This window comes from Paenibacillus sp. FSL H8-0457, from assembly GCF_038051935.1.
GTDB lineage: Bacteria > Bacillota > Bacilli > Paenibacillales > Paenibacillaceae > Paenibacillus_AQ > Paenibacillus_AQ lautus_A.
Genome location: NZ_CP150293.1, coordinates 447,902 through 505,572 on the forward strand (window position 1 = coordinate 447,902; position 57,671 = coordinate 505,572).

At 52.9% G+C, this 57,671-nt stretch carries 48 protein-coding genes and 4 pseudogenes (2 of these 52 running past the window's edge); 27 read left to right on the forward strand and 25 right to left on the reverse strand.

Going from position 1 to position 57,671, the window contains the following annotated elements:
- The 11 genes and pseudogenes from MHI43_RS01945 to MHI43_RS01995 form a co-directional block, all read left to right on the forward strand.
- Nucleotides 1-248, forward strand: partial view of a glycoside hydrolase family 125 protein gene (locus MHI43_RS01945; RefSeq protein ID WP_051425402.1) — the end only. The gene continues 988 nt to the left of window position 1, outside the view; the window shows 248 of its 1,236 coding nt (coding positions 989-1,236); its start codon lies off the left edge, out of view; it ends in the stop codon at nt 246-248.
- 59 nt (nt 249-307) lie between these two features.
- Nucleotides 308-1,588: an ABC transporter substrate-binding protein gene (locus MHI43_RS01950; RefSeq protein ID WP_012818597.1), complete on the forward strand. Its 1,281-nt coding sequence runs from the start codon at nt 308-310 to the stop codon at nt 1,586-1,588.
- A 41-nt stretch (nt 1,589-1,629) separates the two neighbouring features.
- Nucleotides 1,630-2,550: a sugar ABC transporter permease gene (locus tag MHI43_RS01955; RefSeq protein WP_009593927.1), complete on the forward strand. Its 921-nt coding sequence runs from the start codon at nt 1,630-1,632 to the stop codon at nt 2,548-2,550.
- Nucleotides 2,551-2,577: 27 nt separating this feature from the next.
- Entirely contained in the window at nt 2,578-3,468 is an 891-nt protein-coding gene (locus tag MHI43_RS01960; RefSeq protein WP_009593907.1) for a carbohydrate ABC transporter permease, read from the forward strand.
- 76 nt (nt 3,469-3,544) lie between these two features.
- The gene (locus MHI43_RS01965) at nt 3,545-5,659 is read left to right on the forward strand and encodes a glycoside hydrolase family 76 protein (RefSeq protein ID WP_036664792.1); all 2,115 of its coding nucleotides are present in this window, start codon (nt 3,545-3,547) and stop codon (nt 5,657-5,659) included.
- Nucleotides 5,660-6,448: 789 nt separating this feature from the next.
- Entirely contained in the window at nt 6,449-11,551 is a 5,103-nt protein-coding gene (locus MHI43_RS01970; RefSeq protein WP_036664791.1) for an AAA family ATPase, read from the forward strand.
- Nucleotides 11,530-12,183, forward strand: coding sequence for a response regulator transcription factor (locus MHI43_RS01975; RefSeq protein ID WP_036664790.1), 654 nt, complete (start codon nt 11,530-11,532; stop codon nt 12,181-12,183). The genes MHI43_RS01970 and MHI43_RS01975 overlap by 22 nt, the downstream gene beginning before the upstream one ends.
- Before the next feature lie 238 nt (nt 12,184-12,421).
- Nucleotides 12,422-12,829 (forward strand): annotated as a pseudogene (locus tag MHI43_RS01980) (ATP-binding cassette domain-containing protein); the annotation flags it as partial.
- A 582-nt stretch (nt 12,830-13,411) separates the two neighbouring features.
- Nucleotides 13,412-13,750: pseudogene (locus MHI43_RS01985) on the forward strand (LytTR family DNA-binding domain-containing protein); the annotation flags it as partial.
- 169 nt (nt 13,751-13,919) lie between these two features.
- Nucleotides 13,920-14,768 carry an ABC transporter ATP-binding protein gene (locus MHI43_RS01990; protein ID WP_036664789.1) on the forward strand — a complete coding sequence of 283 codons (849 nt, stop codon included), beginning with the start codon at nt 13,920-13,922 and terminating at the stop codon, nt 14,766-14,768.
- Nucleotides 14,765-15,490: an ABC transporter permease gene (locus MHI43_RS01995; protein ID WP_036664788.1), complete on the forward strand. Its 726-nt coding sequence runs from the start codon at nt 14,765-14,767 to the stop codon at nt 15,488-15,490. Before MHI43_RS01990 ends, MHI43_RS01995 begins: the two co-directional genes overlap by 4 nt.
- Nucleotides 15,491-15,584: 94 nt before the next feature.
- Here MHI43_RS01995 and MHI43_RS02000 read toward each other — a convergent pair whose 3' ends face one another.
- Both MHI43_RS02000 and MHI43_RS02005 read right to left on the reverse strand, forming a co-directional pair.
- The gene (locus MHI43_RS02000; protein WP_036664787.1) at nt 15,585-16,061 is read right to left on the reverse strand and encodes a hypothetical protein; all 477 of its coding nucleotides are present in this window, start codon (nt 16,059-16,061) and stop codon (nt 15,585-15,587) included.
- A 160-nt stretch (nt 16,062-16,221) separates the two neighbouring features.
- Entirely contained in the window at nt 16,222-17,577 is a 1,356-nt protein-coding gene (locus MHI43_RS02005; protein ID WP_036664786.1) for a sodium-dependent transporter, read from the reverse strand.
- A gap of 327 nt (nt 17,578-17,904) precedes the next feature.
- Between MHI43_RS02005 and MHI43_RS02010 the strand changes: the two genes are divergently transcribed.
- On the forward strand, nt 17,905-18,132 hold the full coding sequence (locus MHI43_RS02010; protein WP_012818607.1) for a DUF896 domain-containing protein: 228 nt from the start codon (nt 17,905-17,907) through the stop codon (nt 18,130-18,132).
- A gap of 121 nt (nt 18,133-18,253) precedes the next feature.
- On the opposite strand, the gene MHI43_RS02015 is transcribed toward MHI43_RS02010, so the two are convergent.
- Genes MHI43_RS02015 through MHI43_RS02025 form a run of 3 tightly spaced genes read right to left on the reverse strand, consistent with a single transcriptional unit; the run spans nt 18,254 to nt 20,598 of the window.
- Nucleotides 18,254-19,549, reverse strand: coding sequence for a glycosyltransferase (locus tag MHI43_RS02015; protein WP_036664785.1), 1,296 nt, complete (start codon nt 19,547-19,549; stop codon nt 18,254-18,256).
- Nucleotides 19,542-19,685 (reverse strand): hypothetical protein, encoded by a 144-nt coding sequence (locus MHI43_RS02020; RefSeq protein WP_200868625.1) that lies wholly within the window; start codon nt 19,683-19,685, stop codon nt 19,542-19,544. The genes MHI43_RS02015 and MHI43_RS02020 overlap by 8 nt, the downstream gene beginning before the upstream one ends.
- 37 nt (nt 19,686-19,722) lie before the next feature.
- Complete coding sequence (locus tag MHI43_RS02025; RefSeq protein WP_036664784.1) at nt 19,723-20,598, reverse strand: diguanylate cyclase; 876 nt, start codon at nt 20,596-20,598, stop codon at nt 19,723-19,725.
- Nucleotides 20,599-20,901: 303 nt separating this feature from the next.
- On the opposite strand from MHI43_RS02025, the gene MHI43_RS02030 reads away from it, so the two are divergent.
- The gene (locus tag MHI43_RS02030) at nt 20,902-21,801 is read left to right on the forward strand and encodes a sigma-70 family RNA polymerase sigma factor (protein WP_036664783.1); all 900 of its coding nucleotides are present in this window, start codon (nt 20,902-20,904) and stop codon (nt 21,799-21,801) included.
- Here MHI43_RS02030 and MHI43_RS02035 read toward each other — a convergent pair.
- The 6 genes from MHI43_RS02035 to MHI43_RS02060 form a co-directional block, all read right to left on the reverse strand.
- The gene (locus tag MHI43_RS02035) at nt 21,770-22,216 is read right to left on the reverse strand and encodes a carboxymuconolactone decarboxylase family protein (RefSeq protein ID WP_036664782.1); all 447 of its coding nucleotides are present in this window, start codon (nt 22,214-22,216) and stop codon (nt 21,770-21,772) included. The two genes, MHI43_RS02030 and MHI43_RS02035, sit on opposite strands and share 32 nt — an antisense overlap.
- Before the next feature lie 214 nt (nt 22,217-22,430).
- Nucleotides 22,431-24,080: a DUF4179 domain-containing protein gene (locus tag MHI43_RS02040; RefSeq protein WP_036664780.1), complete on the reverse strand. Its 1,650-nt coding sequence runs from the start codon at nt 24,078-24,080 to the stop codon at nt 22,431-22,433.
- Nucleotides 24,067-24,600 (reverse strand): RNA polymerase sigma factor, encoded by a 534-nt coding sequence (locus tag MHI43_RS02045; RefSeq protein WP_036664778.1) that lies wholly within the window; start codon nt 24,598-24,600, stop codon nt 24,067-24,069. Before MHI43_RS02045 ends, MHI43_RS02040 begins: the two co-directional genes overlap by 14 nt.
- A 273-nt stretch (nt 24,601-24,873) precedes the next feature.
- Nucleotides 24,874-27,678, reverse strand: coding sequence for a glycoside hydrolase family 3 protein (locus tag MHI43_RS02050; RefSeq protein WP_036664777.1), 2,805 nt, complete (start codon nt 27,676-27,678; stop codon nt 24,874-24,876).
- Nucleotides 27,679-28,082: 404 nt separating this feature from the next.
- Complete coding sequence (locus tag MHI43_RS02055) at nt 28,083-28,832, reverse strand: Crp/Fnr family transcriptional regulator (RefSeq protein ID WP_012818616.1); 750 nt, start codon at nt 28,830-28,832, stop codon at nt 28,083-28,085.
- 22 nt (nt 28,833-28,854) lie between these two features.
- Complete coding sequence (locus MHI43_RS02060) at nt 28,855-29,919, reverse strand: FAD:protein FMN transferase (RefSeq protein WP_012818617.1); 1,065 nt, start codon at nt 29,917-29,919, stop codon at nt 28,855-28,857.
- Nucleotides 29,920-30,078: 159 nt separating this feature from the next.
- Between MHI43_RS02060 and MHI43_RS02065 the strand changes: the two genes are divergently transcribed.
- The 5 genes from MHI43_RS02065 to MHI43_RS02085 are packed head-to-tail and all read left to right on the forward strand — an operon-like array spanning nt 30,079 to nt 33,523.
- A complete protein-coding gene (locus MHI43_RS02065) occupies nt 30,079-30,459 on the forward strand; it encodes a NusG domain II-containing protein (RefSeq protein WP_009593819.1) in 381 nt (126 codons plus the stop codon).
- Nucleotides 30,443-30,988, forward strand: a complete 546-nt coding sequence (locus MHI43_RS02070) for a Gx transporter family protein (RefSeq protein ID WP_009593823.1) — start codon at nt 30,443-30,445, stop codon at nt 30,986-30,988. The genes MHI43_RS02065 and MHI43_RS02070 overlap by 17 nt, the downstream gene beginning before the upstream one ends.
- 16 nt (nt 30,989-31,004) lie before the next feature.
- The gene (locus MHI43_RS02075) at nt 31,005-31,880 is read left to right on the forward strand and encodes an energy-coupling factor transporter ATPase (RefSeq protein WP_012818618.1); all 876 of its coding nucleotides are present in this window, start codon (nt 31,005-31,007) and stop codon (nt 31,878-31,880) included.
- The gene (locus MHI43_RS02080; protein WP_012818619.1) at nt 31,829-32,686 is read left to right on the forward strand and encodes an ATP-binding cassette domain-containing protein; all 858 of its coding nucleotides are present in this window, start codon (nt 31,829-31,831) and stop codon (nt 32,684-32,686) included. Before MHI43_RS02075 ends, MHI43_RS02080 begins: the two co-directional genes overlap by 52 nt.
- A gap of 45 nt (nt 32,687-32,731) precedes the next feature.
- Entirely contained in the window at nt 32,732-33,523 is a 792-nt protein-coding gene (locus MHI43_RS02085; RefSeq protein ID WP_012818620.1) for an energy-coupling factor transporter transmembrane protein EcfT, read from the forward strand.
- 60 nt (nt 33,524-33,583) lie between these two features.
- On the opposite strand, the gene MHI43_RS02090 is transcribed toward MHI43_RS02085, so the two are convergent.
- The 8 genes from MHI43_RS02090 to MHI43_RS02125 all read right to left on the reverse strand — a co-directional run bounded on the left by MHI43_RS02090 (nt 33,584) and on the right by MHI43_RS02125 (nt 42,227).
- Entirely contained in the window at nt 33,584-34,519 is a 936-nt protein-coding gene (locus MHI43_RS02090) for a hypothetical protein (RefSeq protein WP_036664774.1), read from the reverse strand.
- A 233-nt stretch (nt 34,520-34,752) separates the two neighbouring features.
- Nucleotides 34,753-35,934: a PCYCGC motif-containing (lipo)protein gene (locus MHI43_RS02095; protein ID WP_235201862.1), complete on the reverse strand. Its 1,182-nt coding sequence runs from the start codon at nt 35,932-35,934 to the stop codon at nt 34,753-34,755.
- A gap of 91 nt (nt 35,935-36,025) precedes the next feature.
- A complete protein-coding gene (locus tag MHI43_RS02100) occupies nt 36,026-37,030 on the reverse strand; it encodes a polyprenyl synthetase family protein (RefSeq protein WP_012818623.1) in 1,005 nt (334 codons plus the stop codon).
- A 32-nt stretch (nt 37,031-37,062) separates the two neighbouring features.
- The gene (locus MHI43_RS02105) at nt 37,063-37,500 is read right to left on the reverse strand and encodes a hypothetical protein (RefSeq protein WP_009593826.1); all 438 of its coding nucleotides are present in this window, start codon (nt 37,498-37,500) and stop codon (nt 37,063-37,065) included.
- 123 nt (nt 37,501-37,623) lie between these two features.
- On the reverse strand, nt 37,624-39,492 hold the full coding sequence (locus tag MHI43_RS02110) for an FAD-dependent oxidoreductase (protein WP_012818624.1): 1,869 nt from the start codon (nt 39,490-39,492) through the stop codon (nt 37,624-37,626).
- Nucleotides 39,493-39,542: 50 nt separating this feature from the next.
- On the reverse strand, nt 39,543-40,454 hold the full coding sequence (locus MHI43_RS02115; protein WP_012818625.1) for an FMN-binding protein: 912 nt from the start codon (nt 40,452-40,454) through the stop codon (nt 39,543-39,545).
- Between the two features lie 158 nt (nt 40,455-40,612).
- Entirely contained in the window at nt 40,613-41,545 is a 933-nt protein-coding gene (locus tag MHI43_RS02120) for a dihydroorotate dehydrogenase (RefSeq protein WP_012818626.1), read from the reverse strand.
- Nucleotides 41,526-42,227, reverse strand: a complete 702-nt coding sequence (locus MHI43_RS02125; protein WP_012818627.1) for a dihydroorotate dehydrogenase electron transfer subunit — start codon at nt 42,225-42,227, stop codon at nt 41,526-41,528. The genes MHI43_RS02120 and MHI43_RS02125 overlap by 20 nt, the downstream gene beginning before the upstream one ends.
- 165 nt (nt 42,228-42,392) lie before the next feature.
- Between MHI43_RS02125 and MHI43_RS02130 the strand changes: the two are divergent.
- From MHI43_RS02130 to MHI43_RS02140, 3 genes and pseudogenes are all read left to right on the forward strand, one after another.
- Nucleotides 42,393-42,929, forward strand: a pseudogene (locus MHI43_RS02130) (NAD(P)H-dependent oxidoreductase).
- Nucleotides 42,930-43,246: 317 nt separating this feature from the next.
- Entirely contained in the window at nt 43,247-43,576 is a 330-nt protein-coding gene (locus MHI43_RS02135; RefSeq protein ID WP_009595865.1) for a helix-turn-helix transcriptional regulator, read from the forward strand.
- A 1-nt stretch (nt 43,577) separates the two neighbouring features.
- Complete coding sequence (locus MHI43_RS02140; RefSeq protein WP_012818628.1) at nt 43,578-44,900, forward strand: FtsW/RodA/SpoVE family cell cycle protein; 1,323 nt, start codon at nt 43,578-43,580, stop codon at nt 44,898-44,900.
- A gap of 94 nt (nt 44,901-44,994) precedes the next feature.
- Here the strand turns inward: MHI43_RS02140 and MHI43_RS02145 are convergent.
- Nucleotides 44,995-45,081, reverse strand: a pseudogene (locus MHI43_RS02145) (alpha-amylase family glycosyl hydrolase); the annotation flags it as partial.
- A gap of 139 nt (nt 45,082-45,220) precedes the next feature.
- Here MHI43_RS02145 and MHI43_RS02150 point away from each other — a divergent pair.
- Entirely contained in the window at nt 45,221-46,540 is a 1,320-nt protein-coding gene (locus tag MHI43_RS02150; protein ID WP_012818629.1) for an FtsW/RodA/SpoVE family cell cycle protein, read from the forward strand.
- 133 nt (nt 46,541-46,673) lie between these two features.
- Here MHI43_RS02150 and MHI43_RS02155 read toward each other — a convergent pair whose 3' ends face one another.
- The 4 genes from MHI43_RS02155 to nikC form a co-directional block, all read right to left on the reverse strand.
- The gene (locus tag MHI43_RS02155) at nt 46,674-47,678 is read right to left on the reverse strand and encodes a dipeptide ABC transporter ATP-binding protein (protein WP_012818630.1); all 1,005 of its coding nucleotides are present in this window, start codon (nt 47,676-47,678) and stop codon (nt 46,674-46,676) included.
- Nucleotides 47,675-48,688 (reverse strand): ABC transporter ATP-binding protein, encoded by a 1,014-nt coding sequence (locus MHI43_RS02160; protein WP_012818631.1) that lies wholly within the window; start codon nt 48,686-48,688, stop codon nt 47,675-47,677. The genes MHI43_RS02155 and MHI43_RS02160 overlap by 4 nt, the downstream gene beginning before the upstream one ends.
- A 1,432-nt stretch (nt 48,689-50,120) precedes the next feature.
- Nucleotides 50,121-51,044, reverse strand: a complete 924-nt coding sequence (locus MHI43_RS02165; protein ID WP_012818632.1) for an ABC transporter permease — start codon at nt 51,042-51,044, stop codon at nt 50,121-50,123.
- Nucleotides 51,045-51,063: 19 nt separating this feature from the next.
- On the reverse strand, nt 51,064-51,951 hold the full coding sequence (nikC, locus tag MHI43_RS02170) for a nickel transporter permease (protein WP_235201870.1): 888 nt from the start codon (nt 51,949-51,951) through the stop codon (nt 51,064-51,066).
- A gap of 169 nt (nt 51,952-52,120) precedes the next feature.
- Here nikC and MHI43_RS02175 point away from each other — a divergent pair, with 169 nt between their 5' ends.
- The 4 genes from MHI43_RS02175 (at nt 52,121) to MHI43_RS02190 (ending at nt 55,812) form a co-directional block, all read left to right on the forward strand.
- Nucleotides 52,121-53,770: a glutathione ABC transporter substrate-binding protein gene (locus tag MHI43_RS02175; protein ID WP_012818634.1), complete on the forward strand. Its 1,650-nt coding sequence runs from the start codon at nt 52,121-52,123 to the stop codon at nt 53,768-53,770.
- Nucleotides 53,771-54,055: 285 nt separating this feature from the next.
- Nucleotides 54,056-54,388, forward strand: a complete 333-nt coding sequence (locus tag MHI43_RS02180) for a metalloregulator ArsR/SmtB family transcription factor (protein ID WP_119850358.1) — start codon at nt 54,056-54,058, stop codon at nt 54,386-54,388.
- A gap of 76 nt (nt 54,389-54,464) precedes the next feature.
- Nucleotides 54,465-55,007: an SRPBCC domain-containing protein gene (locus MHI43_RS02185; protein WP_012818636.1), complete on the forward strand. Its 543-nt coding sequence runs from the start codon at nt 54,465-54,467 to the stop codon at nt 55,005-55,007.
- A complete protein-coding gene (locus MHI43_RS02190; RefSeq protein ID WP_012818637.1) occupies nt 54,988-55,812 on the forward strand; it encodes an alpha/beta hydrolase in 825 nt (274 codons plus the stop codon). The genes MHI43_RS02185 and MHI43_RS02190 overlap by 20 nt, the downstream gene beginning before the upstream one ends.
- Before the next feature lie 73 nt (nt 55,813-55,885).
- Here the strand turns inward: MHI43_RS02190 and MHI43_RS02195 are convergent, their stop codons facing one another.
- Complete coding sequence (locus tag MHI43_RS02195) at nt 55,886-56,743, reverse strand: LysR family transcriptional regulator (RefSeq protein ID WP_012818638.1); 858 nt, start codon at nt 56,741-56,743, stop codon at nt 55,886-55,888.
- A gap of 125 nt (nt 56,744-56,868) precedes the next feature.
- Here MHI43_RS02195 and MHI43_RS02200 point away from each other — a divergent pair, with 125 nt between their 5' ends.
- Nucleotides 56,869-57,671 carry the 5' portion of an EamA family transporter gene (locus MHI43_RS02200; protein ID WP_012818639.1) on the forward strand. It continues 109 nt past the right edge of the window, so the window shows 803 of its 912 coding nt (coding positions 1-803); the start codon lies at nt 56,869-56,871; the stop codon falls past the right edge of the window.

Sequence of the window (57,671 nt, forward strand, 5' to 3'; positions counted from 1 at the left end):
GTCCGCATACGCCCGATCAATACATATGGCATATTGCGCTTGCGATGCAAGGGATGACCGAACAGGATGAAGCCGAGCGGCAGCGCCTCCTTGAACTGCTGCTGGCAACGGACGGAGGAACCGGGCTCATGCATGAAGGGTTTCATGTGGATCGGCCGCAGGAATATACCCGGCCTTGGTTTTCATGGGCCAATATGATGTTTTGCGAACTGGTGCTGTTGTGTTCCGGTATCGCGGTTAAACGGTAAAGCTAGCAGCGGGATGAAGCGGCGAACCAAGCTTGGAATTCATAAGGGAGGGTTAACGAATGAAAAAGCAGTGGAAGATCGTATGGTCGATGATAGTTGTGATTGGGCTTCTGGCGGGATGCTCAGGAGGCAGCGGCGGCTCCTCCGGCGGAGAAGCCAGCGGCGGCAAAACGGTGCTGACCTTCTGGGGAGACTGGGGCGGAGAAGGGCAGGAACAGATCCAAACGATGGTGGATGCTTTTAATAAATCCCAAGATAAAATCGAGGTGAAGTATGCCCTGCAGCAGGACGTGGTGACGAAGTTTCTGACCGCGGCCACGAACGGGGGGACGCCGGATGTCGTGTTCTGGGACCGGTGGCGGACCGCGCTCTATGCACCTAAGAACGTGCTTCATCCCGTGGACGAATACCTGGAGCGCGACGGCGTCAACAAGGAGGATTTTTACGAAGAGGCTCTGAAGGAGCTTACCTATGAAGACAAGCTGTATGGATTGCCGTTGACGGTGGATGCGCGGGCCCTGTTCTACAACAAGAAAATGCTGGAGGAAGCCGGGCTTGAGCCGCCAACCACCTGGGATGAGCTTGAGGCGGCAGCCAAAGCCACGACCAAGTGGAACGGGACCAAGCTCGAAACGGCGGGGTTGTCGATGGGGGATCCCGGACTGTTCAACATGTATTTGCAGCAGGCGGGCGGAACGATGCTGACCCCGGAGAACACGATGAACGTGAACAACGAGAAGGGCAAAGCGGTATTGGACTTCTGGGGACGTTTGCTGAATGAGGACAAGGTGTACAAGATCGGTTTCGAGGACGGCTTGGGCGAAGGAACGGATGCGTTTGTAACCGGAAAAGTCGCCATGCTCTACACCGGCCCGTGGATGCTGAGCACCTATGATAAATACGGCAAAGACCTGGAGTACGGCATCGTGCCGCCACCGGCCGGACCGAACGGCGACAAGGGGAGCGTTATGGGCGGCTTTGGGCTTGTCATTCCGCAAGGCTCCAAGCATCCGGAGGAGGCTTGGGAGTTTATCAAATGGTGGACGGCCAACAAGGACAATGCCGTGTTATGGGCCAAAACGAGCCTGAATATGCCGGGCTTCAAGCCTGCCTTTGAAGATCCGTTCTTCGCGGACGATCCGAAATGGATTCCGTTTATGGAAACGCTCGAATTTGCCAAAACAAGGCCGACGCATCCGGGGTACTCCGTTATGGAGGAGAATGCCGTCATTCCGAATCTGGAGCTGTTCATGCAGAACAAGCAGAGCGCCGAAGAGACCCTCCGGCTCAGCCAGGAGCAGGGCGATAAGCAGCTGAAGGAAAATGCCGTTGCCCGTTAACGCATTCGGGGATTCTAGGAGCTACAGAAAGGAGCATGAGGATGACTTCCGCCACGAAGCCAGTCAGCGCCAAGCCTGCCTCCGTCACGAGGCTCGGCAAACACCAGGCCAGGATGGGCTACCTGTTCATTATGCCGACAATGCTGTTATTTGCGGTATTCATGGTGATCCCGGTTGGAATGGCACTATACCTGAGTTTTACCAATTATGACGTGCTCAGCTCGAACGACTGGGTCGGCATGGACAATTACAGGCGATTGTTCGGCGATGATTTGTATTGGAAAACCTTCGTTAACGTGATGATCTATGCGGTGGTGTTCGTACCGCTCAACGTACTGATCTCCCTTCTGCTGGCGATCCTGCTGAACCGGGCGGCGAGGGGAGTCAAGGCGCTGCGGACGTTTTACTATCTTCCGACTTTGACGTCGGCGGTCGCGGCGGCCACCGTCTGGATCTGGATGCTGCATCCCGAATACGGGCTCGTTAACGGGATCCTGTCGCTGTTCGGCATCACGGGCCCGGCCTGGGTGTCCCAGACCGATACGGCCATGCTGTCGATTATTATGATGACGCTGTGGCAGAGCGTAGGCTCCAATATGATCATTTACCTGGCCGGACTTCAGGGCGTGCCGGATTATCTGTACGAGTCCGCTCGTCTGGACGGTGCCAGCAAATTCGATTGCCTGCGTTACATTACCTGGCCGCAGCTGCGGCCGACCACGTTCCTTGTCAGCACGATGTCGATTATCGGCGCGCTGCAGCTGTTTGATCAGGCATTCGTGCTCACGCAGGGCGGACCCGCCAATGCAACGAAAACGCCGGTTTATCTCATTTATCAGCAGGGCTTTAACCAACTGCAAATGGGGTATGCATCGTCGCAGGCCTTCGTGCTGGCGATGGCGATTCTGGTCTTCTCGCTGATCAGCATGAAGATCAATAAATCGGAAGAATCGATTGTGTAATCGGGGCTTAGAGGAGGAAGACAAGAGATGAGAGCAATTGAGAGTCAGGCCAAGCGGCAGCGAATCCTTACCGCGAGCGTCTTCTATATCGGTGCCATTCTGATCGCCATCGTCATGTTTCTCCCGTTCTACTGGAGCGTGATGACCTCTTTTAAGCCGGATGAGGATATGTTCTCGATGCCGATCAAATGGTTCCCTACGGACATCACGCTGGAGCACTATAAAAAGGCGTTCACAACCGTACCCTTCGGCCTTTATTTCTGGAATTCATTCTTTCTGGCCATTACCGGCGTGCTGCTCAACCTGTTCTTCGGTTCGCTCAGCGGCTACGCTTTTGCCAAGCTGAAGTTCAAAGGCAACTCGGGACTCTTCCGCGTGCTGCTGGCCGCGATGATGGTCCCGGGCATCGTCACGATGATCCCGAGCGTGTACGTGCTGCGCCATATACCGCTGATGGGAGGCAACGACCTGTTCGGAAGCGGGGGCATGGGGCTGATGAATTCCTTCTGGGGGATCATTCTTCCGGGGGCTTCCGGCACGTTTGCGGTGTTTTTCATGCGGCAGTTCTTCCTGACGCTCCCCTCCGACATGATGGAGATGGCGCGGATTGAAGGCTGCGGCGAATTCAAAATTTTTTGGCGCATCTATTTGCCTCTGACCAAGCCGGCGCTGGCAACCCTGAGCATCTTCACGTTTCAGGCGGGCTGGAACAGCTTCCTGTGGCCGATGATCGTGCTGAACGATCCGAACAAGGCGACGATCCAGATGGGGCTCCAGGCGTTCTCGTTCAATTTCCAGACGGATTACGGCCCGATGATGGCCGGGGCGCTGGTGGCTATTTTGCCGATCCTTGTCCTGTTCCTGGCTCTGCAGCGGTACTTCATTCAGGGCATCGCATTTAGCGGGATCAAAGGCTAGCGGGATGGAAGCTGGATATCTTTGACGGAATGGAAAAAGAAACTTGCATATTGAGATGTCAGGAGTGATTTCGACAATGATAACGGTGTCCGGTATTTGGACCAAAAGGGCCGATGAGGCGCAGCGCGCGCTGGAACGTCATTTCTGGAATGATTCGATCCGTATGTACAATATAGAAACGCCGTGCCCGGACGGGGCGTGCAATACGATTTTCCATTATTGGTGGATGGCGCATGCGGCGGATGTGCTGGTGGACGGTTATGTTCGCACGGCAGATCCGTTGTATGCGGAGCGGCTGGAGCAGCTGTATGAGGGAGTGCTCCGCCGAAATAACGGCGAATGGCCGAATGAACTGTACGATGACATGGAATGGATGGCGCTGGCATGGCTGCGCGCCTATGAGGCGACGGGGCTGGAGAAGTACAAGCAAGCGGCGCTGACGCTCTGGGAGGATATTCAAACCGGCTGGAACGACATTCAAGGCGGGGGAATTGCTTGGCACAAGGAGCAGCTCGGTTATAAGAATACTCCGGCTAACGCGCCTGCGGTTATTTTGGCGGCACGGCTGTATCGGGCTTTCGGTAATCCGGCGGACCTGGAATGGGCTCGGAAAATCTACGCTTGGCAGAAGAATGCCCTCGTGGATCCTGCCACAGGTTTTGTCTGGGACGGAATGAACCGTACCGGGGACGGGGCCATCGATAAAGATTGGAAATTCACGTATTGCCAAGGCGTATTTATCGGAGCAGCGGTCGAGCTGTTTCGGGTTACGGGTGATTCGGCGTACCTTGAAGACTCCAAGCGGACCTTTCAAGCGATGCGCGTAGAGCTGGCGGATTCGGCAGAAGGCATCCTCCCGGACGAAGGCGGAGGCGACGCCGGATTGTTCAAAGGCATCCTGATCCGTTATGTAACGGAAGCCATCAAGGTATGGCCTGAAGCAACAGAAGCTGCAGGGTGGCTGAGCCGGAACGCCAATGTGCTCTGGGAACAGGGAAAGACTGCAGATGGCGCGTTGTTCGGGACCGATTGGAAGGGCCGCCGAACGTCTGAGGCTATCGTTCAGCTCAGCTCGCAGCTGAGCGGCGTGATGCTGCTTGAATGTGCGGCCGTGCTGGAATCCGCAGGGCAGGCCGGGGGGAGCGATGGTCGGCATTCTGCGGCGAACTGGGATGAGAGAGCGGACCTGCTGCAGGAGGCAGTGTACCGAAATTACGGAAACCCGGACAGCGGCATTATGGATCAATGGTTTCCGCGGGAACATGCCGGGGCAGGCGAGAATTTCTATTATTGGTGGCAGGCGCATGTGCTGGATGTGCTGGTGGACGCTTATAAGCGCACGGGAAAACCGATGTATGCCGACCGAATGGAAGCATTCAGCCGAAGCCTGTATAAGTACAACGGCCATACGTTCACCCACAATTATTACGATGACATGGAGTGGACGGCACTCGCGCTGCTGCGTGCGCATCAGGCTACCGGAAGCGAGTGGTATAAGGAGCAGGCGCTTACGCTGTGGGAAGACATCAAGACCGCATGGAATGATCACTGCGGGGGCGGCATGGCGTGGAAGAAGGATCAGCTGGATTACAAAAACACGCCGGCTAACGCGCCTGCCGCCATTTTTGCGGCGAGGCTGTATCTTTTGGAGCGAAACGAGGAGGATTTGATATGGGCAAAGCGCATCTATGAATGGAACAAGAGCCGGCTTGTCGATCCATCGACCGGGTTTGTATGGGATGGCATGAACCGGCTCGGCGACGGTGAGATCGATTACGATTGGAAGTTCACGTATTGCCAGGGCGTGTTCCTCGGTGCCGGAGTGGAATTATACCGTTGTACGGGGGATAAGTCCTATCTCGAAGACGCTAAACGGACCGCTGACGCGTGCATGCTGGAGCTGTGCGATCCAAAAACCCTGCTTCTGCCCGATGAGGGCATTGACGACACGGGTCTGTTTAAAGGCATCCTCATCCGTTATCTGCTGGTGCTGCTTGAAGAGGCGCCTGAAGAGGACGCCGTACGCCGAATGATCCAGCGTAACGCGGAAACGCTGTGGGAGAAGGGAATGCTTGAGGATGCTGGTTTATGCGGCCCTGCCTGGGATGCTCTGCCGACTCTTCCCGTTCAACTGAGCGTGCAGCTGAGCGGAATGATGCTGACGGAGGCTGCGGCCGTGTTGAACAAATAGCTTTGATTTGCTGTCAGCGATGCTGGCGTCTTGTGAATGATTGGAGAAGAGCACGCGGATCAGCGTGCTCTTTTTTCATTTTATTCCCAATTCAACCAAATCGAGATGATTGTCATATGACAATATTCATGACAACACACACTGTTGGTCGCACGGGCCATGCGTTATATTTATGAGGTAAATCACATCCTGGCTTGGATACGAAACATGATTTCAGATGCTCTGTGAAGTAAGGTCATATCCGTTCATGAGGTGATGTATGTCCATTAATCTGAAAATAGAAGACGTTTGTATTCAGCTAGGAATTGACATTCATAAATTCAACTTGGAGAACCCTGAAATCAAGACCGAACCCGAAGTCCCCTACCCAGGTTACCCTCATCAACCGTCACCGCGATTTGGCAAACCCCTGTCATTACCTAAAATCTGATCGATGTCATATGACAATTTAATGACACCACTCACTATTTGTCGAGCTGCCCTTCTATTATATTAAATATGTTCGGTACAACAACGACGATCGTCATGAATAGGCAGTGCTTGTTGCAGATGTTTCACAACGTCCATACATACGGCAAGCCATGAGAACAGACCACCGAAGGGGATGGTCTGTTTTCCCCATTCGTTCTGTCGAAGATTTCGGAGCCGAGCCTTCTGCATATCAGAAGCAAAGAAAAACCGCGAGCTTTTTGCGATTGATATAGCGCGGCAATGACGAATGCTATAATAGCCTTAATTAGCCTGCGATCATTAAATACGCTGTTACATATAATCAGGGAGTGGAACTTTATGTTTGAAATGCCAGGATATCAAACATTGGACGTAATCCATACTAATGGAGACATTCAACTCTTTAGACTTTCGCGTTCTATCGACGGTATGTGCGTCTTAGCCAAGACAACGCGCGATGCAGGTCCGGAATCGGCCATGGTGGCTGCTTTTCGATACGAGTATGACGTATTGAAGAAGCTGGATGGCCGTGGAGCCTTGGAAGCGTACAGTTTGGAGATGATCGAAGATCGGCCGGTTCTTCTCCTGAAAGAGATGGCCGGGGTTACATTGGAACAGCTGCTGCGGGCATATTCTGACGTTCCGGAACTTCCGGATCTCCTGCGCATGGCTGTTGCCATAACCGATTGTCTTATTCGGATTCATCGAGAGAATATGACGCTGAACGAAATCACGCCCTCTCATCTGATGGTCAATCCCCGCACCTTTGAAGTGAAGCTGATCGATATCCGTATGTGTTCAACCGAAGCGGGCAAAAGCCCGTTGTCTTCCTTAAGCCGGCCGGATGCGTTTCTTCCTTATATATCGCCTGAACAGACACGCAGAACGGGAATGACGCCGGATTACCGATCCGATTTTTATTCCCTCGGGATCATATTATACGAGTGGTTGTCCGGTACTTTACCCTTTGAACATATCGACCCTGTAAATACGGTATACCGCCATCTTGCCGGCACCCCTGAGCCTCTGAACCGCAAATTCCCATTCATCCCCAAAATAGTGTCCGATATTATACAGAAATGCATGGAGAAGATGCCCGACGATAGGTATATCAGCGCATTCGGTATTCAAACGGACCTTGAGGAGTGTTTCAATCGGCTTCAGGTTACAGGCGAGGTGGAACCATTCCGACTTGGAAGCCGGGATATACCGGAACGATGGGTGGAATCGGCCCAATTCTACGGACGGCAAGCCGAGCTGCAGATGCTGCAGGATGCAGTGCGGAGGGCGGCTAGCGGGTCTGTTGTGCTGGTTGGCGTTAGCGGTACGGAGGGGATAGGAAAAACTTCTTTTCTCATGGAAGCTCTGGAACAGGCTGCATCTATGGACTATTTCTTCATCAGGGGCAAGTTCGGCACCCATCAGACGGCTCAGCCTTACGATATTTGGATTCAGGTGATCCGTAAACTGATTCGTCAACTGCTGACCGAGGGCACACTGCAGGCCGAAGTATGGAAGCTGCGGATTCTTCAAGCGGTTGAGGATTACGGGAAAATTCTGATTGAACGGGTTCCCGAGCTGGAATTGCTGATAGGCCAACAGCCGCCTGTTCAACCGCTGCCGCCCGTGGAAGCCCAGGAACGGTTTCATCTGATCATGAACCGATTTATCCAGTTGTTCCTTCGTCCGAACTGTCCCCTGGTTCTATTTCTTGACGATCTTCAATGGGCGGACGAAGCATCTCTTCGATATCTGGAATTTCTTCTGGACGACAGAGCAACCAAGCATCTGCTGGTTGCATTGGCTTACCGTGATCAAGATGCAGACCCGATCCGTCGATTAGAAAACCGTTTGACTCATGATCGTATACTACGGAATCGTATCGACCTGCAGCCGCTTGCCTTGGAGGATATAAACCAGCTGTTAAAGGATGTCATGCGTTATAAAGATGGCGATGTAGAGGAGCTGGCTGTTGCCTTGCTTAGGAAGACAGACGGCAACCCCTTCTTTCTCAAGCAGTTTCTTGGAGATTTAATTGCCCATGGCCATGTGTTCTTTGATCCATCGAGCAAAAGCTGGTCATGGGATTTGCCGTTTATTGCCGAAATGAACATTCCCGATAATGCGGTCTCCTATCTGACGGATCGATTGCAGGTAATGCCACCATCCACAAAGATTGTAGTCGGCTATGCTTCATTTCTCGGGAGCCGATTTGATCTGGAAACCCTCTCCATTATATCCGGGCTCCACATAACGAAACTGGCGAAGGAACTGGAGATGGCAGAAACGATGTCATTGGTGCAGCTCATCAACGACGGTAGCCGAAGCTCCTATAAATTTCAACACGACCGCATCCAGCAGGTGGCTTACACGCTTGTTCCGGAAGAAGAACGCTCGGAATTGCATTGGAGCATCGGCTTGCTCTTCCTTGACCGAATGAATCTCGGTCAGGGAGATGGTACGGAGGCTTTATTTGAAGCTGTTAATCATATGAACCTTGCCGTGGAGGGGAACCGTCAACCTGAACAGAGAACAAGGATGGCGGAGCTGAACCTTAGGGCAGGCTTGAAGGCGAAAGAATCGACCGCCTACGAGACTGCTCTGCGATATATGCGCCTTGCAACGGCTTATTTGGAGGCGGACGGGGATAACTGGGGGACAAATTATGGACTCGCTTTTCAGGCCAACCGGGAACGAGCGGAATTGGAATATTTATGTGCCCATTTCCAGCTCGCCCACGACTTGTTCCAATCTTTGATGGAGAAGGCGGTTACCCCTTTGGACAAAGCATCGGTTTGTGTACTGAAGATGCATCTGAAGGCAAGTCAGGACCATTATGGGGAAGTGATCTCGTTAGGTCAAGATGCCTTAAGGCTGCTGCAAGTTGATTTTCCGTCTGATTTCGGTTCATTCGGATTGACTCTCCAGTGGTTACGGCTAAAGCGGAAATTAGGCAAGTATTCGATGAAAGAACTGGATCAATTGCCTCCCATGACGGATGCGTCCCGGCAGCTGGCCATATCCGCGTTGGTTCATATGAGCAATGCCTCGTTCTATGTCAATCGGAAGGGATGGCTTTCTTATACTCTAACGATCGTCGATATGACGCTGCGTTACGGCATGACCCCGGAGGCCTCCATCGGGTTTATGGGCTACGCCCTGTTCATGTATTATCGCTTTCGTCATGAAGAGGCATTTAAATGGGGAATGCTCGCATATCGCTTGTCGAAACCATATCCGCAGCTGCATGTGAGAACGCTGACCGCATTTACTTTGTGTTCCGATAGTTGGCGGCGATACGACCCGGCTCTGCTCGGGGTATTTACCGAGAAGGCAGGCAAGATCGGGTTAGAATCCGGCGACTTGTGGCAAGGGAATCAAAGCGTGCTGATCAATTGTGGTTCCCTCTTACAGTTTGGTCATCCGTTAGGTGAGATATATGACCGGCTAATCGCAAGCTCAGGGAATATCTTAAGACATCATAATCATCTTCATTCCAAGCAGCTTAAAGTATTTATTGCGCTTCTCATTCGGTTGACGGGCGTTCGATCACCTGACGATCCCTTCGATACCGGGCAGATTACGGATGCGGAGTTTGCCGAGTCGGTTCACGGGGATTCATTCCATGTGATTGAAGAGTTAGTATGCATTTATCGATATTTACCGGGGTATCTGTTTGGCGAGTATCGGGAAGCGAATGAAGCGTTAGCGAGGTCAGCCGTTATCTTGGAAAAGCGGAAAACGGCCGGTGATCCGATTCTTCAATACTATTACGAGTCGCTGGTATGGGCACAGCTTTACGAAGAAGCGCCGATGGAAGTGCAGAACGATTATATGGGGAAATTGCGCAAGCGGCTAAGCAAAATGAAAGAATACGCCATTCGCTGCCCAGAAAATTATCAGCATAAATATTTGTTGATGAAAGCGGAGATATTTCGGTTGATGCGGAGGAACCTTCAAGCCGAGGAGTTATACGAGCAATCGATAGAGGCTGCCCGCCAATATGGACATATTCACGATATGGCGATGGCGGCGGAGTGTTACGGCAAATATGGCTTGCGTCAAGGCAAGCCGCGTCTGGCCAGAATATATATGACGGAGGCTTATGAAGCTTACGTGCAGTGGGGGGCTTTGGCGAAGGCAGCGGTCCTTAAGCAGGAGCACCCTCATCTGCTGCAATTGAGACCCGAGTCTGGATTGGAACGCGTGGATACGCTCTCGGTCATGATGTCCGCACAGGCTTTATCGGGTGAAATGGAGATGAGCCGGCTGTTGGATTCGCTGATGCGAATTATGCTGCACAATGCGGGCGCGGAGTATGGGGCGGTTATTTTCGACGATGAGGGCAAATGGACAATTGAGGCTTGGGGCACATCAGCGGATATCCGGATCGAGTCCGTGCCGTTGGGGGAGGAATCCGAAATCGTACCTGCCCCCATTGTCGGTTATGCAGCCAGAACGCAAGAGGTCATTGTTCTCCATGACGCGTCTAATGAAGGAATGTTTGTACGCAATACGTATGTCAGGAACAAAGGGTTAAAATCGGTGCTGTGTCTACCGATTATCCATCAGAATCAACTGACTTGCGTTCTATATATGGAGAATAAATTATCGCGCAGCATATTTACGCCCCAGCGGCTCGATATATTGAAATTGCTAGGCTCTCAATGCGCAATTTCGATCAAAAATGCCAAGCTGTATACCGGGATTCAATATTTGAAGGAAAATCTGGAGCTTCAAGTGGAAGAGCGAACGCGAAGTCTGGAGCGATCGATGAGGGAAACATCGGCCGCGCAGGCTGAGGCCTCTGTCTATGAGGAACGGAATCGTATCGCGCAAGAGATTCATGATATTGTTGGGCATACGCTTACTTCGACGATTCTGCAGATTGAAGCAGGCAAAAGGCTGCTTCATAAGGATATGCAGGCCGGAGTTCAGCGGCTGAACGAGGCACAAGATTTGGTGCGCCACAGCCTCAATGAAATCCGGGGCTCGGTACACATGTTAAGGGAGGACAAATATGCCCATCTTCCCAATATGCTTCAGGAGTTAATCCGGGATACGGAGCGAAACGCTGGAGTTACTATCCATGCGTCTATCCATGATCTGCCCGAATGGTTGTCTACAGCATGTAAGAAGACGATCTATCATGCGCTGCAGGAGGGATTAACTAACGGAATACGCCATGGTGGAAGCATGGTGTTCCATTTTAATCTGATGCTCGTGGGGTCGGAGCTTGAGTTCAGGCTTCAAGACCAAGGTATCGGGGCTCGCACAATCGTTAATGGTTTTGGACTGAAAACAATGAGAGAACGCGTTGAACAATTGGGAGGCAGCTTGACGGTGGATTCCAGACCCGGTCAAGGTTGTCTGCTTCGGATTAATTTGCCTTACCAAAAGCAATGGATTGGGGAAAAGGAATGGAAAAAATCACGATTGTAGTGGCTGACGACCAGCTGTTAACACGCGAAGGGCTACGGACGATACTGGATCTGGAAGACGACATGGAGGTTGTAGGGGTAGCCAAGAACGGGGAAGAAGCTTGTGAATTGGCGGATGCCCTCCAACCCAGACTTGTACTGCTAGATATTCAAATGCCCGTCATGGATGGAATCCAAGCGCTGAAGCATATAAAACAGAGCCATCCGGATATCTTTATTCTTATTTTAACTACGTTCATTGAGACGGATTACATCGTAGAAGGAATGGCGCACGGAGCGAACGGATACATGTTAAAGGATATGGATGCGGATAAAATGATTGCATCGATTCGGGATACGATTGCGGGACAGTTCATTCTTCCTGCTCCGGTTGCTGCTAAATTGGCGGCAAGAATGAGCAGAATGTCAGAGGGGCATTCTGGTATGCTAAGAAATCGGTTGGATCGAATCCGGTTGACCGAAAGGGAAGAAGAACTGGCAAGACTGATGGTCCAAGGGTTGAACAACCGGGAAATCGCGGATATGCTGCATATTGCGGAAGGCACAGCCCGTAATTACATTAGTAATCTCTATAGTAAATTGGAGGTTGTCGATCGGGCACAGGCTATCGTCCGGCTTCAGGCGATGTTGTGAACGGGTGCGACGAAATACTAACTGCTAATTGATTTTAATGCTCAATATGTAAAAATAAGTAATTCGGACTTCTTTAATTAGAAGTCCTTTTTTTGTTTCATTTATGGTTATCCCTTGTCATTATTTCTCGGGAAATAGCATCTGCTAGCGAATGATCCGAAATAAATAGTAGTTTCATCCAAATCATTCCATTAAAATAGGACTGTTGAATCAACAATCTAGGGGGATACAAAATCAGATGAGCGCAGTACAGCTACGACACGTGCAGAAGACATCCGGCAGTACCGTATTAATTCCACACATCAACCTTGAGGTGAGCGCAGGTCAATGCGTTGCCATTCAATGCAATCACGAATTCGGACATCAATTGCTGCTAGCCATGATCGGGCAGACGCCGATATCGGAGGGCTCCATCTGGATTCTGGGAGAGGCGCTGACACCGGAACATACACGGAATATTAGAGAAAAAATAGGGATTCAGCTGTTATCGGATGCGGCATACGAGCGTCTGAAGGTTCGTGAATTTCTCCATTTTTATGCTCGTCTCTATGAGACGAAGCCGGACATGGAGCTGTTAATGCAGCGCTTAGGACTAGCAGAGAAGCAAAACAGCCGGGTGTTGCAGTTGACAACTTCGGAATTGCGCCGATTGTCCATCGCACGTGCACTCGTACATAATCCGCCGGTTTTGCTCATGGAAGACCCGGAGCAAAATGTCGATCTTGAGACAAGTTATATCATTCGTAATCTGATACCGGCTCTGATAGAGGAAGGCAAAGCGATCGTCATCACGACCATGGTGCTGGAACAGGCCATATCGATGACCAATGATGTGTATTTATATAGCCATGCCGGGTTTAAAAAGCTGGAAACGGCGGAAGAAGAGTTGGACCCCATTAGCGATAGAGATGGAGATGGAGATAGAGAGCCATTCCATTCAATTGAGGTAGAGGATCAGGGAAGACTATATACAGCAGCTGATTCCAGGATTGAAAATATAATGCCCGCTGAGGCTGCTGCGGAGACTGTAACTCAAGAAACAGAAGCACAGGCTCCGTTGACTGCGCCTAAGACCGCAACAGAAACGGAATCCGCCGAGGCTAAGCCGAAATCCGCCAAGCTAAGCGCTTTCCCTGATCAATCGCAATCTTCCGAAACCTTTGACGAAGCCGGGGCAGGAGGACAACCGGTCCCCGCGGGAGCTCAAGTGCCGGCCTTCGTCCAGCCCGTACGCTTCGAGAAGATTCCGGCCAAGGTGGGGGACAAGCTGATTCTGTTTGATCCGACAGAAATTGATTATATCGAGAGCCATGAAGGCGTCGCGAATCTCCATGTTCTCCAAGGGATCTATGCCTGCTCCATGTCGTTAAGCGATCTGGAAGGGAGGCTCAAGGGGTTCGGCTTCTATCGCTGTCACCGCTCGTACCTGGTGAATCTGCAGAAGGTCCGTGAAGTCATCACATGGACACGGAACAGCTACAGTTTAATTCTGGACGACCATTCCAAGAGCTCCATCCCGTTATCCAAAGGCAAATACGATGAGCTAAAAAAGATCATTGGCATTTGATTTGCGTTGCATTCATCCGAATGTTTGCTCCGTTCAAGGCTGATATCGCAGGTTTCGATAGCGGATATACTCCTTTCATCCCTATTATAATGCGGCGTTTTCGACGTTACCTTAACATGAAGGGTGTAAGGCGACAACGACAACGACAACCTGAAGGGATGGATCAAACGTGCAACCAATCATTGAAGTCAATCAGCTGCTGAAAGCGTTCGGAAACAAGAGTGCGTTACAGCATATCCAATTTAATGTTCATCAAGGCGAAATATTCGGATTCCTGGGTCCAAGCGGATCGGGCAAAACAACGACGGTGAAGATCCTGACTTCCCAATTGCTGCCAACCTCCGGCACCGTGAAGGTGTTCGGTCAACCTATACATAAAATGAACGATGCCAGCCATAAGCGCCGGATCGGCATACTGACCGATAACAGTGCATTATATGAGAGGCTCACCATTCAAGACAATCTGGAACTGTTCTGCAGGCTGTATGACGTGGAATCGAAACGGATTGCCGAGGTGCTGGAAGAGGTTAATCTGGCCAATGACCGTCAGACGATGGTGAAAAAGCTCTCCAAAGGGATGAAACAGCGAGTGATGCTGGCACGTGCTATTCTTCACAAGCCGGATCTGCTATTCCTGGACGAGCCGACGTCAGCGTTGGACCCGGTTAACACCCTTCATATTCATGAGGGCCTGCGGAAATTGAATCGGGAAGGAACCAGCATTTTTCTAACGACCCACAATATGATGGAAGCGGAGAGCCTGTGTGATCGCGTGGCCTTTATCCATGATGGCGTGATCAAAGCGATCGATACCCCGCAGCAGCTGCGGCTGGCGCATACCGATCAATCGATGACGGTTCTGGTGAAGGGCGAGGGCAAGCGGGTGCTGCAGCAGAATGAAGAGAGCGCGCAGCGCATCGGACAATGGATGCTGGAAGGCAGGCTGTTATCGATCCATTCCAATGAACCGACGTTAGGCGATATTTTCGTAAAAATGACTGGGAGGGAATTGCAATGACATTTTCCATGAAGAGACTGCAAGCCATCATAAACAAAGAGTGGAAAGATAGTATCCGCAACCCGCAAATCCTGTTGATGATGGGAATGCCGATCATGTTTGCCTTCCTGTTCAGCAAGATGGGGAGCGGCGGGACAAAGGGCGATGACATGATGATCCTGAGCTTCCCGATTTTGCTGGCCTTATCGATGACAGGCGCATTCGTGCTGGCGATGATGGTGGCGGAAGAGAAGGAAAAGCATACCCTGCGCGTATTGATGCTCTCGCCTGCGAGCACAACCGAGATTCTGATGGGCAAAAGCTTCCTCACCTTCGTATTGACCCTGATCGCGGTGATCGCTTCGGTGGCCGTTTCGGAGGTGCCGGAGGTCAACTGGGGAATTCCGTCCCTGCTGATTCTCGTCTCGCTCGTCATGTTCATTGCGCTTGGTTTAATCATCGGCTTGATGTCACGTACCGTACAAGAGTCCTCCATTATCGGTTTGCCGGTACTGATTGTCTTCGTTATGGGCCCGATGTTCGCTCCCATGTTAGGCAATGAATGGATCATGAGCATCGTGAATTATCTGCCTACGCAGAAATTTATCGATGTGATGGGCAGCGTCAGCCAAGGTGCCGCTATCAGCGAAATGACCCAGGATCTGCTGATCTGTGCAGGATGGACGGTCATCTCCATTGTTGCAGCTGCCGCGGTGTACAGCCGTAAACGGTTCGATCGATAGCATTGCTGTCGTCGGTACCGGCCATTAGGTTCAATAAAAAAAGGTCTTTCCCAAAGCGAACCGGGGAAGACCTTCTTGCCTTTTAAACTTCGCCTCAACCGGATCCGGCGACCGCAATGCCGCTGAAGGAGACCGGTCCGCTGAGCAGTAGTGAATTTTCGCCGGCTGAGACTATATAGAGAGTATAACGGATCAATCCTTGGTTAACGACCGCGGCGGGAGGGAAATCACCGGTCGTCAGGGAGATGGGAAACATATTGAACGAGAGGTTCCCGGGATCGACGACCTGCTCGTAAATGATCGTTCCGGAACCTGGCGTTCCGCTACCGTCGCGTTCAATCAATAGAGTCATGGAGGAAGGCGCTGCCTCGGTTGTGGTCGGACGTAACAAGGATACCGTGCCGGACAGCCATACGCGCACGTCCGTGACGTTGACCGTTCCAAGCGCCGGGATGGTTTGAAGTCCGATATCTCCGATAAGGAGCGGCTCGGAAATATCGATGGGTTCACTGTCGCTGGCCCGCATCGGCATATGGACGGATAGACGCATGTCCAACAATTGAATCGGCATGGAGAGAAAACACCTCCTTTTAGGATAGTATATGATCCGCTTCATGGAAGGTGTGCTTATCTGCAAGTGTCCGGTCCATCTCCGGCCGTCCGGGTGGCCAAGTCCATAGAAAAGGCAGCCTCCTCGGCCGGGAAGGGCCAAGGGGCTGCCGAAAGCATGATTATTCGAATGTGATAACACCCGTGGTATGAAGCAGCACCAGAAATACGAGAACCGGCGCAATATAACGGAGCATGAACAGCCATATCCGGAACCAGCCTGCTTTCAGACCTGCGGCATCAGCGGCCTTCTTCCAGAAGTATCCCGCAAAGAGGGTGGTGATCAGGCCCCCGATCGGAAGCAGGATGTTGGATGTAATGAAATCCAGCCAATCAAAGAAATTTTTGCCGCCGATATCGGTAAGTCCTGGCACGATGCCGAATGACAACGCGGAGGGTAAGCCGACCAGCAGAACCAGTGCGCTGATAACCACAACGGCTTTGGTGCGTCCCCAATGCCAGCGGTCCATGACATACGAGGTCGGAACCTCCAGCAAGGAGACCGCGGAGGTTAAAGCGGCGATGGCTAGAAGGACGAAGAACAATCCTCCGAAAAAAGCACCCAGCGGCATGGCCGAGAAGGCAGCCGGCAAGGCAATGAAGACAAGGGAAGGGCCGGCATTCGGCTCGATCCCGAACGAAGCGGTTGTCGGGAATATGATAAGCCCGGCAATAAATGCATAGATCAGGTCGCCTGCGCCGATGGCGAGGGTAGCCGGACCAAGGGATTGCCGCTTATCGACATAAGCCCCGTAGGTCAACAGAATCCCCATCCCAAGCGAGAGGGAGAAGAAGGCATGTCCCAGCGCGACAAGTGCCGCTTCCGGGCTCAGCTTCGAGAAGTCAGGATTCAAGAAGAACGATACCCCTGCTCCGGCCCCTGGCAAGGTTACAGCACGGATCATTAACACAATTAACAGAATGATCAGTCCCGGGATCAGGACCTTGTTGAATTTTTCGATTCCGCCGGAGATGCCTTTAGCCACTACCCAACCTGTGATCGCAATAGCGACAATTTGCCAAATGATCGGCATGTAGCCTTCCGTAAACGCGGTGAATTGACCGCCGAAATCGGTGTTGCTGTACAGATTGCCGCTAAACGACATGACGGCATAATGAAGCGTCCAGCCTGCCACAATGACATAGAAGGTCAGGATGAGAAACGGCGCGATAACCTGGAGCAATCCAAGCTGTCCAAAGACTTTCGGTCCGCCCGCTTTAACGAAGGAAGTCGCGGCACTCCCGCGGCCGGCTCGTCCGATGGCAAGCTCCGCCAGCAGGACGGGCAAACCGATCACGATGAGACAGATAATGAAGAGCAGGAAGAAAGCTGCGCCGCCGTGTTCTCCCGTAATGTACGGGAACTTCCACATGTTTCCAAGGCCGACAGAGCTCCCGATCGCGGCCAGGATGAATCCAGCAGAGGAAAAACGATCGTTTTTTCCCGGTGAAGCTGGGTTGTTAAGCTGAGATTTCATAGATGTTCCCCCAGTTGTTTAAAGTTAAGTTCCTCTATTATATTTCATGTTCTGCCAGAAAGGCATAAGCAATTTTTCCTAAGGGATGAAGACCTGCATTTGTATTATGCTGCGAACACCAAGTTTTCAATACTAACATTAACCACGATTTGTAAATAATTAAACCTTAAACACCAAGTTTAAGGAAAGGAAGGGACTTTCGATAGGAAAATAATCACAAATGCGTCTGACGGAAATGAAGGTTGGCAGGGGTTGACAAATACCTTAAAATAATATATCTTTATATTAAGATAAATAAACAAACAAATAACGGAAAAGAGGGATATCATGATCCAAAGCTTAACCCGGATTAACGAATTGGCACAAAAACAGCGGGAAGGAGTGCTCACTGCTGCGGAAAGAGCCGAACAGCAAGTTTTGCGCACGGAATACCTGCGCGAAATTCGCGGACAGGTGCTGAGCACCTTTTCGGGATTAAGCATCGTGGATCCCGCCGGTAATGACGTGACGCCTGAGAAACTTCGCAATGAGCAAAAGAACTGGAAAATCGAATAGCCATGACGATGTAAATGCTTTTACACAGCATGGTGAACATAGTGGAAAAAGAAGAAGGATCGCCATGACATGGCGATCCTTCTTCTTTTATTTTTCTAACACCTAATACGAATGACTCCCTCTATCCAAACCGCTCCGTCTTATACCACTTGGATTCCCTGCCCGTAATCTTGTCCACGATCATGGAGTAGAACGCCTTGATGGAGATGACGAGGAACAGCTGAGCGTAGGTGAAGTACGACATGCAGGATAGAATGAAGTTTCGCGTGGTGCTTTGGCCGATGTCCGTTGCGAGCGCCAGGTTAATCTGCAGGACGTAGATGTAATACATTAAGGCCCAGGCAATGACGAGATACATGTAGACATCCCCTTCAAACCGGAAAGGAGAGACGACGGCCGGATTAAACAGCGCGATGATCTGATACACGATATTGGCGATAAATATAATATCCGAGATGATGATGGCAATCATAAACCAGAAGTAACTGGCCGCGTAATACAGCACATGCAGCTTAATCCGCCAGCTGCTCCGGTCGAACAGATGATGAATATTATCCGTGACGACGCTGTAGTTGCCTTTGGCCCAGCGTTCGCGCTGCTTCATGTACACCTTCAGATCCTCGGGCTCCTGCTGATAAGCTTCGGCTTGGGGAGCCAGGGCAATCAGCTGCCCTCTCGTCAGGATCTCGAACGAAATCGCGGTATCTTCGGTGATCGCATGCTCATCCCATCCGCCGATGTCCTGAATGAGCGCGGTTTTCACGATAAAGTTCGTGCCGGGAATGGTACCCAGCTTAAACAGCTGCCATAACCCGGTATGATGCACGCGCTGAATGGTCACCAGCTCCAGATTGATGCAGCGGGACAGGAAATTCTGCCCGCGGTTTCGGGCCTTGTTGCGTCCGAAGACGGCCCCGTAGCGTTCGGGCTGCTCCATCGCCTTCTGCGTGAGGAACAACAGCGCATTTTTCTCGGGAGCGGCGTCGGCGTCGTAGACACAGATCCATTCGCCCGTTGCCTGCTTGAGCGCGTCATTCAAAGCGCCCGATTTGCCGCCGGTTCCCGTTCTCTCCAGGATCAGAAAGTCGCGGTCCCGGTAACGCTCATTCGCTTTCAGCGCTTGTAACCGCTCGGCCGTATGATCCTTGCAATTGTCGGCGATGACAATCAGCTGCATTTTGTGGTGAGGGTAATTCATCTGCAAAATGTGCTCGACAGTTGCCTGGATGACCATTTCCTCATTGTGCGCGGGCACCATGACCGTCACGGTGGGATAATCCTCCAAATTGCCGGGATTCACCAGCTTCTGCCGGCTTTGTTTATGAATGAACACGATGGCGCCGGCCATGATAATAATCGACTCCAGTACGGCAATCCATATGCTGATGATGGAGATAACAAGGAAAAAGTCAGTCACTAAACTTCCCCCGATCGTACTTTCGTTTGATTTTCGAACGGAAGCTTAAGGTGGCGATCGTCAGGATCATGATGGCGATGGAGAACACGATGCTGACCCCGATGCATAGAGGGATAAACCACTGGGTATACGACATCGGCTGCAAGCCTCCTTTTTCAAGGTGATGATAACTGTTAAATATATTCACCGATGAGGTCGGTCTCGGTATTACGTTCTAAAGCGGAGATGACATCATCGATATGTTCGTATCGGCTGAACTGCTCTTTCTGGAATACGAGGCCGCCGGCTCGGACCACTAGCTTGAGGGACATGCCTTTTTTATCCCGGAAGGGGACGTTCATCATGGCGACTTTGATGCGGTCCATGAGGCTTTTGAGGTATTCCGGCTTGGTGAGCGGACATAGAATGATAAACCGCCCTTCGCCGATGGAGAACTTATAGTCTTCGTAACGGATCTGCTTCTGAATCGTATTGGACAATTCCACAATCAGCCTGGCAAAGCGGTGGGAGCCGACGTTTTCTCTGGTCAGGGGGAGGAAATCGAGCTTGAACATCATAATGCAGAATCCGTATTGATCGGAATACCGGTTTGCCAGATTTGCTTGTTTCACCAGCGTGCTTTCAAAAGCCTCCTTGCTGCCGAGCGAGGTATCGATGTCGATGTCCGGGTTGGTTTTCCTCAGTTGCTCGAGACGGCGGATAAATCTTCGGCTTCGCACGAGGGCCAGCTTAATGAAGACGGCAATGGCGGTATTGGCGGGCAGCAGCAAAATCCAGGACAGCGTAAGCGCGTGGATCGGAGCCAGCGTGGACAACCAGACGAAATACGTAACCAAATACACAAAAACGGCAACCGTCGAAACGCCGACCGGCAGGAAGAAGCCGATAAGCAAAGCGGCCAACGAGCCGATGCTAAACATAAATTCCATGAAAGTAAAACTTTGGTTTACATGGATATGCCAAAATAATAACGCCTGCTGGACGATGGCAAGAGCAATCAGCAGAAAATAACCGAATTCGACGCGACGTAAAGGGGTGGATTTTTTCATGTGTTTCCCTACTTTCTAAGCTCTTAAACCTTTTACGTGTGTGGTGAGGTCATTCCATATGTTATTTAAAAATTACCCAAATGTCGATAGATTTATCGTACCTTGTCCACAATGTTCATATTGGATCGCGAACGCAGCGTTCGTTGACCCTCAAACTCTCCGATAAACTGCCCCTTTTAGAGATCGGGATCTATAGGATAGAGTAGGATTAGGGCGTCTTGATGTCACAGACGGTAGTGTTCATCTGTCTTATATGTGGTGTAGCTTACTGCCGACAATATACAGAGTAAGAAGGTGTGCCTGATGTTATGGGATCAAATCTATATCGAATACAAGCCGATGATGTTCGGCCTGGCCTACCGGATGCTGGGGAGTGCGGCGGATGCCGAGGACATTGTGCAGGATGTTTTTTCCCAATTCGTGCAGATGGATCGGGGAGAGGTGATAAACGAGAAGGCATATTTGGCCAAAATGACAACGAACCGCTGCATCAACCTGCTGAAATCGTCCAGGCGCCAGCGCGAAACGTATACCGGTCCCTGGCTGCCGGAGCCGATGCCGGATTATGACATGATAAAGCGGTCCGATCCTGCGGAACGCCGCGAGAATATCGGATATGCCTATCTGGTGCTGCTTCAACGCTTAACGCCGCTGGAGCGTGCCGTCTATATCGCCAAAGATACGCTGGGTCTCGAATATCATGAAATCTCGGAGATGCTTGGAAAGACGGAGATCAGCTGCCGCAAGACCTTCAGCCGTGCCCAGCAAAAAATGGGCCGACATACGGAGAGGCCGGTGGGAGAAGGGACCCGTACGGAAAAGCAGGAACGCTTCGTTGAAGCCTTCCTGCGGGCGTCCGATATGGGTAATTTTAAACCGCTGCTCTCTTTCCTGAAGGAAGAGGTTACGCTGCTGTCGGATGGCGGCGGCAAAGCGAAAGCAGCCATCAATCCGATACTGGGCGTGGAGCGGGTACGGGCTTTCTTCGAGGGATTGTCCGCCAAAGGCTCGTTCCGGGAAGGGTTTGAACCCGTCTCCATCAATGGGGAGCCCGGCGTATTGCTGAAGCGGGAAGGCAGGGTCTCCATGGTGCTTACGGCAGAGTGGGAACCCGACTTATCCCGCATCAGCCGGATCTTTCTTGTGGTCAATCCGGATAAATTGCAGCTGTTTAATCAAAACAGCCCGGGAACAGCCCTGTAGCGACGCCGATCCGGTTCCAGGCATTGATGGTCGTAATCGCCATGACCAGATCGACGAATTGCTTCTCGTCAAAATGCTTGCGCACGCGTTCGTATACCTCGGTCGGAACGCCGGCTTCGGACAGCTTGGTCACGCACTCCGTCAATTCGATGACGGCCCGTTCCTCGTCGGAATAGATCGGCACTTCGCGCCACATCGGCAGAAGGAGGAGACGGTCCACGCTCTCGCCCATGGAGAGCAGATCCTTCGAATGCATATCCACGCAGAAGGAGCAGCCGTTGATCTGGGACGCCCGGAGCTTGATGATCTCGTACAGCTTGTGATCCAGTCCGCTTTTTTGAGCCGCTTGCTCCAGGGCAAGCAGGGTTTTGAAGGCTTCGGGATTGGCCGACCGGTAATTCATTCGCAGTTCCATGTTCAGTTCCCCTTTACGGTTGATGGTTGATGTTCACCAATATGACAGTCTGCCGCCCAGAATTGTGACATGTGAACGAAAAAAAAGAAGAAACCCTTCATTGATGGGGTACGAAAGATACGAAAGGTGCAGCATTTCTTGGCAGAAATGCTGCACCGGGTAACGTTTTCGTCTCTGCATGGGGTTTCTTTATCGTTTATAACGCTTGATAGGTTTATTTCCCGGTTTTGAGCGGAATGCGCAGGACATCGTCCCGCTTATGGGTGGTATAGTTCCAAACATAAACCTCGAGCTCGGTCTTGTCGAAATTCTTATACACGTCCATATGTTTATTACTGTCATCCCCGAGCAGGCCGATGATGGCCGGCATGCCATAGCTCCGATCTTCGCCGTCCAGATAATAAGTCTGGTTGACGCCGCCGAACGCCGGGTCGGAGCTCAAGGATTCTACATAGAGATTATGATCCTTCATGTAATAGGTCCATGTAATCGGATAGCCGGCAATGCTGGACGTTAAGGTCTGATGCTCAGCCGAAATATCGGTTAAGCGGATCGGACTATTGTCACCGGCGAATTCGTCGACGCGGTGCTTGGCGATCAGAGACACCGGTTGGTTCGCCAGAGAGGCTGCATCCAGCCCGGTCATCTCAAAGCGCAGCTCCGTTTTCTTGGACTGGCCGGGCACATGCCACATGCTTCCGCTTAACAGCGTCCCGCCTACGTCCAGCTGATAGTCCATGTATGGAAAACGGGTATGCTTTTCCTTATGGGTCAGGATTAGCCGGACTTGGGTTGGCGTCACGATCATTTCATGGATATTCGTTTCGCCAGGCACCTGATCTACAGGGATATTCAGCACGTCCTTCCATGTGCCGTTGGCCATTTGTTTCTTGGATAGAGCCATATTCAAGCTCCAGGTTTCATCGACGCTTTGCAGCGTGCGATCATAAGCCAACTGGAATGTCGTACCTTCCGCACGCAGGGAATCGGACTTGAATATTTGCTGGCTCAGGTATTCTCCGGTGGCTGCCGGAGTTCCGAAAGTAGAAGGTTTAACCTCCTTAATCATCTCATTCTTGTCATCGGCCGCTTGAATTCGCACCCAGCTTCTGCTGTTCATTTCAGGGTCCGTAAATTTAATGGCCGATTGAAGCAGGACATTGCCTTCGGCCTGCTCGAAGGACTGCAGGGTCACGCTGTCAATGCCATCCTTTTGAATGGGGAATACCTGCGTATTCGGGTTTTGAGGGTCGTAAGGGATGGACTGTTTTCCATCGCCGGTAAAACGAATATTCTCCATCGCAAACTCGATATCCGCGATCTGGCCCTCAGCAACCCAATCGGTCTCGAAATACCCCTGGAATACGCCTAACTCCTCGTTCCACTGATGCGAATAATGGCCCTCGACGGAATGGCCTTCCTTATCTTTAAGCCCGATTCGATCAAAAGCGATTTGTTCGCCGGCCAGCGATGAGCCAGGATCCAGGCTGTAGAGCAGGAACGTGCGGTTCTCATCGATAAACGCCGTGTGCACCGTTAGCGTGATGCCATCCTTCGTAACGGATTTCTCAATTGCCTGGCCAAGCCCTTGTTCTAGCGCGGTCTGGATCCCGGCCTTGTAAGATAGAAGATGGGACCAGTCATAATTCAAGGCTGCATAGACCGGTGTGGCCATCAGGGCGACGGATATCCCGGTAATGATCGCAATTCGCTTTCGCTTACGCGGACGAAGCGGAGTCGATTCCCCTCCGGCCACCTTCAATTCGTCCTGCTGTATGCTGCTCCACATCCGGTCAAAATCAGGATAAGACACGTTATTCGCTGTGTTCATCTGATTTTTCAGAATATTCTCAAAACGTTCCAAATTGTTTCTCCCCCTTCAGCCAAAAGCCGTTATGATGCTCGAGCTTTTTGCGCATGATTTTCAATGCTTTGTGAAGCCTTGATTTAACCGTTCCTACAGGGATCTTCAACGTTTCGGCGATTTCCGCCATCGACAGCTCGCCGATATAGCGGAGCGTGACCACGGCCATCAGTTTGTCCGGGAGCTGCCGCAGCAGGCTCTCCCATTCCGCCGCCGCTGCTTTTTCCAATACGATGGTGTCCACGGATTTAACCGATGCCGCGGTCTGCTCGTGGAGCCAAGCGACCTGGCTTTGCTTTTCCCGCTGGGTCTGATTCCTTCTAAGCAGGTTCAGGCAGTGATTCATCGCGATGCGCATGATCCAGGCGCGTGTATGCTCCACGCTTCTCCAATCCTGGCGAAATACGGTGACGAATACGTCGTGGCAGAGATCTTCCGCGTCTTGGGCGTTCCGCAGCATGTAGTAGCAGGTACGGTACACGTCCTTGTTGTATGAATCGAATAACTCGCGTTCCGTCAATCCAAGGCACTCCTTTCTTTGCGTTATGTCTAATAAACAAATGACCCTTGGAAAGGGTTCACATTTTTTGTGGTGGTGGCCTGTAACGAAGGCGGAGACATTTTCTTATATTTTCGGATTGACTTCATTCTAACAAAAAAGAACATCTGCCCATCGTATAAAACGTAGGGCAAGATGTTCTATGGATATCTGTAAGATAGGGTGCCGCTGACAGGCTCGTTAGAACCATCGATTAAGCATATTAGAGAGGGTTATCACTAGATCGCTGGCGGCTTAAGCTATGCCGAACCAGCTGATCTGCACCTCGCCTTTCATGATCAGGAAGACGTCGGCCCGTCCTGCTAACCCCGTCAGATCGGCCTCTACCGTCGTCCAGGCCTGGCGCCCTCCGGTCGGCAGGACCCTGCAGCTTCCGGCTGCGGGGCCATCCGGGCTGCCGGTCGTAACGACGATGTCGCCACCCTTGATATGTCCGCTCACCCTGGCCTCGAACGTGGCCGGAGAATCGCCGAGATCGGCGTCATGGAAGGCGATCCATCCCGAGTCGCCGATTAAACGGATGCTTTCGCCGCCTTCGCGGCATTCATCCAGGAAGACACCCTGGTAGTCGTCATAATTCACTGCTCGAACAGGCTCCCGCAGCGTGCGTGGCGGGATCGTTTCTCCTTCGACTTGAAGGACTGCGGTGACCGGCAGCCGGCCGGAGGATGGTCCAGCCATGAGCGTATAGGTCCCGCTTTCCACGCAGTAGCGCTCCCGGGTGACATCCCAGAAGGCCAGATCCTCGGCTTTGAGCTCAAAGGTTACCGTTTCCGAAGCGCCTGGAGCCAGATGAACGCGGCGGAAGCCCTTCAACATTTTGAGAGGACGAATGACGCGGGAGGAGTCAGCCTTCACATACAGCTGAACCACCTCATCCCCGGCCAGCTGGCTCTCGTTCCTAACCGCAACGGTGACGGTTACGCTGCCTTCGGCCGTGATCTGCGGACGGCTAAGCGATAGACCGCTGTATTGGAAGCGGGAATAGCTGAGGCCGTGACCGAACGGGTACAGTACATCCCCCTCGAAATATTGATAGGTCCGCTTCCCTTTGATAATGTCGTAATCCATGATGTCCGGAAGCTGTTCGGTTGACTTATACCACGTCATGTTTAAGCGGCCGCCCGGATTATAATCTCCGTACAGAACGTCGGCCACCGCGTGGCCCAGCTCCTGCCCGGCGTGAGACGTAAAGAGGATGGCCGGCACATGCTCCTGTTCCCAGTTCACCGCGAACGGATACCCGCCTACGATGACCACCACCGTATGGGGATTAGCTTCGAACACCGCCTGAATCAAAGCCTGCTGAGCAGGCGGAAGGGTGATGTCGGGACGGTCGATCGTTTCCTTGCCGTTAATGAACGGGCTGTTTCCCACGAAGACGATGGCGGTTTCAGCCGATGCTGCCGCTGCAGCGGCTTCAGCGATGCCGTCCTGAACCGTTTCGATGGTAAACGGCGTTCCCGTTTCCTCGATGCCGCCAACAACAAGCCGGCCATGCTCATCGAGCAGGATCGGTTTGCCTTCCCAGTTTTTCATCAGGAAGCTTCCATCCGGCAACGCCTCGAAGCCGAAAGCCTCCTTCACGAACCAGCCGCGAGCTTCGTCGGCCGCAGCTTGCAGTCCCGTTTCCGTTTCCGTCACGAATTTGCCGCTGCTGACCAGGCGGAGCGTGACAGAGCCCCAGCCCCAGTCGTTTCGCTCGAATACGGCGGCATCGGCGGATGCTGACGTGCCTGCAAGCAGGATGCCCTGCTCCTCGGAAGACAGGGCGACATACGTGCCGCTGACGGCAGAACGAAGGCGCACCTGATCCAATCCCGTATGGAATTGAACGTAACGGTCTCCCGCTTTGGCCTGCACGCCCTGAAGCGGCGTAATCCGGTAGGGAGGCGTGCCGCTGTACCAATCCGTGAACGCTTCGTTGGCGAGCGGTCCGATCACGGCCGCGGATTTGAACGGATCACGCGGAAGGGGCAGCAAACCGTCGTTTTTCAGCAGCACGATCGACTCACGGGCGGCTCGAAGAGATAATTCGGCATGCTCCGGCGCGCAGAGCTTCGTCTCCGGTACGCGGCTGTATGGATTCCGCTCCTCCGGGTCGAATTCGCCAAGGCGGAAGCGGACGCGGAAGGTATTGCGGAGGGCATGGTCCAGATGCTGCTCCTCAAGCAATCCTTGCTCCAAAGCATCGCGGAGAGCGCGGAAGGAGATGTCCTGATCGTCGGTGATGCTGTCGATTCCGGCTTTGACGGAACCCGCAACGGCCTCTGCGTAGGAAGCGACATAATGATGGTCCATGACGGTACCCAGCACGTCACCCGCGTCCCCTACGACGAATCCGTCCATGCCCCATTCCTGCTTGACGATATCGTTCACTTCATGGTTCAGGTTGCACGGCGTGCCGTTGATGCCGTTATACGCGGTCATCATGGAACCGGCTTTCCCTTCCCGGAACGGAGCCTCGAAAGCTTTCAGATAATATTCGCGTTTGTTCCTCGGATCGATGCTTACCGAGGCGCTGCCGCGGTCGGCTTCATTGTTATTGCCGTAGAAGTGCTTCAGGGTAGCTACCGTTTTGTAGTAAAAGGGATGGTCTCCCTGCATGCCCTTCACCAGCCCGGTGGATAGCTCCCCGGTCAGGTGCGGGTCTTCCCCGTAGGCTTCTTCCGTTCGTCCCCACCGGGGGTCGCGTTCCAGATCCACGGTCGGCGCCCAGATGGTCAGTCCGTTGATGGCCCGGTCGCGCTGGTAATAGACCCGGGCTTCCTCTGCGATGACCGAGCCGATTTCACGCATCAGCTCGGGATTCCACGTGCACGCAAGTCCGGTGTTTTGCGGAAAGACGGTCGCTTCGCCAAGCCATGCCACGCCGTGGGCGCCTTCGGTGCCATGCTTATATTTTTGCACGCCGAGACGGGGGATTTCCGTCTGGTATTGGCACATTAATTCGATTTTTTCGTCCAAGGTCAATCGGGATACCAGATCGTGAACCCGCTCTTCCAGCGGTAGATCCGGATCCTGGAACGGATATTTCATGAGCAAAACCTCATTTCTAAGCAGAGTTGGAATGGAAACGCTCTCAGATATACATGCAAAAAGTGTGCGTTTCCCTTAAACCGTTAAATCAACTCCATCATAGCGCGCAAGGCGGAGTCATGATACACCGAGAATTAGCGCAGTTTTCATGTGGAAATTTCGAATGTTTGCCGAACCTCTGCATGCTTGAAGGGAGGTCGTTAATCAGACGGCAGTATCATTTCAGGAGAGAATTCGTTTTTCTAGAGCGGGTAATGGAATCATGTGGTGATCACGAATCCTTGGGTGCTGGCGTGTAAATGAAATTCATGAAAGGGGCCATGAGAATAAGAAACCTCTGTTTGGGCACGGTAGATTGTTGTTGACTCCGTGTTCCATTCAGAGGTTTTTTTGTTTGATGTCCGTTACATTCGGCAAATCTCTTTGGGACAGTCCTCGCAGTGGCAAATATTCCGCAAATAGCCGGGATCATTCAGAACGATGCGCCCCCGTTCGGTAGAAATCACGCCCAGATCCTTAAGCTCGTTCAAGATGCGGTTGACGCTTTCGCGAGTAGAGCCGATCATCTCAGCCATCTCCAGATTCGTGATCCGCTTGCCGATGATAGCCCTGTGATCCTTGGCGGTCCCGCAGGTGCCGTACATATTGTACAGCCGCAGGAGCAGAGAGCATAGGGCGCCGGATTTGCCATGCAGCAGCAGATCGCGCAGTTTGCTCTGCGTGGTACGCTGCATGAGCGCCATCCAGCCCATATATTCCACGGCAAAGTCACCGTTGATGCGGATGATTTTATCCAGCTCGGTCTGGGGCACGACGCCGACCTCGCTATCCTCCATGGCCCTGGCTTCGAAATGATGCACGGCTCGTCCGAACGGATCGGGCTCACCGAACAGATCGCCCGGGATGTGGAGCGACAAGGTTGCCGACAATCCGCCTTCCAGCAGCTTGGATACCTTCAGGCTTCCCCGGTTTACGAAGTACAGCCGGTCGGCAGGATCGTTCTCCTGATACAGACAATCGCCGGCAAACAAACCGATTGGCTCGGCCATTTCCCGGATTAAAGCGAGATGCGGCGGCGAAAAGACGAAGGAAGTGCCCGCAGGAAACAGCCCTCCATCCTTCGCATCGGACCTTGCAGCTCGATTCTGTTTCATACGATCTTCTCCTTTTCGTAACTTATTCGGCAAGCTGATAATTGTCATTCGTCAGTTTGAATGTATCGGTCAGACCTGAAGTGAGATAGATTTGATGGTCGGTGGTGACGAAAATGGCATCGGCGTCATCCCGGCTCTCGACGAACTGCCGACCTTCCGTAAGCCCAAGCGAAAAGACGGATGTCGACATGGCATCGGCGTCCATGGACGTGTCGGTCACGATCGTCACGCTGAGCAGGTCGTTATCGACCGGATAACCGGTGAAGGGGCTCAGAATATGGTGATACACGGTTCCCTCTGCTTCGAAGAAACGCTCGTACACGCCGGAGGTCACGATCGTCTTATTGACGACTTCAAGCGTCCCCAGGGATTGCCCGCGATCCTTCTCAGGGTCCTGGATGCCGATATTCCACGGTGAGCCGTCCGGCTTTGAACCCATGGCCAGGATGTTGCCCCCGAGGTCAATGATGGCGGAGCGGAAACCCTGCTGCTGCAAATAGTCTGCGATAACATCTGCGGCATATCCTTTGGCGATGGCGCCTAGATCCAGCGACATTCCCTCCTTCTCCAGCCGGATGGCATTCGATGCCGGATTTAAAATCACATCCTTGTAGTTCATTCGCTGCATGGCGGCAGTCAGCTCATCTTTCTTCGGTACAGCGGGATGTTCGCCTCCAATGCCCCAGAGATCCACCAGCGGGCCTACGGTCGGTTCGAAATGTCCGCCGGAAGCCGCCGCGTAATCGATAGCGGTCTGGACCACCTTGAAGGTTTCTTCCGAAACGCTGACCTCGGATTTGCCCGCCGCTTGATTGACCTGATCAATCTCGCTACCGGCCAGCTGCCGGTTCATGCGCTGGTCGATCCGTTCCAGCAGAGCCCTAACCTCGTCGAAATGCCGGGTTGTCATCCGTTCATCGTAAACGCGGAGACTGACAATGGTATCGAATATAAAGTAACGTTCGGTTGCCGGTTCGGTGCTGGCGGCTGTCTTCTGATCCGCTTTGGTTGTGCAGCCGATCGCTCCCGTCATCAGCAGGGTGAGCATGATCAACAGGCTGCCGCAGGAAAGAAACTTCCTATTCATGATAGTGCCTCCTCTTCGAATTCTGATGCTGATTTCGCATCGAGTTCCGATGATCTCAGCGTATCAGACCCTTACCCCGCTGAATGTGAGAAAAATCATTTCTGGCACTTGGTGCAGCCCTGATAATGAAGATAAGCAAAGCGAAGTGGAGAGATGCTGATGAAACGCGGAGATATTGGAATAGCGCTTGTGCTGATAGCGGCTGTCGCCTGGTTTGGAATATCCAAGTTTATGGGGGAAGACGGAACGGCAAAGGGAACCTATGCCATGATCGAGGTGAACGGAAAGCATTATGATACGGTGGCGCTGACGGAAGAGCCCCGAGACATAGAAATCCGGACGGAGCGGGGATACAACCTCTTGAGGATCTCGCGCGAAGGGATCGAGATGGTGGAGTCGGATTGTCCGGATCAGCTCTGCATCGGGTTCGGCCACGTTCACGACATCCATGGCACCATCGTATGTTTGCCTAATCGCGTGTTCGTTGAAGTGACCGGAGAACAAATTAAAGGAAGTGAGCCGGATGCCGTTGTCTCCTGATCCTTATGCGCTCCGCAAGCTGGTCGTGATCGCCATCTGCGCATCATTATCGGTGGTGCTGGGCATTGTGGAAGCCCTGATTCCGTTCGCGGTCACGATACCCGGCGCCAAGCTGGGGCTCGGCAATATTATGGTTCTGACCTGTCTGGTCTGTCTTGGGGGCAGGGATGCCTTGTGGCTCATTGTCTTAAAAACATTGTTGACCGCCTTTATACTCGGCAGCTTCTCGACCTTTCTGTTCAGCATGTTCGGCGCTCTGGCGAGTTATCTGGTGATGTATGTCATGCTGAGGCTCGGGGGGAGCAATTTCAGCTTAACCGGGGTGAGCATCGCGGGCGGCATCGCTCATAATATCGGACAATTGACGGCAGCCTCGCTGGTATTGGGGACGGCAAAAATCTATTATTACCTGCCCTTTCTGCTCGGGGCGGGCGTGGTGACCGGGATCTTCGTCGGATGGGCCGCAAAATATCTGATCGAATCCCTGCGGCGTATTGATCCGTTCGGCATGTTTCACACAGAAAGCTAAGGGGGAGGCGTTAGGCATGGCGGGCATAACCGATAAGTCAGAACATGCCGTAAAGCTTAAACATGTATATTACGGACAGGGCTGCACGAACGTGCTCAAAGATGTCTCGCTGGCGATCCCCCATGGACAGTGGGTATGCATCGCCGGGAGAAACGGGGCAGGCAAGTCCACGCTCATTCGGCTGTTGAACGGCCTGCTCCTCATGAGCCGGGGACGCATTCTGATCGATGGGCTGGAGCTGAACGGCCGCACGCTGGGCGACATTCGCCGTCATATCGGCATGGTGTTTGCGAACCCGGACGATCAGTTTGTCGGCCTCACCGTAGAGGATGATATCGCGTTTGGCCTGGAAAATCTGTGCCTGAGCCGGGAAGAGATGCTGCAGCGGATTCGAACCTATGCGGAGCGGCTGGATATCGTCCATCTGCTCCAACGGCATCCGGCCACTCTGTCCGGCGGACAGAAGCAGCGGGCGGCCATCGCTGCCGTGCTGGCGATGGAGCCTTCCATCATTGTCATGGACGAGGCGGCCTCCATGCTGGATGAGAAGGCCAAGAATGAGCTGCTGGGCCTGATGCGGGCCATGCACGCCGAAGGCAGGTACACGCTCATCTCCATCACCCATGATGTGGAGGAGATGGCCGAAGCCGACCGGATGATCGTGCTGGACGGCGGCATGGTGACCGCGGACGGCAGTCCAAAGGAGCTGCTTCTGCAGGACGACTTGCTGCAGCGGTGCAGGCTGAAGGCGCCTTTTGCCCTCCAGTTGTGCAGGGAGCTGAGAGCGAGAGGAATCGATATCGGCGAGCTGGTCAGGGAGAAGGAGGTGCTGGAGGCATTATGGTCATATCATTCGAAGAGGTTTCTTACCGCTACCGGGACCGGGGGATGAGTCCGGTTCTTGGGCTTGACGGCCTGAATCTGGAGCTGGAGGAAGGCCGAATGATTGCCGTCCTTGGTGCGCCGGGCTCGGGGAAATCAACGCTTCTCCAGCATATGAACGGTTTGATTCGGGCGGATGACGGCCTGATTCGCATTTTGGATTTCCGCCTTGAATCGGGTGACGGCAAGAAAATTCCGGCCGGGCTGCGGCAACGGGTCGGCCTGGTGTTTCAATATCCGGAGCAGCAGCTGTTTGAAGAAACGGTGGAGAAGGATCTATTATTCGGACCGCTTAATTTCGGGCGGAGTCCTGCCGAAGCCGCAGAGGCGGTCCGCAGAGCGGCATCCTTCGTCGGATTGGACGAGGAGCTGCTGGGGCAGAGTCCCTTCAAGCTAAGCTCGGGCCAAATGCGGAAAGCGGCGGTTGCCGCCGTATTGGCGGCGGATCCCGACATTTTGGCTTTGGATGAGCCAACGGCCTCCCTCGATCCTGCCAGCCGGGAGGATCTGATGCAGCGGCTGCATGGATTAACGAGGACGCAAGGCAAAACCGTCCTCGTTGTCACTCACCGATTGGAGGAAATCGTGCCCTTTGCAGACGAATTCGTGGTAATCAAGGACGGCAAGGTCTTATTTCAAGGAACGGCCGGGGAGCTCGTACACCGACAGGAGGTGCTGGAGCAGGGAGGTCTGATGGCTCCTTCCTCCGTGCGGATGGCGGGTATGCTGGCCGCACAGCTTGGAATCGAACCCGCGGAAATGCTTCCGGATGCGGCAGCATTGGCGGAATGGTATGCGGAACTGCTGGGATCATAGGACAGGGCTGGCAGGGCTAGGCAGAGGAGATAGGAGGGAGCCGACATGAAACGAAAAATCATCCTGGGCCGATATATGGAAGGCGATTCATGGGTTCACCGTCTGGATCCCCGCGCCAAGACGGCGGCCATGCCGCTCTTTATGGTGGCTGTGTTCCTGGTGGACGGATATATGGGGGTACTCGCGCTGCTGCTGTTCACTGCTGTGGTGATCCGGACTACGCGTATCCCGTACCGCTATTACATCAGAGCCATGAAACCGCTGATGTTCCTGCTGTTGTTCATCCTGGTATTTCACATCCTTTATGATGCGGGAGGCGGGAAACTGCTGGATGTGGGCGCGTTCAAGGTATATGCCGGCGGATTGGAAAAAGGGATCGTGTCCGCTTCGCGGATGGGACTCTTCATCATGCTGGCGGCGGTGCTGACCTTCACGACCCAGCCGGAGCAGCTGGCCCAGGGACTCGGCAGCCTCTTGCGGCCTCTGACCTGGATCGGCGTGCCGACGGATCGGCTGGTGCTGATGCTCGGCATAGCCCTCCGGTTCATTCCGACCATCTTCGAGGAAGCCGAGCGGCTGTGGAAGGCGCAGCATTCCCGGGGACTGGACCTGTCATCCCACCCGCTGAGGGAGAAGGCGCGGCTGATCATTGCCCTGCTGGTCCCGGTAACGACAGGCGCTTTCCGGCGCGCGATCGGGCTGGCCGATTCCATGGAGGCCCGGGGCTATCGCCTGGGTGCGCGGCGAAGCAGGTTCAGGTTGTTTGTATGGAAGCGGGCGGACACGTTATTCGTGGCGGCATTTCTGCTGCCCGTGGCCGCAGCCGCGCTGCTGTAACGGCGGTCTGAAGAGCATGAAAACCGCAGTCCTAAAGGACTGCGGTTTGGTGGTTTATTGTTACTCGAATTGGATAGAAAAGGGCCCGCAAACGCTGGTGGACGAGTTGCTGCAGCTTTCTGGCTCTGATTCGTTTTCAATGTCCTTTAATAGCTTTGAGAATTCACCTAGGTAAGGCTGCAGGACATGCTTCTTGTTATTGATTTTCCCTTGAACGATCCCGGCAAACCGTCCGTTCTCCGGTACTTCTCTTGCAGAGGCGAGTCTCCCGTTCTTGTAATTCTCTACTCTATAGTGCTCTTCGTCCTCGAAGCGTTGATTCAGTCCAGTGTAGAGCTCCATCACCCCATAGTCACCCGTTCGATATACGCCTTCGCTGATGGAGCTCCCGTAATCCTCCATTTCGCTTGCATATGCGAACCCTTTGTAGTCAGGCGTGGACTTATCCCTTTTGTAATAATTCAGCAGTTGAATGCGGCCGCAGGCCAATTTTGATAGCATCAATTCATTTGCCTGCTCCTGATCCGATACGGAAAACTCCAAGAGAGTGTTCCCATTCCGGTATTCAAACGAAAGGATGTCCATGGATTGCATCACGGTATAACCTGACAACAAGTCATGATCCTTGAAAATGCCCTTCGAGATTACATGAAATTCAAAATCAGGGTTGCTTTCGCTCCGAATTCCCGTTCCGTTAGGACGATCGTTTCGCCATTCCCCCTCGTAGACGATTTTCATATCCTCGGGAAGCTTGTCCGATATGTATTTGCCTGTACCGGATCTTTGTCCATTGTACCACTCGCCGCTGTATACTTTGGATGGTCCCCATCGCATCGTACCTTTTCCGTGAGGTTTGTTGTTCTTCACTTCACCATAGTAGGTGGCCCCGTTAGGGAGGGTCAAACTAACTTTTTGGCTGGAGGCTTCCGTCTCTTCATGGGCAAACATAAGAAACAGCAATGCCAGTGTTAAAAAGCTTAGGTATGTTCTGATCACGTTGTAATACGTCTCCTCTAATCTGCCGATTTTTAATTTTGGCGTATCCCATAAGGTGGATGATTTACCCAGTCAAATCATAGATGAGATGCATGTCTGCCGTAAAGTTATAATATGGGAATTATATCAGTGAACTGGGATTTGACCGATCTTTTTTGTGAGCTTTACAATGCATCTCATAGAAAATATAGATAAAAACACCGATCCTTTACGGAACGGTGTTTTTGTCATACCTATTCATTCATCGGCATCGGTGTATCCGTCGGCTTGATCCCCTCGTAGGCCCGGTCCACGGATTGCCGGATTTCCTTCAGACTCAGCCCCTGCTGCCTGCCGCCCAGGTACATATTCGTGACGTCCAGGCAGGTTTGGCAGAATTTCGCGTGCGTGGTTGGCGTGAGCCTGCCGTCTTCCTCTTGAGCATAGTAGCAATTGAGGTTGCTGCTATGGCCGGCATCGCCGCATCCGCAGAAGCAGGGCATGAAGGCCAAGTGGCCGGCATGGAGGATGGCTGCATTGTATTCCTTCACGCTGGACATATGCGGAAGAGGCGTATCGGGATGCAGCAGGTATTCGGTTTTGCCGTCGGAACGGCCAGCAAGGGCTTCCGCATAGAGGATGTCGCTGCGATACGCGCCGCTTACCACTTGAACGCCGTTCACGCCTTCAAAGGTCTGCAGCGTAAGCGCGATGGCTTCTTCCGCCCGTTCTCCCTCCTTAGAGCCGGTAAAAGCACGAAACGATGGGGACAGCTCCACCACGGTTACCCCGTGTTCGGTTCGGATTTCGGCGAAGCTTACGCCGGCCGGGATGGCGCTTTCCAGCTCGGGCGGCAGCAGATCCGAAAGCTGGGTCAGCATCGTCATGGCACTGACCTTCGGATAGCGGACGGAGGTATCCGTCTGCACGTACTGGGATACCGGCGTGAATAGACCGGAATGCGGGTCATAGGCATGGAGGGTTACGCTGGGCATCGTGCCGGGGATGGCCGAGAGAGTCGCTCCCTCGGGCGGGCGTGCACCGTTCGCAGCGATATCTTCCAGCTCCCGCAGGATCCTGTCGCTTGATATATCTTCGGTCAGTCTTCCGAGTTCTTCCTCCTGAGCGTTCAGGAACAGGATCGTTGGGTGCTCCGTAATACCGTACCGGTTAACGGCCTCCGTATCCTCCGAAATGCTGAAATACTGGTAACGGTAGTCCCGGGAGGTTGCTTCCATCTGCTCCATGACGCCCAGCGCCTTGGAACAGCCGCCGCAGCCCTTGAGCGCAAAAATGGCGATGGAGCTCACTTGCGTGTCAACGGTCTCCTGTTCCGCAAGAGGAGATGTCCTGAATAGCATGAAGCCCCCGGCAGCAAGCAGGAGCAGGAAGGCCGTCAGCGCAATTCGCCACCGCCAGATTCGTGTGCGATGCATGTCGATTAAACATCCTTTCATATCGAACAGGGATGCATCCATGATGGACGTATCCCTGTTCGTTTGGAGTATATGGCTTCATGTCTGTCTTTTAGGGCAGGAAATAATGGAGCAATGCCTGCAAATCACGCTGAGCCGGGTGATCCGCGAAGTCGCCGATCATACGCTGGGCATGTTCCGCATAGGAACGGGCAAGCTCTTCGCTCTGCTCGATCGCGCCGGTTGCGGCGATGCGGTGGATGACGTCATCCATGTCTGCCGCGGCGGAATGAGGGCCGAGCTGCCTGATTCTAGGTGCAAGGGCAGGATCGTTTAGGGCGTAAAGCACCGGCAGCGTAATGTTGCCGTTTTGCAGGTCTGCGCCAGCCGGCTTGCCGATGGCCTCCCTGGGCTTCGTGAAATCGAGCAGGTCATCCCGGATTTGAAAGGCCATGCCGAGCGACTCCCCGAATTGAAAGAGCCGTTCAGCAGTTCCGGCATCCGCATGGGCTGCTTCCGCGCCCGCTTTCAGGCAGTGGGCCATCAACAGGGCCGTTTTGCAGCGCGTTTTCTCCAAATACTGCTCCATCGTCAGTCCGAAGTCGAAGCGGTGTTGAAGCTGATCGTATTCTCCCATGCAGAGCTCGGTGACCAGCGCCGCAAGCTCGGCTAATCGGTAGGCCTCGTCTTCGGAGACGTCTTCGCTGTTCCCGTCCGGGTCGCCGCCCGGATGACCGGCGGCCCATTCGATGGCACGGGCAATCATGTAGTTGCCGATGTGCACCGCCGTCTGGACATCGGTCGTCTCGTGCAGGGTCGGCATGCCGCGCCGCATATCGGATTGATCGATAATGTCATCGTGCACCAGCGAGGCCATGTGCAGATATTCAAGCAGTACGGCGGTTTTCATGACGGCCGGCTCATGGCCGCTTTCCCCGAAACGGCTGCCGAGCACGACCATAAGCGGGCGCAGCCGCTTGCCGCCGGCATTAATGAGATCCATGACGCTGCTCAGCACCACGGAGGAAGGGGGGAGGTCGCGGTCTGAGCTGACGACCTCCCGGAGCAGGCGATCGAAGGAAGCGAGATCCACTCCGATTCGGTTATGAAGGTTCATCTGTATCCGCGCCCCTTTCCATGGATGGCTCCTTACGCGCTCCGCTGCTCCAGATAGCTGCGGATTTCGCGCTTAAGCTCGTTGAATATCCTTTCGGGTGAAACGTTCTTGAGCAGGCTGAGCTGCATGCGCTTATGAAAGGGGAGAAGCCGGGACAGCAGCTTCCATTCCTTTCGCTTGACGGCAATCCGGTACATGAGTCCGGTCAAATAATCGCCGTCCAGCAGCAAACGCGTCAGTCTCTCGTTATCCTTCGCTTGCAGCTTGCCATGCTTGTTTAGCGCAGTATGAATCAGGATGCAGCAAGCCAGCACCGTCATTTTGCGTGAATAGGCGAGTTCATAAGCGTTGAGCATATCGGCGATGTCCCTCACCGGTCTGTTATCCATCTCCATCCAATCGATATCCGTTCCGGAATCGATATGCGACCGAAGCAGGTCGATCGTATCCTGTAATAGCTTCATATCCATCGTTATTGACTCCTTCCGGAAGGCTCGTGTTGATCAGAATGTGAATGTCGGCAGAACGGTTAGGGCTTGAGCTTGTTTCGGCAAAGCCGATACGATCAGCCCGTTCTATTGAATAGAGAAGAATTAGTCCGTATACACGTACCAGCGCCTTACGATCGGTATTCGTTTCCATACCTTTTTCAGCCAAGGGTACACATAGTAGTCAAGACCGAACGTGCTGCCCGATCCGCCGATCAAGGCGATTCCTGCTGCCAGATACCACAGCATTTCGTTAGGTGCCATACCCGATACCCAAACCATGGCGCCCATGGCGACGCTGGCTACGGCTGCAGGTGCCGTGAACAATCCGACGATCAGCAGGATGCCGACGATCAGCTCAGCCAATACCATCGAGGTCTGAAACACATAGGCAAGCGAAGTATAGCCGCCGTCTCCGGTATAGAACATCAGGTCCATCGACCAGTCGACGATGGATTTCAAGAAATCCGGCACCGGAAGGGCGGTGACCGCTTCTGCGGTATAAGCGGAGGCGGCGGACACCGCGTCTGCCGCTCCGGCTGCATCGGCGCCTGCAGCGGAAGCTGCGCTTACGCCGTCGGCTGCTTTGGCAGGAATGAGGAACATTTTATTCGGATCGTCAATGATCTTATGAATCTTATCCCACCCTTGGGACAGCCACATCCATCCGGCAAAAATCCGCAGCGGAACGAGCCAGAAATTCGGCGAGCGCTTGGCAAAATGCCCGCCCACGAAGCTGCGGTTGTTCCGGACATGGAAGAATTCATGCAGCATATAATGGTATACCTTGTTGAAGCCGCAAACCTGGAACAGATAGAGCATGTTGATCAGATGTTTGACCAGCATGGCCGGGAAGCCGCTGAGCCTGAACATATGGCCCGGCACGCCCACGTTGGCTACCCCGTAGCGGCTGCCGATACAGACCATCGTGCCGTGGAACGTCGGCTTGTAGGATTTCATCGGTTTGTTCGATATTTCAGCGACGATGTTATGCGCAATGACCGGGGCTGCGAGTTCCGCGTTTTCCACCATTTGAGGTACGGGTGCAGCCGCGCCCTCAGGAATGTAGAAGATATTGTCCCCGACGACATATACGTTCGGATGAGCAGGAACTTGCAGCTTGTCGTTGGTCAAAATCCGCTTGCGGCCTTTTTGCTCGACATCCATGCTGCCGACCACATCGGAGCCTTCCACCCCCGCGGTCCAAATAACGGTGCGGGATTTGATATCGCTGCCGCCGACGGTAACGCCGTCCGGCTTAACCTCCGTAATCTTGGAACCCGTGATGATGTTGACGTTCATTTTACGCAGCCGCTTCTCGGCTTTGCGTATTAACGGCTCCGGCAGGATCGGAAGGATCTTGTCGACCATGTCGGCAACGTGAAGCGTAACCTCGCTTGGATCCACGTAGAATTCCTTGCATAATTGCTGCGTGAACTCGGCCAACTCGCCGATCATTTCCACGCCGGTGAATCCGCCGCCGACAACGACGAAGGTCAGCATTTCCTTGCGGACCTGCGGGTTGCGCTCAAGAACCGCTTTGCGGAACATATTCAGGGTATGTTCTTTCAGGCGGACCGCATCATCGTAAGACCACAGGGTAAAGGCGTGTTGATCCGCACCCGGTATGCCGAAGAAGGTTGGCTTGCTGCCTGTACCGATGACTAAATAGTCGTAGTTGTAGGTCTGTTTCTCTCCCTGGAGCGTCTGGCCGTCAAAGTCGATGCCGCCGATTTCATCCAGCACCACGTCCACGTTCCGGAATCCGGAAAATACTTTTTTCAGGTCGATTTTGATGGAATCCTCCTCGACCCGGTTGGCGGCCACTTCATGAAGCTCGGTCAGCAGCGTATGATACGGCTTGCGGTCGATGAGCGTTATCCGCAAATCCTTCTGTTTGCGCAGTCGTTTAGCCAGCTTCTTGGCGGTAAGTATACCGCCGTATCCGCCGCCCAGCACGATAATCTGTTTCATGCGAATCTCCCCTCAAGGAATAGTTGTCTTCTTTCTATCGTACTTGTGGCTTATTTGGCGCCTTCGAGCGCTTTCGCTGCCAGTTCTACGAATCCGTTGACGTGGATGGATACACCGGAGATGGCATCGGTTTTGCCGTCTTCACCCGTTACGATGGCCTGCGGGTCTTGCTTTTCGATCAAATACTGCTCGGCTTGATAAGCCTGCTCGTGCCATTCGGATTGAGCCCCGCCGTTCTTCATGCCGTACTCGCCTGATTTGGAACGGGTGACTTTGTCGGTGCCTCCGTCTTTATGAACGCCGTTCCAGCTGACTGCGGCGATTTTACCGTTAATTACGGTAACGTCGACGGTTTCCTTCCAGCCGGATTTGGCATCGAAGTCAGCCGCTTCCGCGTGGTAGCTGCCGTCTTTGTATGGTCCTGCTTCAACAGGTCCCGCGGCCAGTGCTTTTGCTGCCAGTTCCGTAAAACCGTTGACATGGATCGATACCCCGGATACGGCATCCGTGCGGCCTTCGTCGTTCAAGGCGAGCCCTTCAACGGACTGCTGAGCCACCAGGTATTCCTCCATCTTGGCTGCCTGCTCATGCCATTCCGCTTGAGCGCCGCCTTTTTCCTTCATGCCGTAGAAGCCTTTTTCGGAAAATGTCTTTTTGTCCAACCCGCCGTCCTTATGAAGACCGTTCCAATTGGCGCTGACGATTTTACCGCCTTCGACTTTAATCGCGACGAGTTCCTTCCAGCCGGAATCCTCGGCAAATTCGCCTTCGGCGTAATATAAGCCGTCCTGCAGGGCCGTTCCTTCTTGGGCCGGTTGCTCCGCGTTTCCGGCATTATCCGTGTTTTGGCTCTCTGCCGGTTTGTCCGTGGTGACAGGCTCTTTGTCTCCGTTGCCTCCGCAGCCTACGAGCAGCGCGAACATCAACATGACGGAGAGGGATAGAGAGAGTGTCCTTTTCATTCTGGTTTCCTCCTATGATTTTGTGAATTACTTCACAAATATTGTTCTTGAGTTCATTGTATTCTGAAAAAGAATAGTTATCGGTGAAAAAAATCACAAACTGACGCGGTGCTTCATGTTCAGGCGAGCATGCTGAATTTCAGGAAGTTGAGCATCCGTCAAATAATGCCTCGAATGTCATCCAGGGATTGAATGCCCTCGTTCTCCATCAGTTGAATCAGTTCTTCAGCCAGGGTATCTCCCGCACGGAGGTTGATGAAGTTGTACGTACCGATTTGTACGGCTGCGGCACCTGCCATGATGAATTCGAGGATATCCTCGGCACTGCAGATGCCGCCGATTCCCACCACCGGGATGGACACCGACCGGGCCACCTGATGGACCATCCGCAGGGCAATCGGCTTAATCGCCGGCCCGGATAATCCGGCGTACGCTCTGTCAAAAACGCTGCGACGTTCCCGAATATCAATCGCCATCGCTTGAATCGTATTGATTAGCGAGAGGCCGTCGGCCCCTTCGGCTTCACACATCCGTGCCATTTCCCTCAAATCCTTCGCCCCGGGAGAGAGCTTGACGAGCAGAGGCAGCGTGGTGGCGTTGCGGACTGCGCGAACCACCTCTCGAGCCTGCTCATTCTCGATGCCGAAGGCAAGCCCGCCTTCCTTGATGTTGGGACAGGAGATGTTAAGCTCGATCATGTCGACGGCCCGTTTGCCGGCTGAGCGCAGCTTGCTGCTGGCTTCGGTAAGCAGCTCGGCGCCCTCCGCATATTCCCGTACAGTGCCGCCGCCGAGATTGACGATGACCGCTGTCCCGTGCGAAGTCATGTCGGATAATTCGTGCTCCAGAAAAGCCCGGATTCCCGGATTCTCCAGGCCGACGCTGTTCATGATGCCCGATGGCGTTTCATAGATCCGCGTACCCGTATTGCCTAGCCGCGGGGTCAGGGTCAATCCCTTGGAGACAATGCCCCCGAGCTTGCGAAGCGGATACAGATCCGCATACGGTTTGCCGAAACCGAACGTGCCCGAGGCTGCTAATATCGGATTCGACAGCGGCACTCCCGCCAGTTCACAATCGATGGAGATCATTCCAGTTCACCTCCTTCGCCAGAAATACGGGGCCGTCGGTGCACGCCTTGCGGTTCGAACCCGCGGCAGTTAACGTGCAGCTGTTGCATGCCCCGATGCCGCAGCCCATTCGCTTCTCGATGGAAACGTGGAGCTTCGCGTTTGTACCTTCGGCTTTTTGCGCCAAGCTGTGCATCATCCCAACCGGGCCGCAGGCAAGTATCGTGTCATAGCGGCTCGGGTCCACTGCATCGACGATGGTGCCGCCGGACTTCACCGTGACATCCCGGCTGATTTCGTGGAATCCGTTGACCCCGAAGGGAACGCCGGCGTATCCCAGATACACGCTGGCTTCGGGAATTTCCTTAGCTGCGAGCAGCAGCGGAGCCACTCCGATACCGCCTCCCACCAATGCCGTCCGTCCTTGGGGTTCAGGAAACCCTTGCCCGAAAGGCCCTTCCAGCTGTATTTTGTCACCCGCTTGAAGCGCCGACAGCAGCCACGTACCGGTTCCCTGCACGCGATATAAGAAGGAAACGGAATCCTCCGTCAGGTTATGAACGCTGATCGGCCGTGACAGCACGGGATAGGCATCCCAGCAGCGAAGCATGAAGAACTGTCCCATTCGTGCCGAATAGCTGCCTTGAACGGTAAGTCGATAGATGCGATGGGCCAGTCTGACATTTTGAATAACAAGGGCCACGTTCTCATTCTCCTCCCTTGGCGTACTTTTTCCGCCCGCTATGTTCCTTGCTACAGTATCACAGACAGATAAGGCTACCTGTGACATTTCTCATATTCGGACGTTGCCGAGGCTTGATACTTTTTGTATACATAACGCTAGGCGAGAAAAGGGTGGGGATCATACATGAAAACACTAGTGATCGTTGCACATCCGGGTCTGCATGAGGGATCACGGATCAATCGCGAGCTAACCGAAACGGTGGGACATCATCCTGAGGTGACGGTGCATGACCTGTATCAGCGGTATCCGGATGGCATCATCGACATCGCGGCCGAACAGCAATTGCTGCTTCGGCATGACCGCATCGTGTTTCAGTTCCCTTTCTGGTGGTACAGCTCGCCGCCTCTTCTGAAGCATTGGTTCGACGAGGTGCTGACCTTCGGATAGGCTTATGGCCCGGGCGGCGACAAGCTCCGGGGGAAAGAGTGGGGCGTGGCCGTGACGACCGGCGGAGCAGCGGAAGCCTATGGCAACGCAGGATATAACCGATACACGGTGGAAGAGCTCACCCGGCCTTTTGAAGTGACGGCCAGTCTGGTAGGGGCGGTCTACTTGCCGGTATTTACCGTGCATAATGCCATGCAGCTGACAGATGAAGAGCTGCGGCGTCATGCTGAGGATTTTGCGCTGCACGTGACAGGCGCGGTGAGGGCCGGATAAGGGTTACTAATGAAAACGAAAGTTCCTGTCTTCTAAAGTGATAGTTCGATTATCGGTGATGATGGGCAAAACGGCAGGTTGTATGCTCCAAACTATAATTGGTGATTATGGGCGGCGGATGCTCATTAAAAGTGAAGAAAAGAATGGCTGATACATGAGCCTGGCGGCAAAAGCTGCCGGGCTTTTCGGTGTTCTGGCAAATTGACGAATCGCCCGATCATTCGAAAACATGCGTTGCATTGTGGAGTCGCTTATTCTATACTCATATACATAGTTATACGATACATAGATTACCTAGGTATTGGAGTGATAGGGAAATGGGCATTAACAAAGAGCTGCTGAAAGGCAGCACCGTCATTTTATTGCTTACCGTGTTGAACAAGCGGGAAATGTACGGGTACGAGCTGATCAAGGAGATTGAGCAAAGCTCAGATGGGGTGTTCCTCATGAAGGAAGGCACGTTATACCCGATTCTGCACACGCTGGAGGCGGAAGGTTGGCTGGATTCCTCCTGGAGCCAGCATGATGGACGCAAACGGAAATATTACCGGATTACCGAGCGCGGCAGGGAGCAGCTCCATGAGAAGACCAAGGAGTGGGTTAAATTCCGGACGGCGGTGGATACAGTCATCGGGGAGGGAAGCTAGCGTGCGATCGGTTGAAGAATACAAGGTTGTCCAAGACTTCCTGACCCAGGTGTGCAAGCAGGTACGCGCAAGAGCCATGCATCCGGAAATCCGCGAAGAACTGCTCGGCCATATTGAGGAGCGGACGGAGCTTCTGATGCTGGAGGGAAATGCGGAGGAGCCGGCGGTGCAGGAAGCGGTGAAACAGATGGGGGATCCGGGGGATATCGGCAAAAGCCTGCATTTGGCCCATCGGCCTCAGTTGGATTGGAAGCTGCTTATCCTGCTGGCTTTGCTTTCGCTGATTGGGTTGTTCGGGGCACTGAGCGTGGATTATTCCGGTACGGAAAAGATCACAGATATGTTCGCGAGAAAAGTTGTGTTCTTCGGTATCGGCTTGATCCTTCTCATCGGTTTCTATTTCTTGGACTACAGAAAGCTGAAGAAGTATTCCGGGGCTTTGTTTTTTATCATGCTATGCCTGATGGCGATGACGGAATTTTTCGGGACGAATATAAATGGAGCCAACCTCTATCTTCACGTCGGGCCTATTGTGATTCCCATGCTTGGAACGGTGTCCGTCTTTATTCTCCTCTTCTCCTTGGCAGGCATGAAGCCTGCGAATCGGTGGGGACCATGGGAGGCTGTATTCCACATCCTGTATCGGGGTGGGCTGCCGATCGCACTGTACAGCATGAGTGGTTCGATGGTGTATATGTTCATTTATTTGCTAGGATTCCTGATACTGACCTGGACGACGAAAAGGAATATTAAACAATTTGCGGTACTAACATTACTGTCGTTTATTGGTGTGGTTTATATTCTGTTTACTAAAAGGATATACCTCATGTGGAGATTGGAGGGGCTCGAAGACCGCGAGGGGGATGGCGGTTATTTCATGCGGGTCATCACGGATGCCGTTTCTTCCGCCGGCTGGTTCGGTCAAGGCTTTGCTGCGCCAAATCCAGGGATCCCGTACGTTTATAGCGACTCCATATACCCCTATCTGATTTATTGCTTCGGTTGGATGTTTGGCATCGTGGTGGGCATGGTCGTTCTTTTGTTCCTCGCCAGAATGTGGAGCATAGCCCATGTACTTCACGATTCCTACGGGAAAAATATCGTGACCGGCGTCATCGTAGTAATGGGACTGCGCCTGCTCATGCCAATCCTGATGGGACTGGGAGTGGTACCCATTGTGAGCCTGGACTTTCCTTTTATCTCGTATGGCGGCGTCAACAACATGCTGGATTTTGCCATAGTCGGCCTGCTCCTCTCCATTTACAGACGCAAAAACATGATCCCAAGCGAGGTGGGAGAAGCGGCTCCTTTGAAGGCGGCTTAGTGGAGGGTCAATATCTACGCAGCCGCTTCTATTTTAATCGGACAGACTTATCGAACAACACCTGCTGTTTTAACTTACAAGATGACCAGATAACTCTCTTCGGATTGGCTCGGGAGGAACGGGATTCAATAAACCACGGATGTTCATCCGAGGTTTGATTGAGCACCGCATCCATCTTGAGGAGAGTTATCTTTTTTTATCATAAAAAATTGTATAAATATTCATTTTTAAACTAATAACCCCTATTTATATTTGAGCCTATGCCATCGAAATTTATGGAATTCAAACGATAACTTACATTCTGGTCAAGGAGGAACCGCATGCGGCAAATGGAGGGAAATATAGTTGTCCGGCAATTTTTGGACCGTGTGTGCAAGCAAGTGCGCACGAGGCAAATGCATCCCGAGATTCGAGAGGAGCTGCTGGGTCATATTGAGGATCGGACCGAACTGCTGATGCTGGAGGGACTTCCAGAAGAGTTCGCTATACAGGAAGCGGTGAAACAAATGGGGGATCCGGGGGATATCGGCAAAAACCTGCATATGGCTCATCGGCCACAGTTGGATTGGAAGCTGCTCGCTATGCTGGCTCTGTTTTTAATCATTGGACTGGTTGGCATGTTGAGTGTTTATTACGGGGATGAAAGGTATTCCGTTAGTCTTGTAGAGAGGAAGTTGTTTTACTTCGGAATCGGAGTTTTATTCCTGATAGGCTTTTATTTTCTAGATTATCGAAAGCTAAAGAAATACGCGGCCCCTGTGTTTTTCTTTATCGTTATTTTAATGGCCGTTTCATTGGTCTATGGGCAACTGCACAATATGAGAACTGCCTATATTAACATAGGTCACATTGGAGTCAATATCATCACTTTTTCCTTGATACCGCTTCTGCTCGCTTTGGCAGGGATGAAGCCTGCCAGTCAATGGGGACGGTGGGAGACAGCCTGGAACATCCTCTATCGAGGAGTACTGCCTGTAGTTCTCTATAGCATAAGCAGCTCTATTATCTACACGTACATCTATGTGATCGGGTTCCTGGTTTTAACATGGAGAACAAGTAACAGCATGAAGCAATTCGTTATGATCGCCGCGCTGTCTCTTACAGTACTACTTAGCTTTCTCTTCACTCAGACGGATCATTTACTGTTTCGGTGGAGAGAATTTATGAATCCTTCTGCAAATGAAATGTGGTATATGGGGAATAACGCCGATGCCATCCAAGCAGCGGGTTGGTTTGGACAAGGTTTTGGCCAAGCTGCACCAAAGATCCCATATGTCCTTTATGATAACGTGTTTCCATACCTCATCTATTGCTTCGGCTGGTTGTTCGGGGTTGTGGTTGGCGTACTGATTCTGCTGTTCCTCGTTAGACTATGGAATATTTCTACGGTTCACAAGGATCCTTATGCGAAGCATATCGCTGCATTACTCATCGTTGTCTTTGGATTTCGGCTGCTATGGCCGCTGCTCATGGGGCTCGGCATACTTCCAAAGGTTACATTGGATCCACCCTTCTTCTCTTACAGCGGGATGAACCAAATCCTGGACATGGCGGCAGTCGGCCTGCTCCTCTCCATTTATAGGCGCAAAAACATGATCCCAAGCGAGGTGGGAGAAGCGGCTCCTTTGAAGGCGGCTTAGTGGAGGTCGCTGAAGATCATTCTTCGATTTCGGTTAGCAGGCTAAAATTTATTAAAAGAAAAAGCGAGATCTTGGGCTCTCGCTTTTTTCTCGTTTATAGAGAAGCGTCATCATTCGTTCGGTGGCGTATAAGCTATACCTTCTCCAACGTACCGGCCGCAATCTCTTCAATATAGTGACAGGCCGCCTGATGACCTCTCTGCTCTTCGACTTCCCGAAGCATCGGCGCCTCGGATCGGCAGCGATCCGTGGCATACATGCAGCGGGTATGAAACCGGCAGCCGGAAGGCGGGTTGATCGGGGACGGAACATCCCCTTTGAGAATGATGCGTTCCTTCTTGCGCTCGGGATCCATTGTGGGGATGGCCGATAGCAGAGCGCGGGTGTAGGGATGCTGCGGGCGCCGGAAGAGAGAGTGTTTATCCGCGATTTCCACGATCGTCCCCAGATACATCACGATAATTCGGTCCGAAATATGCCGGACGACCCCAAGATCATGAGAGATGAACAGATAGGTCAGCTTGAATTCGGTTTGCAGCGATTTCATCAGATTGAGTACCTGTGCCTGGATGGACACGTCGAGCGCGGAGACCGCTTCATCACTGATGATCAGCTTGGGGTTCACGGACAAGGCACGGGCGATCCCGATTCGCTGCCTTTGTCCGCCGCTGAATTCATGAGGGTACCGATTGGCTTGATAGGCGGCCAGGCCGACCGTTTCCAAAAGCTCGATGGCACGGGACCGACGATCCTTCTTTGGCACGACATTTTGGATGTCCATCGCTTCTTCGAGTACTTGGAGGGCTGTTTTTCTGGGATTAAGCGAAGCGTAGGGGTCCTGAAAAATCATCTGCAGGTCTTTACGCCTTCGGGTCATCTGCGCTTTGTTCAGGGTGAGCAGATCGGTTCCCTCGAACAGCACCTCACCGGAGGTCGGTTCGTCCAGTCTCAGAATAGCCCTGCCCGTGGTTGATTTACCGCAGCCGGATTCACCCACGATACTGACGGTTTCCCCTTCGTGCACAGAGAACGAAATGTCATCCACGGCTTTGACGACGTTGACGGTACGGCCCAGGATGCCGCCTTTGATCGGAAAATACTGCTTGAGGTTTTTGACGGTTAACAGCTCTTTGCTCATGACAGTACGTTCACCTCGCTTTCCGGTTCCCACTGATCGGTGTATTTCCAGCACCTGACTTGTTGGTTATCATCCAGTACCTGAAGCTCCGGCAGTTTGTCGTAACACAGCTTGGCTGCATGGGGGCAGCGGGGGGCGAAGCGGCAGCCTTCCTGCGGATCATAGGGGCTCGGAACCGAGCCCTTAATCGGCTCCAGCGTTTCCTTATCGATATCATGCCGCGGCAGCGAGTTCATTAGGCCGATGGTGTAGGGGTGTTTCGGATGCTTGAACAGGGTCCGCACATCGGAATATTCCACCACCTTTCCGCAGTACATGACCGCCACGTCATCGCAGGTTTCCGCAACGATGCCCAGATCATGGGTGATAAAAATAATCGACATCTGCAGCTTCTGCTGCAGCTCCTTCATCAGCTCCAAAATTTGAGCCTGAATGGTCACATCGAGCGCCGTGGTCGGCTCGTCTGCAATGAGCAGATCCGGATTGCATGCCAGCGCCATGGCAATCATGACACGTTGACGCATACCCCCGGACAGCTGAAAAGGGTACTGCCGGACTCTTTTTTCCGGGGAGGGGATGCCGACCAGCCTCAACATCTCGACGGCTTTGTCCATGGCTTGTTTTTTACTCAGATTTTCATGGATTTGATAGGCCTCCGCGATCTGGTCGCCGACGGTGAAGACCGGATTGAGCGAAGTCATCGGCTCCTGGAAGATCATCGAGATTTGATTGCCCCGGATTTTCCGCATCTGCCGGTCCGATTGTTTGAGCAGATTCTCGCCGTTATACAGGATTTCGCCTCCGACGATTCGCCCCGGATCAAAGATCAGCCGCAGGATGGACAGGGACAGTATGCTTTTTCCTGAACCGGATTCGCCCACGATCCCGAGCGTCCTCCCCTTGCGTACGGTTAGGCTGATATCATCCACGGCTTTCACTTCGCCCAGTTCGGTAAAAAAAGAGGTGCGCAGGTTCTTGATCGTCAGCAGGTTTGGTGCGTGCTCTTCCATCTTGTCGTAGCTCCCTTCGCTTTTGAATGGTCTGACTGTATTTGCGATGATGAGGACTGTGGTTCTGTTATTTTTGATTTTCAGCTTTTGTGTGCATGGACTGAAAACGGCTCAGTTCGCCGCTTTAGCTTAGTTGAGGACTCTGGTTCCGCTATTACTTGATTTTCTGCCTTTTTGCAGCAGGTTGAGGACACCAGATCCGCTATTGCGAGATATTTTAGGATTAATCGGTGATTTCGGGCGCATTAACGGATCGTGTGTCCGCATAGCCTCGAAAATAGGTCGATTATTGGCAAATAGCGGAACATGTGTCCGGATGGGCTCCCCAAATGGCTCGATTAGCAGATCGTAAGTGCGCACGGGCTACCCAACGGCTCAATTACAGTAATTAGTGGGTTGAATGTCCGCATGGATTCGAAAAATAGTCGGTTATTAGCAAATAGCGGATCGTGTGTCCGAATGCCCCCCAAACGGCAGGATTACAGTGATTAGTGATGACCCGTAGCTTCTGTAATCTCGGGTGTACATGGACTTAAAATGAACTCAGTTGGCCACATTAGCTAGTTGAGGACTCTGGTTCCGCTATTTCATTAAATTCCGCCTTTTAGCAGCAGGCTGAGGACACCAGATCCGCTATTGCGAGATATTCCGGGAATAATCGGTGATTTCGGGCGCATTAACGGATCGTGTGTCCGCGTGGATTCGAAAATAGGTGGATTATCGGCAAATAGCGGATCATGTGTCCGGACGGGCTCCCCAAATGGCTCGATTAGCAGATCGTAAGTGCGCACGGGCTACCCAACGACTCAATTACAGTAATTAGTGGGTTGAATGTCCGCATGGATTCGAAAAATAGGTCGGATATCAGCAAATAGCGGATCGTGTGTCCGAATGAGCCCCCAAACGGCAGGATTACAGTGATTAGTGATGGCCCGTAGCTTCTGTAAACTCGGGTGTGCATGGACTTAAAATGAACTCAGTTGGCCGCATTAGCGTAGTTGAGACTCTGGTTCCGCTATTACTTGATTTTCTGCCTTTTAGCAGCAGGTTGAGACACCAGATCCGTTATTGCGAGATATTTCAGGATTAATCCGTGATTTAGAGCGCATTAACGGATCGTGTGTCCGCGTGGACTCGAAAATAGGTCGGTTATCGGCAAATAGCGGATCATGTGTCCGGACGGGCTCGGGCTCTCCAAATGGCTCGAGTACACTAATTAGCGGGTTAAATGTCCGCATAGCCTCGAAATTGTACCAATTATCGGCAAATAGCGGATCGTGTGTCCGGATGGGCTCCCCAAACGGCTCAATTACAGTAATCAGCGGTTTATAATATAAGTCCGCAATGAGCCCAAAACAGCTCGATTTTCGGCAGATAGCGAATCCCGCCGTGTCCGCCTACACTCAACCAGCGATCGACGAAAAATCGCCAATCAATCGAAATCAATGCGCTTGTTGAAGTACCGGTAGGAGATGTCCACGAGCAGATTCACGAGTACAAACATGATCGAGAGCACAAGCACGGTTGCCTGTACGACCGGGAAATCCCGCGCCCGGATCGAGTCGATGACGTACCGTCCCATGCCGTTCACGGCAAATACGGACTCGGTCAGCACCGCCCCGCCCAGCAGGCCTCCAAATTCCAGGCCGATGACGGTAATGACGGGAATCATGGCATTTTTCAAGGCATGCCGGTAGATGATGACGCGCTCCCGGACGCCCTTTGCCTGGGCGGTTCGGATGTAGTCCTGGCCGATGACCTCCAGCATGCTGGACCGGGTCATTCGGGCAATAATCGCGGCGCCCCCGGTCCCGAGCGTGATCACGGGCAGGACGGTTTGCGACCACGTGCCCCAGCCGGAGGGACGGAACCAGCCCAGATCCACGGCAAAATATTGGATCAGCATGAGCCCCAGCCAGAAGTTCGGCATCGACAGCCCGAACAGGGCGATGAACATGACGCCGATATCGGCGGGGGAGCTTTTTTTGACGGCGGAGATGATGCCGGCCAGAATGCCGAGGAATACGGCCAGGATCGTTGAGTACACGGCAAGCTCAACGGTGATCCAGAACCGGCTTTTGAAAATTTCATCGGCGATGGGGCGACTGCTGCGGATCGAATCTCCCAAATCCCCCTGAAGCAAACCGCTGACGTAGTTCCAATACTGAAGCGGCAGCGGATCGTTCAATCCGAGGTTCTCGCGGATCTTCTCGACCTGCTCCTTGGGCGCCCCTTCCCCGATAATGACCTGCGCCGCATCTCCCGGAATGAGGTGCATCAGCAGGAAGACAACGATGGTCACGCCAATGACGACAGGTATCGTTTGAATCAGCCTTCGAATGGAATAGATGAGCATGGCCCGGCAGCTCCCTTCATTATTTTTTCATTTTCGGGTCAAGGACATCCCGCAAACCGTCACCCAGCAGATTAAATGCGATGACAACGAACACGATCGACAAGCCGGGAAACAGGGCCACATGAGGGTGGTCCATGATATAGTTGCGCCCATCATTCAGCATGGCTCCCCACTCCGGCGTGGGCGGCTGCGCGCCAAGACCGAGGAAGGACAGGCCGCTGGCGGTCAGGATCGCTACCGCAATCCGCAGCGTCGCCTGCACGATGATAGGGGATGTGATATTCGGCAAAATATGCCCGAAGATGATTCGGCCATCGCTGGCGCCCAACGAACGCATAGCATCAATATATTCGAGCTTGCGGACGGCCAGCGTGGAGCCCCGAACGACTCTGGCAAAGGTAGGGATCGAAAAAATACTGACGGCAATGATCACGTTGAACAGGTTTTTTCCAAGGACGCTGACAACCGCCAATGCCAGCAGAATGCCGGGAAACGCCAGCATGACATCGGTCACTCTCATAATGATCGCATCCCATTTACCTCCGTAATAGCCCGAGATGATTCCGAGCACGACACCAAAGGCTGCACCGATGATCACCGAGATAAAGCCGACCGAGAGCGTGAGACGCATGCCATGAATAATCCGCGTGAAAATATCCCGCCCGTTGTGGTCCGTACCAAACCAATGGTCGGCGGACGGCTTCAGCAGTTTCGTAGAATAATCCACTTTGGTCGGATCATACTGGGTGAGCAGGGGGCCGAAAATCGCGATAAGGATCATCAGCAGGAGAAAATAGCCCCCGAATAAGGCCGCTTTGTTCTTCTTCAGACGGTGGTAGAAAGATTTCCATTGTACAAGGCGGGTTCCACTAGGGAGCGATTCTGTTGTTCTGGCATCAGCGGTCATGTTAGGCACGTGAAATCATCCTTTCTCCAAGTATGGATGTCAGCATTGATGTCGTATAAACGTGAGGTAAATCTGGCTTCTTCTGGTATAAATATCAAATAGTAAAATATATGTTAACTGTGTATAAAATATTTTCCTATTTTGATTGAGAAGGGGGAGTTTGTTTCACATGACAGGAAATAGAAGATTCAAATGGCTTGTCTGCATTCTGGTCATGCTGACCGTACTGATGTCGGCGTGCGGCAGTCCAAGCAAGAGCAGTAACCCGGAAACGCCGCCAAGCGGCACCAATACGCCGGCACCTGAACCGGGGGCTAAAGATCCTCCCGAAGCAACAACCGACACCGGTGCGAATGAGCTTGTGATTGCCTGGCTTTCTGATCCGCCATCCATGGACCCTCATATGTCGACGGACCAGCAAACGAGCGTAATGACAACGCATATTTATAACACGTTGGTGATTCATGATAAGGATCTGAATATTCAACCGGGGCTCGCCGAGAGCTGGAAGGCAATCGATGAATTGACCTGGGAGTTCAAGCTGAGACAAGGCGTGAAGTTTACGGACGGCTCTCCATTCAATGCAGAGGTGGTCAAAGCCAACATCGACCGTATGCAGGATCCGGAGGTTGCTTCTCCGCGCGCTTCGCTTGTGGGCATGATTAAAGAGGTTAAAGTCGTTGACGAATATACGGTACAGCTCGTGACCGAGTATGCTTTCTCGCCGCTGCTTGCCCATCTGGCCCACTCTGCGGTCAGCATGGTTAGTGCGGAAGCCATCAAGCTGGATTACGAGAAGCTGAAGGCAGGCGAGAAGGCAGGCGCTTATCTGGCGCAGAACCCTGTTGGCACGGGCGTATTCAAACTAGAGAGCTGGAACCCGGGACAGGAAGTGAAGCTGGTGGCGAACGCTGATTATTGGGGAGATAAAGCGAAGGTTGAACGGGTCACGTTCAAGGTGGTGAGCGAAGAGGGAACGCGGATCGCGGAGCTGGAAACCGGTTATGCGCATATTATCGACCCGGTGTCGCCGAGCAGCATCAGCCGTATCGAGAGCACGGACGGCATGTCCCTGAACCGCCAGGCTTCGCTCAGCTTGTCTTATATCGGATTTAATAACAACAAGGAGCCGTTTAACGATGTGCGGGTGCGGCAAGCCTTGTCGATGGCCATCAATAAGGATGAAATCATCTCGGGCATCTACGAAGGCACGGGCATTCCTGCCGTTGGTCCGCTGGCACCGGACGTGAACGGCTATGATGCTACCGTTAAGCCGATCGAACATAACATCGACAAAGCGAAAGAGCTGTTGAAAGAGGCCGGATACGAGGGTGGCTTCTCAACGACCATCTGGACCAATGACAACCCGGAACGAATTAAGATCGCCGAGTACGTACAATCCAAGTTGAAGGAATTGAACGTCGAAGTCAAAATCGAAGTGGTCGAGTGGGGTGCGTATTTGGCCCAAACCGCAGAAGGCAAGCACGACATGTTTGTTCTCGGCTGGTCCACGGTAACGGCCGATGCCGACTATGGCATGTATGAGTTATTCCATTCCAAGAATGTAGGGGAGCCGGGTAACCGTACCTTCACGAAGGATCCGGAACTGGATAAACTGCTGGATGCCGGGCGTAAAGAGAACGATCCGGAGCAACGCAAGCTCATCTATAAACAGGCGCAGGAGAAGCTGGTTGAGTTAGCGCCGATGCTCTATATCCATCATCAGGAGTATTTAAACGGAGTCAGCAGCAAGGTGGAAGGCTTCTGGCGGCATCCGAACGGCATCATGCAGCTGCACCAAGTGTCCATTCAGCCATAAGGATGTCCTGAAAGCTTTATAGCTTTGAATCGTCATGATATAAAGAGGATTTACAGCAAGAGGCTCCTATCCGGGGGCCTCTTGTTTGATGTTGTTCGGTGTTGGGACAGGAGATAGGGTTAACCAGCCAATGGTTCATGATCACCCTCGTCGGGCATCCGCTAGATCATGCAGCTTGCGAGCGAAGGGAGTTGATGTGCTGTCTCGTTTTTTGATGTCAAAAGCATATTGAAAAAAATAATATATACATTGACGCATATATACGCATTGGTGTATATTATAGCCATGAATACTTCAGCTATGCAATTAACCCTCTTCACGATCTCGGAGCCGAACCGCTTCAACATTGTTGAACTCTTAAAGCAAGGGTCGAGATCGGTCAGCGACATCGTAGAGGCTTTGGGTATCGGCCAGCCTCAAGTATCCCGCCATCTGCGGATACTGAGCGAGGCCGGGCTCGTAAAAGTCCGCAAGAACGCACAGCAGCGCATTTATAGTCTCGAAGCCCAGCCGTTCCAGGAGCTGGACGTCTGGCTCGATTCGTTCAGCAGATTGTGGGAGGAGCGACTCGACAAGTTCGAGGACTATATGAGCGACTTTAACGGAGAGGAGAGTTAAGCCAATTCTTTTACTAGCTCCACAGGAAGATGCGGCTCTGCACGCAGAGCCGATTTCACAGATAGGAGGAATTCACATGGGCAGGAAGACCATCATCACGAAAGACCGGGAGCAGCGGAAGCTGACCGTGGAGCGTGTCGTATCGATACCTCTGAAGCTGTCCTGGCAGGGATGGACGAAGCCGGAACACATCGAACGCTGGTGGGGACCAAAAAACTGGAATGCGACGGTATATGAGATGGATGTCAGACCGGGCGGCGTATGGCGCTACAGACTGGCTCCCGATGCGGCGGGAGAAGGGGAAGAAGCCTTCTGCAAGGCGACTTACTCCGAAGTGGCGGAGTTATCGAAGCTCGTTTATACGGATACATTTACCGATCAGGACTGGAATCCCGTTGCAGGCAGCGACATGTTGACCTCGGTTACATTCGAAACAGTCAAGGATGGGACCCGATTAAGCATCATCACCCATTTTGCGAGCGTAGAGCAGCTGGAGGCTGCTGAAGGCATGGGAATGGTGGAAGGATACGCGGATACGCTGGAACGGTTTGAGAACGAAATAAGTTTGTACATAAAGGACAATAAAAGGAGAGATGATCATGAATTACGTGATGTCTAATGACGGTACCCGTATTTTTTATGAAAAGAAAGGGACTGGTCCGGCTGTCATTCTTGTAGCTGCCGCAGCTTCGGATCACAACGACACAACGCGTCTTGGAGAGTTTCTGTCTGAACATTTCACCGTCTACAATTATGATCGGCGGGGACGGGGCAGCAGTACGGATGCGGTTCCGTATGCCGTTGAACGTGAGATCGAAGATATCGATGCCCTTATTCAGGAGGCGGGCGGCAGCGCGTATGTATTCGGAAGTTCCTCGGGTGCTGTTCTGGCTCTGGATGCAGCGAGCAGACTTGGCGGCAGTAAAGTTAGTAAACTGTTTCTATACGAGCCGCCGTTTATCATTGACGACAGCCGTGCACCCGTACCGGCGGAATACGTGCAGCAATTGAATGCGCTGATGGCAGGGAATCGGCGCAGCGAAGCCGTAGAATATTTCATGACAGCCGCGCTGGGGATCCCAACGGAATATGTAGAATTCATGAAGGCAGATCCTTCTTGGCAGGTCATGGAGGGCATGGCGCATACATTGGCCTATGACGGCATGATTATGGGGAGCACGCAATCCGGTCAACCGCTGCCGACGGATCGCTGGGATGTCGATGTCCCGGTCATGGTGATGACGGGCGAGAACAGCGGGTCCATGTTCCATGGGGCCGCTAGCGCATTGGTCGACTTGCTCCCTCAGTGCGAGCACCGGATGCTGCCTGGTCAGGACCATTCTGCCGTCGTGATGGCGCCGGAAGTGCTGGCTCCCGAGGTGTCGGATTTTCTGTTGCCTTCGGCAAATCGAATTCCGGGATAAGCGTGCTTGGCTCATCAAGAAACCGTGACCCTTAGGGCCACGGTTTCTTTGTTTCCTGTTCCGGTGGAAGTATTTATTCGGTCTTCTCAAACGGCTTAATAAAATGATTAAAGGCGCTGGTGCGAAACAGGTCGCGCCGGAATACAAAATGGACCTTGGAGCTGCGGTAACGCTTGGGAATTTGGAAGGCCTGCAATTTCCCGGCATCCACCCAGTCCTGGACGGAAGAACGCGTTAACAGCGAGATACCCAGCCCGGCGGCCACACCGCCCATGATGGCTTCCAGCGTGCCAAACTCCATAATGTTCATGGGCCCCACATTCTCCTCATGGAGCCATTGCTCCAACCGTTTACGGTGGTAGCAGCCCCTGCCAAAGAACAGCAGCGGTTTGGTGAGCAAATCGCGAAGCGCAGCCTCCGTGGGTTCCGAGATGAGGACAAGCTCCTCGTCAAAGGCCCGGATTTCGTTAAAGTCCGGGTAATCCAGAGGTCCGCTGATAAACGCCCCGTCCAGTTCATATTCGTTCAGGGCTCGAATCAAGTCGGCCCTATGGCCTGTAATCAATGACAGTTTCACATTAGGGTAGCGTTTATGATAATCCAGCATGATACCGGGAAGATGTACCGCGGCTGTGGTTTCCGATGAGCCGATTCGCAGCGGTCCCGTCGGTTCTTCCGAGAATTGCGTCGATTTCACGGCTTCGTCAAGCAAACGCGTAATCTGATCGGCATACTTGAGCAGATTACAGCCGGCCGTGGTTAAGGCAACGCCGCGGCTGAGCCGATAGAACAGGGGCGTGTTCAGCTCGGATTCAAGCTGCCGGATTCTAGCGGTCACGTTCGATTGCACGTAACCCAGGCTTGCGGCAGCCTTGGTAATGTTTCCTTCACGGGCAACAGCCTGGAATATCTTCAGATCTCCACTCTCCACCTTAGCAGCCTCCTTATATCCATCATTCACAGTGATGGTTCGAATCTTATTTAATTATTTTACATGATACGAAGGTCGGAATAAACTGTGGATACACCTAGTTAAGGAGAGGGGAAATCATTGGCATGAGCAAACCGCGTATGCTGTTTCTGACGATATTTACGATGCTGGTCGCGGGACTTAACTTCCCGATCGGCAAAATGGCGCTGTCCTTCGGTTCCCCATTCGTGCTGCTGGCGATCCGGTTCGTGGGAGCGGGGCTTCTGATGCTGCCCTTCATTGCAAGGCGGCCCCATCCCAGGAGCGGCGCTGCCTGGCTGAAGCTGGCAACGATCGGTCTGTTTCAATCGGCACTCGTGATGAGTGGCATCTACCTGAGCATGCAGACCATTTCCTCCGGCAGCTCCTCGGTTTTATCTTCCAGCAACCCGATCTGGTTCATCGTGTTCAGCTTCCTGATCTTCGGTATGAGGTACCGTCTTCTTCAGTGGGCGGGCGTGATCATCGGTTTTATCGGCGTGTTCATTACGCAAGGCTTGCAGATGCAGATGCAGAGCGGATTCTGGTTTGCGTTGGGCGCGGGGATGGCTTGGGGAATGGCGACGCTGCTAAGTTCCCGTTGGGGCAAGGAGTTTGACGCTTGGGTCATGGCTGCCTATCAGATGCTGATCGGAGGCATCCTCCTGCTCATCGCAAGCCCGCTGCTGGAGCAGCCGCATTTTGTATGGGATTCATCTCAGATCTTGAAGGAGCTCTTTGTTCTAGGCTGGATGATTCTGATGAGTTCGATTGCCCAATTCGTCACTTGGTATTATGTGCTGCGCAACAGCGATCCCAATAAAGCTAACGTGTATCTATTCCTCATTCCCGTGTTCGGCGTATTATCCGGATGGCTTATACTAGGCGAGCAGCTGCATTGGTACACCTT

Excerpts from the sequence above, each read along its gene's own strand:
- MHI43_RS01950 (WP_012818597.1), top strand. The coding sequence starts at position 308 with ATGAAAAAGCAGTGGAAGATCGTATGGTCGATGATAGTTGTGATTGGG.
- MHI43_RS01955 (WP_009593927.1), top strand. The coding sequence starts at position 1,630 with ATGACTTCCGCCACGAAGCCAGTCAGCGCCAAGCCTGCCTCCGTCACG.
- MHI43_RS01960 (WP_009593907.1), top strand. The coding sequence starts at position 2,578 with ATGAGAGCAATTGAGAGTCAGGCCAAGCGGCAGCGAATCCTTACCGCG.
- MHI43_RS01965 (WP_036664792.1), top strand. The coding sequence starts at position 3,545 with ATGATAACGGTGTCCGGTATTTGGACCAAAAGGGCCGATGAGGCGCAG.
- MHI43_RS01970 (WP_036664791.1), top strand. The coding sequence starts at position 6,449 with ATGTTTGAAATGCCAGGATATCAAACATTGGACGTAATCCATACTAAT.
- MHI43_RS01975 (WP_036664790.1), top strand. The coding sequence starts at position 11,530 with ATGGAAAAAATCACGATTGTAGTGGCTGACGACCAGCTGTTAACACGC.
- MHI43_RS01995 (WP_036664788.1), top strand. The coding sequence starts at position 14,765 with ATGACATTTTCCATGAAGAGACTGCAAGCCATCATAAACAAAGAGTGG.
- MHI43_RS02000 (WP_036664787.1), bottom strand. The coding sequence starts at position 16,061 with ATGCCGATTCAATTGTTGGACATGCGTCTATCCGTCCATATGCCGATG.
- MHI43_RS02005 (WP_036664786.1), bottom strand. The coding sequence starts at position 17,577 with ATGAAATCTCAGCTTAACAACCCAGCTTCACCGGGAAAAAACGATCGT.
- MHI43_RS02010 (WP_012818607.1), top strand. The coding sequence starts at position 17,905 with ATGATCCAAAGCTTAACCCGGATTAACGAATTGGCACAAAAACAGCGG.
- MHI43_RS02020 (WP_200868625.1), bottom strand. The coding sequence starts at position 19,685 with ATGTCGTATACCCAGTGGTTTATCCCTCTATGCATCGGGGTCAGCATC.
- MHI43_RS02025 (WP_036664784.1), bottom strand. The coding sequence starts at position 20,598 with ATGAAAAAATCCACCCCTTTACGTCGCGTCGAATTCGGTTATTTTCTG.
- MHI43_RS02030 (WP_036664783.1), top strand. The coding sequence starts at position 20,902 with ATGTTATGGGATCAAATCTATATCGAATACAAGCCGATGATGTTCGGC.
- MHI43_RS02035 (WP_036664782.1), bottom strand. The coding sequence starts at position 22,216 with ATGGAACTGCGAATGAATTACCGGTCGGCCAATCCCGAAGCCTTCAAA.
- MHI43_RS02050 (WP_036664777.1), bottom strand. The coding sequence starts at position 27,678 with ATGAAATATCCGTTCCAGGATCCGGATCTACCGCTGGAAGAGCGGGTT.
- MHI43_RS02055 (WP_012818616.1), bottom strand. The coding sequence starts at position 28,832 with ATGAAACAGAATCGAGCTGCAAGGTCCGATGCGAAGGATGGAGGGCTG.
- MHI43_RS02060 (WP_012818617.1), bottom strand. The coding sequence starts at position 29,919 with ATGAATAGGAAGTTTCTTTCCTGCGGCAGCCTGTTGATCATGCTCACC.
- MHI43_RS02065 (WP_009593819.1), top strand. The coding sequence starts at position 30,079 with ATGAAACGCGGAGATATTGGAATAGCGCTTGTGCTGATAGCGGCTGTC.
- MHI43_RS02070 (WP_009593823.1), top strand. The coding sequence starts at position 30,443 with ATGCCGTTGTCTCCTGATCCTTATGCGCTCCGCAAGCTGGTCGTGATC.
- MHI43_RS02075 (WP_012818618.1), top strand. The coding sequence starts at position 31,005 with ATGGCGGGCATAACCGATAAGTCAGAACATGCCGTAAAGCTTAAACAT.
- MHI43_RS02080 (WP_012818619.1), top strand. The coding sequence starts at position 31,829 with ATGGTCATATCATTCGAAGAGGTTTCTTACCGCTACCGGGACCGGGGG.
- MHI43_RS02085 (WP_012818620.1), top strand. The coding sequence starts at position 32,732 with ATGAAACGAAAAATCATCCTGGGCCGATATATGGAAGGCGATTCATGG.
- MHI43_RS02095 (WP_235201862.1), bottom strand. The coding sequence starts at position 35,934 with ATGCATCGCACACGAATCTGGCGGTGGCGAATTGCGCTGACGGCCTTC.
- MHI43_RS02100 (WP_012818623.1), bottom strand. The coding sequence starts at position 37,030 with ATGAACCTTCATAACCGAATCGGAGTGGATCTCGCTTCCTTCGATCGC.
- MHI43_RS02105 (WP_009593826.1), bottom strand. The coding sequence starts at position 37,500 with ATGGATATGAAGCTATTACAGGATACGATCGACCTGCTTCGGTCGCAT.
- MHI43_RS02110 (WP_012818624.1), bottom strand. The coding sequence starts at position 39,492 with ATGAAACAGATTATCGTGCTGGGCGGCGGATACGGCGGTATACTTACC.
- MHI43_RS02115 (WP_012818625.1), bottom strand. The coding sequence starts at position 40,454 with ATGAAAAGGACACTCTCTCTATCCCTCTCCGTCATGTTGATGTTCGCG.
- MHI43_RS02120 (WP_012818626.1), bottom strand. The coding sequence starts at position 41,545 with ATGATCTCCATCGATTGTGAACTGGCGGGAGTGCCGCTGTCGAATCCG.
- MHI43_RS02135 (WP_009595865.1), top strand. The coding sequence starts at position 43,247 with ATGGGCATTAACAAAGAGCTGCTGAAAGGCAGCACCGTCATTTTATTG.
- MHI43_RS02150 (WP_012818629.1), top strand. The coding sequence starts at position 45,221 with ATGCGGCAAATGGAGGGAAATATAGTTGTCCGGCAATTTTTGGACCGT.
- MHI43_RS02155 (WP_012818630.1), bottom strand. The coding sequence starts at position 47,678 with ATGAGCAAAGAGCTGTTAACCGTCAAAAACCTCAAGCAGTATTTTCCG.
- MHI43_RS02160 (WP_012818631.1), bottom strand. The coding sequence starts at position 48,688 with ATGGAAGAGCACGCACCAAACCTGCTGACGATCAAGAACCTGCGCACC.
- MHI43_RS02165 (WP_012818632.1), bottom strand. The coding sequence starts at position 51,044 with ATGCTCATCTATTCCATTCGAAGGCTGATTCAAACGATACCTGTCGTC.
- nikC (WP_235201870.1), bottom strand. The coding sequence starts at position 51,951 with ATGACCGCTGATGCCAGAACAACAGAATCGCTCCCTAGTGGAACCCGC.
- MHI43_RS02175 (WP_012818634.1), top strand. The coding sequence starts at position 52,121 with ATGACAGGAAATAGAAGATTCAAATGGCTTGTCTGCATTCTGGTCATG.
- MHI43_RS02180 (WP_119850358.1), top strand. The coding sequence starts at position 54,056 with ATGAATACTTCAGCTATGCAATTAACCCTCTTCACGATCTCGGAGCCG.
- MHI43_RS02185 (WP_012818636.1), top strand. The coding sequence starts at position 54,465 with ATGGGCAGGAAGACCATCATCACGAAAGACCGGGAGCAGCGGAAGCTG.
- MHI43_RS02190 (WP_012818637.1), top strand. The coding sequence starts at position 54,988 with ATGAATTACGTGATGTCTAATGACGGTACCCGTATTTTTTATGAAAAG.